Raw genomic sequence first — 57,261 nt, forward strand, 5'->3', positions numbered from 1 at the left:
CCCGAGGGCCCGCCGGGCGCGGGGGGCGCGGTCGGGGCCGGGGGGGGGGAGGGCAGCCGCCGTCCACGCCCCGGGCACCCGCCCCGGGCACCCCGGTCAGGCGTTCCGGAAGGCCGTGAGGTCCAGGGCCGCCAGCCGCCGCGGGTCGGTGAGCACGTCGATCGCCGCGATCGCGCCGTCCACCACGGTGAACGCCATGATCGACAGCGCCCGGCCGTTGTCCCCGATGACCACCGCGCCCGCGGTGCCGTTGACCAGCGCCGGCCGGGCGAACGGCGAGAGCGTGCCCCACAGGACGGCCTGGCCGGCGACCGTGCCGGCGCCCGAGTGCACCACGGTGTGCCGGGCCAGCGCCGTTCCGCCGTCCGCGCGCAGCACCACGTCCGGGTCGAGCACGGCGAGGAGCGCGTCCAGGTCGCCGTCGCGGGCGGCGGCGAAGAACGCGTCCACGGCCGCCCGCTGCCGGCCGAGGTCCGGGTCGGGCGCGGGCGCCTGCCCCTGGACCTTGCGTCGGGCCCGGCTGGCCAGTTGACGGGTGGCGGCGGTGGTCTTCTCGATCAGCGGGGCGATCTCGTCGAACGGCACCGCGAACAGGTCGTGCAGCACGAAGGCGACCCGCTCGGCCGGTGACAGCGACTCCATCACCACCATCAGTGCCAGCCCGACCGAGTCCGCGAGCAGCACCTCCTGCTCCGGGTCGACCACGCCCTCGCGCCGCAGCAGCGGGTCCGGGATGCGCGGCGGGCCCGGCTCGCCGTCGGGGCCGGCGGGCTCCAGGGGTTCCTCGCGGCGCTGGGCGCGGGTGCGCAGCAGGTTCAGGCAGACCCGGGAGACCACCGTGGTCAGCCAGCCGCCGAGGTTGTCCACGCCGGCGGTGTCGGTGCGGTCGTAGCGGAGCCAGGCCTCCTGGAGGGCGTCCTCGGCCTCGCTGAGCGAGCCGAGCATCCGGTACGCGACGGCGCGCAGGTGCGGGCGGTGCTCCTCGAAGAGCGCGGCCCGGGCGGCTTTCCCGTCCGCTTTCCCGTCCACCTTCTTCCCGTCCACCTTCTTCTCGTCCACGTGTCACATTCCTTCGTCGCCGGGGGTCGGAGCAGCAGGAGCCACCCAACAACGGCCGTGGCGGGGAGATCAACTCCCCTCCCGGGACGAATCGGAGACGATCATGACGAAGAACCCCGTGCTGGTCACCGGCGGTACCGGAACCCTGGGCCGGCAGGTGGTCCCGCTGCTGCGCGCTGCCGGGCTGCCGGTGCGCGTGCTCAGCCGCCAGGACCGTCCGGCCGCCGACGGCGTGACCTACGCGCGCGGCGATCTGCTCGGGGACCCTGCGACGGCCGCCGGGCAGCTGGACCGGGCGCTGGCGGGGGTGGACACCGTGCTGCACCTGGCCGGCGGCCCCAAGGGCGACGACGTCGCCACCCGGCTGCTGGTGGCCGCGGCGCAGCGGGCCGGGGTGCGGCACCTGGTGTTCATCTCGGTGATCGGCGCGGACCGGCTGCCGCTCGGGTACTTCCGGGCCAAGCACGCCGCCGAGCGGGCGGTGGCCGACTCGGGCCTGCCGTACACGATCCTGCGGGCCGCGCAGTTCCACGACCTGGCGTTCACGGTGGCCGAGAAGATGGCCGGGCTGCCGCTGGTGCCGGCCCCCGGCGGGGTCCGCTGGCAGCCGGTGGACGTCCGGGAGGTCGCCGCCCGGCTGGTGGAGTCGGTGCTCGGCGGGCCGGCCGGGCGGGTGCCCGACCTGGCCGGCCCGGCGGTGTACGAGATGGGCGAGCTGACCCGCGGCTACCTCGCCGCGCGCGGCCGCAGCCGCCGGCACCTGCCGCTCCGGGTGCCGGGAAAGGTCGGCCGGGCGTACCGGGCGGGGGAGAACCTGGCCGCGGCGGGGGCCGAGTACGGGCGGCGGAGCTGGGAGGAGTACCTGGCGGAGCGGCTGACGGCCTGACGGCCTGACGGCCTGACGGCTGTCCGCGGCGGTCCGTAAGGTGTCCGCCATGTCGCTCCTCGATGCCATCCGCGCCCACGCCGCCGCAGCCGACTACCTGGTCTGGCCGGGCGAGTTCGACCCGTCCCGCAGCTACGAGCACGTCGAGGAGGTCGTCCTCGCCTCGGGTGCCGCGCTGGAGCCGGTGGCCAAGGACGGCGCGGGCGGCACCTACTTCCTCTGCGGCGAGGGCGGCGAGGAGCGGCCGGTGCTGTACGCCGACTCCGAGGGCGGTGCGGCGCTGCTGGCCGTCGGGCTGCCGGAGCTGGTGCGGCTGCTGCTGGCGGTGCCGTGGTGGCGGGACTGTCCGGGGCTGACGGCGGAGGAGTGCGCGGACGCGGCCGAGGAGTACCTGGAGGACGAGCCGGACCTCCTCGCCGACCGGGACGAGGCGGCCGCGGCGCTCGGCTTCGAGGTGCCCTCCGCCGCCGGGGCCCTGGCGCGGCTGCGGGAGCTCACGCTGGGCCCCGGGGCCTCGTACGTCCTGCTCAACGCCGAGGAGGGGAACGCCTACGAGCCGTTGCTCAGGCCTTCGCGGCTTCGGTGACGGCCCCGGTCGTCACGACCTTGGCGAAGCGCATCGCGTGCAGGGTGGCGGCCGTGGCGCGGGCGAGGTCGGCGGCGGGGATGGTGGCGCCGTCGGGGCCGGCCATGTCGAAGGAGTGCATGGCGTCGGTCGGGAAGATCGCGTCGTAGCCGAGGTTGCCGGCCATCCGGGCGGTGGTCTCGCAGCACACGTTGGTGATGATCCCGGTGACCACCACCTGCCGGGCGCCGCGCTCCTGGAGCCAGGCGTGCAGGTCGGGGGTGCCGTAGAACGCGCTGTTGACGGACTTGGTGACGTGCAGCGCGGGGGTGAGGCCGGCGACGAAGTCCTTGAGCTCGTGCCCCGGGGTGCCCCCGGCCAGCGGGGTGCCCGGGCCGTCGTGCTGCACGGTGACGATCGGTCGGTCGGTGTCCTGCCAGGCGGCGATCAGTTCGGCCATCCGCTGTTCGGCCTGCGGGTTGTCGCGGGGGCCGAAGGCCTCGGCCTCGAAGCCCTTCTGGACGTCGATGAGCAGCAGGACGGCGTCGCGGTCGAGAACGAGCGGGGCGTCGAAGGCATCGGTGTTCGTCATGCGTCCATGGTGGTCGGCGACACCGGGAAGGTGTGATGGGCGGAGACGCCGCCCATCGATAGATTCCTGCCATGCACACGGTGGGCTGCCTGATCTTCGACGGTGTCCGGGCCTTCGACTACGCGGTGATCGGCGAGGTGTGGACGGACCGGTCCGCCCGGTTCGGCCTGCCCGCCTTCGACCTGCGGGTCTGCGGGCCGGAGGGCGCCCGGGTGCGGTTGGGCGGCGGGCTGGAGCGGGTCCCCGACCACGGGCCGGCGGCGCTGGCCGGCTGCGACCTGGTGGTGGTGCCCGGCATCGAGGACCCGGACGCCCGGCACGCCCCGGAGGTGCTGGGGGCCCTGCGGGCGGTCGCGGCCGCCGGCGTCCCGATCGCCTCGCTCTGCGCGGGCGCCTTCGTCCTCGCCGAGGCCGGCCTGCTGGACGGCCGGGAGGCCACCACCCACTGGGCGCTCGCCGGTGAACTCGCCCGCCGCTTCCCGGCGGTGACGGTCCGGCCGGAGGTGCTCTTCACCGGCGGCGACGGCCTGTGGACCTCGGCCGGCGTCGCGGCGGGCATCGACCTCTGCCTCCACCTGGTCCGCACCGCGCACGGCCAGCAGGCGGCCGCGACCATCGCCCGGGCCATGGTCACCGCGCCCTTCCGGACGGGTGGGCAGAACCAGTTCATCCCCTCCCCGGTGCCGGACGGCGGCGCCGACGACGACCCGCTGGCGCGCCTGCGCGCCGAGGTCCTGGCCTCCCTGGACACCCCCTGGACGGTGCGCCGGATGGCCGCCGCCGCCCTGATGTCGGAACGGACCTTCGCCCGCCGCTTCACCGCCACCACCGGCACCACCCCGGTGCGCTGGCTGCTCGACCAGCGCATCCTCGCCGTCCAGCGGCTCCTGGAGGAGAGCGACCTGCCCGTCGACACCGTCGCCACCCGCTGCGGCTTCGCCTCCGCCGTCTCCCTGCGGCCGGTCTTCACGGCGCGGGTGGGCCTCGCCCCGCGCGAGTACCGCCGTGCCTTCCGGGGGCGGGAGGAGGGCCGGGGGGACACGTCGGCGCGGCCGAACCGGCCCGCGCGGTAGGGGAGTTCCTGCCCGAGGCCGGAAGGGGAGAGGGGTGGCGGCCCTCAGCGCCGCCACCCCCGTTGGCTTCTCGGCACGGGGGGCGGGGTTCGTTGAGCCAAACCCCACCTTGGGGTGAAGTCGGACCGGTGGGCGAGGAGCCGGTGGCCGAGGGACCGGTGGCCGAGGGGCCGGTGGCCGTGGGGCGGGGCGGCGTCCGGACACCGCCCCGCCCCGGTGGGCCGCTCAGCGCGTGGCGGCCTCGCGCAGGCGCTTCTTGTCGGGCTTGCCGACGGGCGTCAGCGGGATCTCGTCCACGAGGTGCAGCACCTCGGGGGCGAAGATCCGGCCCTTGCGCTCCGTGACGAAGGCGCGGAGCTCCTCCAGTTCCGGCCGCTGCCCCGGCGCGGGGACGACGGCGACGTGGACGTGCTCCGCCTCCTGCTCGTCGCGCACACCGAAGACGGCGCAGCGGGCGACCGCCGGGTGGGTGACGAGGAGGTCCTCCACCTCGGACGGGTAGACGTGCCCGCCGACCACGATGATCAGGTCCTTGACCCGGTCGGCGAGGTAGAGGTAGCCGTCCTCGTCGAAGTAGCCGACGTCCCCCGTGTTCAGCCAGCCGTCGTGCAGGACCGCGGCGGTGAGGTCGGGCCGCTTCCAGTACCCGGCCATGACGGTGGCGGAGCGCATGTGGACCTCGCCCTGCTCGCCGGTCGGCACGGCGGTGCCGTCGAGCGAACGGATCGCCACCTCGATGCCCGGGCCGGGCCGGCCGACCGAGACCTGGCCGCCGCGGCCGATCCGGTCGTGCTCCTGCGGCGGGAGCATGGAGATCAGCTGCGCCTCCGACATCCCGTAGACCCCGTACAGGACGGGCCCGAAGACCTTGAGGGCCTCGCGGATCCGGGTCGGCGAGGCGGCGCTGCCCCCGTACGCGATGTGCCGCAGGCTGGACAGGTCGGTGCGGCCGATCGCCGGGTGGTCGAGCAGCTGGTGGAGCAGCGGCGGCAGCACCCACAGGTCGGTGATGCGTTCGCGCTCGACGGCGGCCAGGACGGCGCCCGGCTCGAAGGAGCGCTGGAGGACGACCGTGCCGCCGCGCTGGAGGGTGACGTCGGCGAAGATCCCGGCGAGGTGGGCGAGCGGGGTGGCGGCGAGCACCCGGGGCGGGCCCTCGGCGGGATCGCTGCCGACCGGGGCGTCGAAGACGCGGCGGTAGGTGCCGTGGAGGCTGAGGATGCCCTTGGGGATGCCGGTGGTGCCGCCGGTGTGGCGGATGCCGAGGTCGTCCTCCGGTCCGATCCGGACGTCCGGGGGTTCGGCGGGGCGGTGGGCGGAGGCGGCGATGACGTCCTCGCCGATCGCGCCGGTGCCGGTGCCGGTGCCGGTGCCGTCCTCCGTCGGGTTCGGGCCCGGGCCGAGGGTGAGGACCGTCGGCACGTCGATCAGCGGGAGCAACGCGGGGGCGTCGGCGTACCGTTCGGCGTCCACGAGCAGCACGGCGGTGTCGACGCTCGCGGTGATCTCGGCCAGGACGGGGGTGCTCATGCCGTCGTACAGGTTCACCACCCGGGCCCCCGCGAGGCCCGCCGCGTAGCGGGCGCTCAGGGCTTCGGGGGTGTTGCCGGTCAGCAGGGTCACGGTGGTGCCGCGGGCGGCGCCCCGGGCGATCAGCTCGTGGGCGAGGCGGTAGGTGGCGGCGGCGAAGTCGCCGGCGGTGATCCCGACGCCGTCGGCGGTGACGATGGCCCGCCGGTCGGGGTCGGATGCGAGGGACCGGAGGATCAGGGCGGGGCCGCTGACGAACTCCGGGTCCTGCATGGCTACTTCTTCCTTGTAGTTTGCAACCATGGCCACAGGCTAACCCCACCCGTGCCAATGTGCCGGGGGTGGACTCCCGGGAAATGGCGTGAACTCTTCGCCGAAGGCGCGTTTATGACAGTGCATCAGTGGCTGAAAGCCGTCCGCGCCGCCGCCTTTCGGGTGAAACGCGGGCGGCGGTCCGGTGCGGTGGCCCCGCTCAGAACGCCAGCGGGGGCCGGAGGGCGAGGTCGGTGGCGGCGGCCCAGTGCTCGGTGGCGGCGGTGACGATTGCGTAGCCCTGCTGGGAGGGGAGCCGGGGGATCAGGGCGCTGCGGCAGCCGTGGCTGTGGTGGACCTCCACCGGGACGGGGACGCCGTGGAGCAGCACCTCGCCCGGGGTCGGTGGCCCGGCGAGCGGGGCGAGGGCGGTGCGCGGGTCGAGTCGGTCCGCATTGGCGAGGAAGGTGGAGAGCTGGGACTGCGGGGTGGTGAGGGAGCCCACCCGGTGGCCGGCCGGCACGGGGCGGGAGGTCTGGACGACGGCGACGAGCTCGCCGTCCAGGTGGTAGTTGAGGTCGAGGTGGCAGAGGTAGCCGTCGGAGGACAGCCGCCCCAGCAGGAACAGCCACCCGGGCGGAGCGGCGCGGAGGGTGGCGATCTGCTCGCCCCACTCCTCGGCGGTCTCGCGGTGGGTCGGTATGCGGATGCTGCCCGGGCGGGTGTCGCGGAACAAGGGCTTCCCCCAACGGGTGGTCGATGGCCGGTCGTTGGGATGAGTATGCGGGTGCCGACAGGCGGTTCGGGGGCGGACCGGTCGGTAGGCTCGGGACGATGCGGAAGTGATCCGTTCCGGACGGGGGAGTGATCGTGGCGACGTACGTTCTGATCCATGGCGCGGCTGCCGATTCCTGGTGCTGGGAGCCACTGGCGGCCGAGTTGCGCGGGCGGGGCCACCAGGTGGTCGCGCCGGACCTGCCGTGCGAGGACGACGCGGCCGGGCTCGTCGAGTACGCGGACGCGGTGGTGGCGGCGGTCCCGTCGCCGGTCGGCGGGCGCGCGGGGCAACTCGTCGTCGTCGCGCACTCGTTCGGCGGCTTCACCGGCCCGCTGGTGTGCGAGCGCCTGCCGGTGGACCTGTTGGTCATGCTCCAGGCCCAGGTGCCGGCGCCCGGGGAGACGCCGGGCGCCTGGTGGGAGAACACCGGCTACGCGCGGGACCGCCGCGAATCCGACCGCGGCAGGGGCGTGGCGGAGGGTGCGGAGGAGGACCCGCGCGCCCTGTTCCTCCACGACACCCCGGCCGCGCTCGTCGAGGAACTCCTCGCGGAGCACCAGCGGCAGCAGTCGGCCACCCCGTTCGGGACGCCCTGGCCACTGGCGGCCTGGCCCCGGGTGCCCACCCGGTTCCTGCTGGCCACCGGCGACCGCTTCTTCCCGCCCGCGTTCCTGCGGCGGCACGTCCAGGAACGGCTGGGCCTGCGCCCGGACGAGATGCCCGGCGACCACCTCCCGATGCTCGGCCACCCGCACGACCTGGCCGAACGCCTGGAGGCCTACCGCGCCGAGCTGTAGCCGGGGCGCCCCGGCGCACGGGAGGTCGGCGGGGCCGACTTCCCGTGCGGGTGGGGCGGGGCTTCTCGGCCGGCAGGCCCTCGGGGACCTGCCCGCACCCTGAGGGCGGTGCGGGCCCCCGTCAGCCGGGATCGGGTACGACCGTGACGGAGGCGAGCTGGGCGGGCGTCAGCGCCATGTGGCTCAGCGCTCGCTGGGTGAAGCGCGCTCCGGACACGTCGGCATCGGCGAAGGAGTTGCCGTCGAACGTCGCACCGGTGAAGTCCGCGCCGGCGAGGACGGCGTGGTCGAACACGCAGCGCATCAGGGCGGCCTGACGGAAGTCGGCGCCGCGCAGGTCCGCGTAGCTGAAGTCGGCGTGAGCGGTTTCGCATCCGGTCAGCCGGGTCCGGTGGCCCGAGGCACCCATCAGGTTCGCTCGCGAGAGCAGGGTGTGGGACAGGTTCGCGTCCGAGAGCCTGGCGTTCATCATGGCCGCGTCGGTGAGGTTGCACCGGGTGAGATCGGCGTCGGTGAGATTGACGGACTCCAGGTTCGCGCCGGTGAGCGTCGCCTGTGCCAGCCGGGCGTCCTCGAGTTGCGCGTGCTGCAGGGAGCCGTTCGCCAGCAGGCTCCCGCTCAGGTCGGCGCTCCAGAGCCGGGCCCCGTCCCAGACGAGGTTCCGAAGGTCGAGCCGCGACAGGTCGATCCCGTCGGCGAAGTACTCATAGGGCAGGCGCCCCAGGACCAGTGCCGCCACCTGGGCCTCCTCGGACGGAGCAGGGGCCGGGCCGAGGGGGCCCTCCAGCGGTCGGGCCCTCCGGAGGAAGTCCGCCAGCAGCGAAGGCCACCGGGGGGAGACGGGCACCTCGTCCCGCCGTCGGGTGCGCCACGCCAGCCGTTCCAGGCGGTACAGGGCCGCGATCCGACGATCCGACTCGGGGTGGCGGAGCTCCGCCCCCAGATCCGCGTCCTCCGGGGCCGGCCGGGTCGGCTCCTCCGGAGCTTCTTGGGCCGGGGAGTCCGGTGTGGCCGGGGCCGCGTCCTCGACGGCCAGCCAGAGCCGGTGGAAGCGTTCGACCTCGGCCTCCGGGTCCGGCTTCTGCCGGCCGACGGCGGCTTCGGCGAGGTAGCGCACCACGGATTCCATCCGCGCCCAGGCGGGCACGGCCACACCGCGCAGCAGCTGGCTCACGGTGTCGTGGCTGACCGGGGCCGGCAGGTCCTGGCGCTTCCTGATGCCGTCGGAGATCTCGCGGAGGCTGGGTTTGCCGGCTCCCCGGTGCAGCCCGTGCAGTGCGTCGACCAGGTCCCGGCGCGGCCCGGGCGGGAGGCTCTCGCTGCTGGGTATGGCGATTCTTGCCACGGGCCGCCCCTCGATGCGCTGTCAGATTCCGTCCGGTGCTGTCAGTTCATCATGGACCGAGGGCGGGTCGGTGTCAGGTGAACGCCCTTTTCCGGCAGGCGGCTTCCGGCTTCATCCGGTCCCATCGGCCGGGCGCGGTGCGGCTGCCGGCCGGCTCCAGAGTGGAGTCAGGCCGTGGGACGCGGCCGATTCCCCCGGGAGAGGAGAGGCGAGATGGTCGCCTGGAACGGCAAGCAGGGTCGGGCAGCCGAGGAGGCGCGGCGCGGGCGGTGGCGGGTCGTGCGGCGCACCGTCGTGCTGCACTTCGTCCGGGGCATGGCCGCGGCGGCGGGCGGTGCCACCGTGACCGCGCTGCTCGCCCGGCTGGTCGCCGGGCACGGCTGAGGCGCGGCGCGCCGACGAGCCGGGCGGGCGAGGGGCGGGCGTCCGGCACGATGGGCCGCCCCCGGTCGTCCGCCCCCTCCGCGTCGCCCCCCCCGGCCGGGGGACGGGAGCCGTCAGAGCTCGTCGTGGTTCCAGTCCCCGTTGTCGGTGTGGGGGTGGCCCATGGTCATCTGCACGTACCAGCGCAGGTGGTCGAGGTTGTCGACCCGCCCGACCTCGTCGATCTCGACCGCGGTCGCGTTCTGCCCGGCGGAGGCGCGCTGGTAGAACCGCGACAGGGCGTCCCAGGAGTTCTCCAGGTTCTGCTGCGCTTGCGGCAGTTGGCGGACGTCCCAGTTGTTCATCGCCGCGCGGAAGGTGCCCTCGACATCGTTGAACCGGGCGGCCTCGGAGAGGGCCTGGATCATCAGGCTCAGCGAGCGCGCGGTGGCCTGGCGGTTGCCCCACGGGTTGCTCTCGGCCGCCAGCTGGACGATGGAGTACCGCAGGTCGATCCAGCTGATGGGCATCGCGCCCCGGTTCCGGCCGGCCGCCTGGCTCAGCGCGTTGTAGTTCGAACCGATGTTCATCGTCTGGACGTTGGGGTTGACCGGCGGCGTCGGGGAGGTGGTCTCCGAGATCCGCGTCTGCAGAGCGTTGCCGATGTCGTTGAACTGGTAGGTGACGCCGTTCTCGTTGGAGAAGCCCCACACGTAGAGGTTGGAGGGGTTGACCCAGATGTCGGTGTGGCGGCGCCGGCCCTGGTCGTCGAGCGCGGTCAGCGAGACCTGGACGAGGCCGACGTCCTCCAGCTGCGTCTCCTGCATGTTGTAGCCCGCCACCGCCGCCCGCAGGCTGGCCATGAAGGTGGAGTAGCGGATGGTCTCGGACTCGCCGGGGCCGCCCTCCGACAGGTCGAACCACACGTGGGACATGTGGCGCCACTCGGTGCGGGCCTCGGCGGTTCCGGCCCCGCCGAGCACGCCGGTGAGTGCCATGCTCAGGCCTACGCCTGCCAGGAGGAGCGAACGGAGCCGTGCGCGGACGGTGGTGTGCCTCTTCATCTTCTTCTCTCTTGGCTGCCGGAGCGGGCTCTCTGACGATCCGTCCGGTTCGGTGGGTGGCGCCGGTGGTGCCGGGGTGTCTCTGCCGGGCAGCACTGTGCCACGGGGCGTGACTGACTCGGGGTGGGGCGGATGACTTACCCCGGTGACCTACGACGGGGTGGAACGGGCGGCCGGGCGGCAGCGGCGCGGGGGTCCGGGGAGAGACGGGCCCGGGACTCGTGGTGATGCTCAAGTCCCCTGGTGGGCAGCGAAGATGGGCCCATGGAGGGGCCTGGCGCGAGGCGGTCACCCGGGGTGGGCGTCTGGGCCGACAGGCCAGGGCTGCGCGATCGCCCGGGCGGAAGCGGCCGTCGTCGCCACGCCGCAAGCGTGCAGGCTCGGCACAGCGGAGGGCGCTGACGGGCAAGGGCGGCGACGCCGTGCGGCCGGGCGGCGCATCACTCGGCCCTGCGCGGGAAGTCGGCGGGGCCGACTTCCCGCGCAGGGCTACGGGTCGTGCCGGTGCCCGCGTCCGACGTCCCGAGGAGGGAGACCCGCCTCCTCGGCGGCGCGAGCCGGGCGCGGTGGCGCTCCGGGGCCGCCGCGCCGGGACGGGGATCGGGGGGGGCGGTCAGACGGTGAGGTCCTGGCCGATCGCCCGCAGGACGTCGGCGAGCCAGACCAGGTGGTAGCCCAGGGCCCGGTCCTCGTCGGCCAGCAGGTCCCGCAGGTGCTGCCAGGACTCGGTGAGCTGCCCGATCGTCAGGGTCTCCGGGTTCTTCATGACGTCATACATCTCGTCGGACGGGATCGACCAGAAGTAGTCCTTGTCCAGGGCGACGCCACCGCCCGTCGTGGTGCTCTCGACGTGCCGGATCAGCACGTCGAAGGATCTGCGCAGTTCGTCGAGGGGCACGTGCAGGGGATCACCGGTCATGGGCGCCATCCTGGCGCCTGACGGCACCAAGATCCACAGCTTTGGTGCCCGGCGGCTCGCGCGGGAAGCCGGTGGGGTCGACTTCCTGTGCGACGGCGGCGGCGACGGCGGCGGCGAGGCGTCAGGCGGGAATGTTCGCCGCCTGGGTGCGGCAGTGGGTGAGGGCGCGTTTGAGGCGGGCATCGGGGCTGGGGACGGCGGTGAGGAGCTCGCCGGCACTGGTGAGGGCGGTCCAGTAGGCGGTGGGGTCGCCGGTGCGCGGGAGGGGATTGGCGGAGGCGAGGGAGAGGTAGGCGGCGGTGAGGTTGCCGGTGGTGAACCACCGCTGGAGCCCGTGGTGGTGGCCGGGGCGGATGCCGCCCATGGCGTCGATGGCGGTGACCAGGAGGTCGACGACCGCGAGTTCGGCGTCGGTGAGCGACCTGGGGACGTCGAAGACGCCGAGGGCTTCGAGGAGTTCACCGGTGTCGGACTCGGAGTCCGGGCGGGGGTTGGCGAGGAGGGCGTCGTAGCACTCGGCCAGGCGGCGGGTGGTCTCGGCGAGCGGAATGGCGAGGGCGAGGCAGACAGCGCGCGCCACGGGCAGGGGCTGGTGGCCGAGACGGGCGATGAGGGCGTAGGTCGCGGCCGGGGTGGCACCGCGCGAGAGGGTGTGGCGGGCGAGGGTGGTGAGCGACGGCTGGTCCATGACGGGGGCGGCTTTCAGACGGTGACGAGGGCGGGCACGGGCACGGGGGCGACCAGCGCCCAGACGACCTTGCCGATGCCGCCCGGGCGGGAGGCGCTACCCCAACGTTCGGCGAGTTCGTTGACGAGGAAGAGCCCGCGTCCGTGCTCGTCGTCCGGGTTCGGGGTGTGGAGGTAGGGGCGGCCGGTGCCGGCGTCGTGGACTTCGAGGCGCAGGCGCGAGCCGGAGAGGGCGAAGCGGATCTCGATGTGGCGGTCGTCGGGAGCGTCGGAGTGCTGGACTGCGTTGGCGAACAACTCGCCGAGGAGGAGTTCGGCGGTGTCAGAGTAGCGGTCGCCGGCGGGCAGTCCGGAGAGGTAGGCCCGGAGCAAGTAGCGGGCCAGCGGCGTGGATTCGGTCCGGGCGTCGAGCCGGGCGACGAACGCGCGGGGACGGTGGGCAGCGAGCATGGGGGAGCACCTCGGGGGGCGGAGGGGGCGTGAAAGAGGGGCGCGCGATGTAACGCTCTGCACGCGATACGTCGCATTCCGGTATCAATCATGGGGTGCTGGAGTTACGGTGGCGACCAAAACGCTGTGTGAGGGCTCGCAACACCTGAGGGAGAAACACGTGGCACATCGGCGTCTTGGGATCGGACCGACGGTGAGCCCGGCGGAGATGTTCGGGGAAGCGCTCCGCTTCGCGCGGGAGCGGGCCGGCTACACGCAGGAGGAACTGGGCAAGCTGATGCACCTCGACCGGACGGTGATCACGAGGTTCGAGGGTGGTAGGCGTCCGGTGGACCGCGAGACGGCGGCGAAGCTCGACGACCTGCTGGCCATGGGGGGCATGCTGGTTCGGCTTTGGGAGCGCGTGGACTGGCAGGCGGACATCGAGAGCCAAGACTGGTTCGAGAAGTTCATGGAGCTGGAGGAAGAGGCTCTGGCGATTCGGGTGCTTCAGTACAACCGGATCAACGGTCTCCTGCAGTGCGAAGAGTACGTTCGCGCGATGATCAGCACCGGAAAAGCGCGCAACGATCCGAAGCGCTACGCCGAGTTGGTCGATACTCGATTGAGTCGGCAGGGTCGCTTCCTGGTTCCTGATGGGCCGACCTTGATGGTGGTTCTTGATGAGAGCGCCATCCGCACGGTGATCGGTGGCCCAGGGGTGATGCGACGGCAGATGGAGCACCTGCTTGCGGTGACTGAGCGCTCGAACATCGTCATCGAGGTAGCTCCATTCGGTCGCCCGATGGCGACGACACCATCGACATCCATGGTGCTGATGTTGATGCCGGACGGGAAGGAATGGGTGTACTCGGAGAGCTTGTATCGAGGGCACTTCAGTGACGCCCCAGCAGTGGTCGAGGAGTCAAGGCGGGACTTTGACGTGGTGCGTACCGGTGTACTCTCGCCGGGAGATACCCGTGCCCTGATCGCCGATGCGATGGAGGAGTACCGTTTTGCAGAACGCCGATCCCATGAAGGCCACTTGGCGCAAGAGCAGCTACAGCGGTGGCGACGGGGCCGAGTGCATCGAGGCGGCCCTTGGTTTCCTCCCCGGCGCCGTCCCGGTGCGTGACTCCAAGGACCCGCAGGGCCCGGCGCTCGTCTTTCCGGCCGTCTCCTGGCAGGCCTTCGTTGCGGCCGTGCGAACCGGGGACTTCCCGGTCGAAGGCTGATTCACCTCCCGACCTCCTCGGGGCGGGGCGCCGACGGGCGCCCCGCCCCGAGTCCTGTTCGGGAGCACTCTTCGTCCCCTCGGAGCCAGCCGGGCGTATACGTAGTATTTCCCGGCGTGCCCGCCCGTCCGCCCTGAACGAGCCCGCTTAGCCTGCGGATCGCAGGTGGCGCCCCCTGTCGATGCAGCACCTCCAGTCAGTCCTCACAGGGAAAGAGCAACGACATGGCATTCAGGAAGACCCTGGGCACGATCGGCACGACGGCGATCCTCGCGTTCGCCGCCGTCGGTGCGGCCTCCCCCGCCGCGAACGCGGCGGAGCCGGTGGTCACCATCTCGGGACAGCAGCTCTCGATCGTGCCGGCGACCGCCGCCGCCACGCCGGCCGACCAGGCCCAGGGCGAGTCGGTCGTCGGCGTGACGGTCACCCCGGGCACCAACAAGCCGCTGAGCCTCAGCTGCGGAAACTACGGCTTCGACGGCCCCTGGTTCTACGAGACCTGTAGTGGCAGCAGCTACCGCGTGTTCGTCGATTGCTCGGACGGCTACCGGTACATCTCCACCTCGTACTACAGCGGCACCCACAGCTTCGCCCTGAAGTGCCCGGCGGGCAACGCCGTGGGCGGCGGCGCCATCGGTAACTGACGCCGCGTGACGGCGTGAGACCGCGCCCCGGCACCCCTCGATCCGGGGGTGCCGGGGCATCCTCATGCGTGCGCGCCTACGCGTCGGCGGGGGCGTGTGTCCTCGCACGATAGGCGCGCTCCTTCACGAGTGCGCCGCACGTCTTCATCGAGCACCCGTGGCCGCCACCTCCAGCTCGGGCAGGACCGTCACCCGCACCGCCGGCCTCCACGAGGCGGGCCCGGTGCTGGAGTCCCTGGAGGCGTACGGACCGACCGGCGCCGCCGGCATCGACGAGTTCGGTGCCTGAGGAGCACGGCCTCCGGGTGCCGGGGGAGGAGTGGCTTCCGTCCGTTCGCCCGGGGGTGGTCGGAGGCACCCCTGCGGATGGTCTATAGTTTTCCTCATCACCCAGATGCGCGGGTGGCGGAATAGGCAGACGCGCTGGATTCAGGTTCCAGTGCCCGAAAGGGCGTGGGGGTTCAACTCCCCCCTCGCGCACAGCGAACGGCCGGTCGATCTTCGGATCGACCGGCCGCTTTGTTTTCCGTGGACGGCCGGGGACGCGGCGCGAATCCGTGCGGGGCGCGGGGTCAGTGCTTGTCGTAGTGGCGGCAGAGCATGACGCCGCCGAGGATGGTGAAGAAGGTGTCGACGCCGGCCTTGACCGTCGCGATCACGAAGCCGGAATCGGGCTCCTTGAGCATGATCCGGTTGTTCAGGAGGGCGGTCGCCGGGGAGATCGCCAGCAGGACCCGGGCCGCGGCCTCGTCGCCGTCCTCCGTCGTGCCGTCGACGATCCGTGCCAGCGATCTGTACAGGTCCCAGAAGCAGCCCTTGAGCATCAGGAGGACGGGGACCGGGTCCCCGGCGTCCGCCAGTTTCGTGAGCCACGCCTTCGCCGCGGACCGGTACACCACGGCCAGCACCGCGAACGCCAGCGCGAAGAGGGTGGCGACGAGGGCGATGACCCAGCCCGGTGTCATGCTCTCGGCCAGCACCGTGGTCCCGATGTCGAAGACCACGAGGGTGAACAGCAGGTTGGCGACCTGGACGAGCGGGCCGAGGTAGGGCCAGTCGAGGCCCTGGGCGCTCTCGTAGGCGAGGAGGTCGCCCACCGCGTAGAAGGCGAACTGGACGGTCTGCAGGATCGCCGCGACCAGCAGCCACGTCTTGTCCGTGGGCGTGAGCGTCTTGGGGACGGCCCCGCGCGCCTGGGCCTGGAGCAGTGCGTTCTTCTTGGGGAAGGGCTCGGCCCCCTTGCCCTTGATCAGCCGGTAGATCAGGGTCACCGGGAGGGCGCCGAGGAAGCAGAGGGCGCCGTTGACGGTCAGGGGCGCGTCCGGTTCGCCGGCCTGTTTGGCGATCCACTTCCAGAGCGTCCCGATGACCGGCACCTCGCGGGGGGCGGTCAGCGCCGTCTTCAGCTTGTCGATGGCCTTGGAGACGAGGTCGACCACCGCGTGGAGCACGGCGTCCCCGAAGTCGAGCGCGGCCAGGGCCAGTTGCTCGAACGATTCGAGCAGTGCGGCGAGGGTCGTGGCCTTGAGGTCCTGGGGCTTGGCGGCGAGGTCCGTGAAGGCTTGGAGCAGCTTCCGCACGCCCGTGACGAACTCCTCGCCGGCCTTCTTCAGGAGGGGGGCGCACGTGTCCCAGGTGGTGTTGTCGACGATGTCCTTGTCGGTGTCCCGCGGCGGGATCGTCATGACCGCCGCCTTGTCCTGGAACCAGTTGAGGTGGGCGTTGCCCCCGTTGAGGTCGGAGAGCTTCGCGTCCCCGACGACGAGGGTCCCCTGCTCGCCCTTCCCGGGCAGGTCGTCGTAGCTGCCGACCGTCTTGTCCCCGAGTTTGGCGCGGGCGTCCTTGAAGCTCTTCCTGACGCTGTCCTTCTGCTTCCGGAGGTAGTCGTCGGCGAGGTTTCCGGCCTCCTTGACGGCGGCCTGGGCCTTGTCGAGCATGGTGAGGACGGAGGACTCGAAGACCTTCTTGGTGTTCCAGATCGCGGGGAAGTCGAACCAGGCCGTCAGCCAGCCGACGACGTCGCCGAGCTTCGCGCCGATCATCTTGAAGACGCTGCCGATGAAGCCCAGGATCGCCTGGATCGCGTCCTTCCCCAGGGTCACGAGCTGCTTGATCCCGTCCTTGAACTTGGCCCACAGCTTGGCGAACTTGTCCTTCCAGCTGAAGGTGATGCTCATCTCGGTGATGGCCCCGGTCTGCAGGCCCGCGTGGACGTCCCCGAAGACGATCGGGGACTTCTCCCAGGAGTCGTCCAGGGTCTCCGGCTCCTGGAGTTCCACGTAGTCGACCTGCGGCGTTCCGTCGACCAGCGTCACCGACAGGCGGAAGCCGAAGGCGTTCCTCGACGCGGAACCGGCCTTGGTCTCGGCCATCGCCTTGATCGCGTCGGCCGCCTCCTGGGCGGTCTTCTTGGATTTCGCGGCCTCGGGCGCCAACGCGTCCTGGCCCGGGCGGCCGGCCGGGCCGGGGACCTTCGCGCCGGCCAGGGTGCCGCCGCCGAAGTCGGGCAGCGGGCCCGCGGGGTTGGTGAGGTTGTACTTCAGGTTCTTCGTGCCGCGCAGGTAGTCCTCGGTGTCCCGGGAGGGGCGCAGCAGGACGTCCTGGAGCCCCTCGACCCTGAGGACGAGGTCGGGAGCGGACAGCCCGGTCGGGGTGACGGCGAGGGTGACCCGGCCGAACAGGTCGGTCTTCAGCGGGGTCGGCCGGTCGGTGACCTCCACGATCTGGCCGTCGACGGCGACCTCGCCCTCGGTGTCGCCCGGGGCTCGGGACAGGGTCACGGGCTGTCCGGCCACGGGCGCGCCGGACCGGTCGAGGACGGTGGCCTCCACCCGGTAGCGGGTGACTTCCTTGACGCCCGCCGCGGGGTCGTGGACGTGCACGCGCCGCCACAGGCCGGTGGTGCTGTCCTGGACGTCGAGCCGCAGCTCGTTCTTCGTCTCGTCGCCGGACTCGGTGCCCGCCTCGACCAGGAAGACGGTCGCGGTCTCCAGCGGTGAGGGCGGCGTGGCGGCGGCCACCACGTCAGCCTGGAGCGGCGTGCCCGGAAGTGCCGCGCCCTGGGCGGGCAGCCGGTGGATCCAGCACACCTTCCGGTCGTCGATCGCGTAGACGGTGTGACCGCCGTCGGCGGCGGGATGGAAGGACGCTCGGACGATGTTCCCGGCGTTGAGCTTCTCGTGGACGGTCATGATCCTGGCAGCGTCGTCGTAGAGCAGGGTCCACAGGGCGCCGGCCGCGTCGGTCACCAGGAACACCGCGCCGCCGGCGACGGCGTAGCCGCCGATCACGTGCCGTGCCTTGGAGGGGAGCGGATCGATGGAGACGTCTTCCTCCTGCTGCCCGTTCCGCGCGGCGATCAAGCCGTCCTTCTCGACGACGCCCAGCACCACGAAGTCCGTCTCCGACAGCATGACCACGGCGACGTCGTCCACCGGCAGGTTCCCGAGACGGGTGTCCCCGGACGATGTGCCGCGGATCTCGACGTGCACCGACGGCGTGTGCCCGTTGTACGTCACGGGATTCCCCCGCGGGGTGTACGTCGTGTCGATGGTCTCGTAGATCAGGGCCTGCTCGGGACCGTCGGGCGAGGGCGTGGTCCAGGTGCCGTCCGGGAGGAGTTCGGAGATGAACAACTGGCCGTTGGGCCACACCCCGACATCGGTGTACTTGACGCTGATCTGCGCGGTCACCTTGTGGGCGCGGTCCTCGGGCACCAGAGTCACCGTGAGGTCGTTGAACACCCAGCCGGTCCGCTTGGCCTGCTCCTGGAGCCAGGCCTCGAACGGGCTGGTGACGCTCCAGCCCGTCGGGGTGCCCAGGGCGCGGGCCACGTGCCGGATGTCGGGGACCGGGCCCTTCCGGGGGCAGAACACCAGGGCCTGGTGCCCGTCGGAGTCCGAGCTCGCCTTCTCGCCGGGGTCGTGGAACGCGAGGACCGGTTTGCGCCGGGCGGTGTCCACGACCACCGGCCCGCCCAGGACCACGTCCTGGCTGAGGACTTGGGTGACGTCGACGTGGTCTGCCGTGCGGCTGCGCAACCGTCGGTCGGTAGCGCTGGGCGCCATCATGAGCGACTCCGTTCCGTGGGGGTCGAACCGTCTTGGTTCGTGCACTGCGTACCCGGTCGGTGGGAGCGCCCGCGCGGCGGGCGGCGATGTTCCCGCGAACGGGCCTCCCGCCGTGGATGCCGCCGTTCAGGGATCCGGCCAGGGGCCCGGCCGGGGGGCCGTCCAGGGGTGAACTCCCGGCTCCGGCGCGCCGATCGGGGCCCGGTGCCTCCCGGCGCCAGGCCCCTGCCCTGTTCCCCGTGCGGCCCGGTGTGTGTACTTACGACTTTCCCCGGCGCCGTTTATCCGGCCCCTCCGGGGTGGGATCCCCCTTCCGGGCGGTGCGGCCGCTGTCCGCCCGGGAATCGGAAGGGGGTGGCCGCCGTGCCGTGGTCCGTGTCCGGTCGGGCGGCCGTCTCGCTGACCGCCGCCGCGCTCGCGAGCGCGGCCGTGATCCCCGCGACGGGCGCGCCGTCCGTCCCCAGGCAGCTCGGCCGCCCCCGGGGGCACACGGTGTGCGCCTACACCGAGCCGGACTTCCAGGGCCTGCTGGAGCACGTCAGGCAGTCGCGGCCGATGATCGAGCCGCCCGTCGAGAGCGCCGTCAACCACAGCCAAGTGGCTTGGTGCTTCTACGAGTTGCCCGCGTACGGCGGACTGCGCGTCACCGTCGAACCGGGCCTCGGCGCCACCAGCTTCCCGTACCCCGTCCAGTCCGCCCGGCCGACCGGAAGCGACTGAGCGGGCCCTCAGGGGCTCTCCGTGCCGCGGCCTCTCCCCGCGATCCGCGGGCGTCTTCACGGAAACGGCCGGTCGACCACCAGGTCGACCGGCCGTTGTGTCACTCCGGGAACCGGATCGTGGCGGCCCCGCTCCGGGACCTCACCGCTCCGGGCCTGCGGGGACCGTCACTCGGCGCTCCACGTGGCGCCCGAGCCGGTGAACGAGCCGGTGACGCCCGTGTCGTCGGCGTAGGTCCAGGCGGTGGCGTGCGACAGACCGTCGGGGCTGACGGAGGACTGGTTGGCGCCGAAGCCGGCGCCGTTCTGGTTGGCGGTGAAGAAGCCCTGGCCGAAGCTCGCGTCCAGGCCCTCGGTGGCCGAGGCCAGGCCGGCGCAGCCGATCACGAGCGGGGTGGTGAGGGCGGCGACGGCCAGGACACGCTTGACAGCACGCATGATGGTTCTCTCCGTGGAGTTCGAGATCAGAAGTGGCGGCACCCGGTCGGTCCCGCCTGAACCAGCCAGCCACGGGCCGCCACCCCCCGCAAGCGATGCCGCCATCCGAACAGACCTCACGGGCTGTCAGACACACCGTGCCGACCTGCGGAAATGACCGATCGGGCGACATCCCGGCAAGGTCGTTCGGGCGGAGCAGGCGCCCCGCCGGACCCGAGGCGGCCGGCCGGTCGATCCGAGGACCGGCCGGCCGCCTGGCTCACCGGTGCGGGCGGGTCACCGGCTGGCGACCAGGAACCTCCAGTGGAGCCTGGGCGCGGAGGAACCGGGCCCGCTGAGCACCGCCACGTCCGACGTCGCGTTCCTGGTGAGGTCCAGGTGGTCCGTCGCGGTCGTGTGGTTGGTCAGCAGGGGCCCGTCCGGGCCGTCGGGCGTGGTGCACCACAGGTAGCCGTCGTCGTTGGGCCGGAAGGCGCCCATCGAGACCGTGTCGCCGTTCCGTGGATCCCGCGGGTGGGTCGCGGTCGAGTTGACGTACTGCCCGCCCCTGACCAGGTAGAAGCAGTTGTCGCTGCCGCTGGGCCCCGCGGAGATCGTGCTGAACTGCTGGGTGGAGCTCCCCTGGACGTACGGCGCCAGGAAGACCGGGAAGGGTGCCGACGCCTGGTCGTTGACCGCGAGCGCCGACGAGGAACCGGCGTTCGTCGAGACGATCTGGTTGAGGCCGGCGGCCTCACGGGGGTCCTGGAAGAACCAGCGTTGGGCGGTCGAGCCGTCCTCGTCGCGGCCCGCCACGGCCTGCCCCGGGCCGAGGGTCGTGAGGAACTGGTGGGTGTAGTAGTTCTGCAGGGTGAAGGTGCCGTCGCCCTGGTAGACCGGTGCCCAGAGCTGGTCGACCGCCGGGCTCCCCCACAGCACCACCCGGGAGTCGCGGCGTCCGCCCTCCTGGCCCAGGTATCCGCCGGCGAAGGGCGCGTACGGGTGGAACAGGCGGTAGTAGCCGGGGTACTCCGGGTCCGGCGTCAGGCTGAGCACCTGCGACTGGATGGCGGCCCGGTCGATCGGCTGGTCGGTGACCGCGTTGTCGTTCCGGCCGGCCGGACCGGCCACGTTGGTGGTGGCGGCGCTGCGCAGCAGGATCTGGTTCGGTACCGGCGGGGCCGTCACCTGCCCGACCGTCGGCGCGTTCGGCAGGCCGCCGACTTCGTACAGGACGGGATAGTGGTCCGACGAGTCGATGGGGACCCGGAGCGCTCCGGTGACGTTGACTCGCTGGCGGACCGGAGTGGCGGCGTAGTCGAGGATCCTGCGGCCGTTGGGGGCGGCGATCCGGTCCACCGGGTGCGTGGGTTGGGTCTGGGCGTGGATGCGGAACGACCCCAGGACCGCGCCCTGCAGGTTGTCCGGAAGGCGGTTGTAGTCGCCCAGCGCGACCCACGGCAGGCCGCCGGCGGCCGTCATCTGGTCCTGGATGATGGACAGGAGCTGCGGGTCGTCGCTGCCGCGGCCGCCCGAGCTTCCGTGGACCGAGTAGTAGACGACGCCGTCGACGTTGACGCCGAGCGCGGGCCGGGAGTCCCAGCCGTCGGTGATGATGGCCTCGCGGGTGGTGTAGACGCTGTCCCGGTCGACCCTGCTACGGCTGAAGACGGCCAGGTTGACCCGGCCGAACGTCTCGGGGCTGGTGTCCGTGTGCAGCCAGTACAGCCATCCCGTCGTTCGGCTGCCGCTCCCGATCCGGTACTCCCGGACCGGGATCCTGAAGGTGCGGCTGTCGACCCACTGGGTGTTGGGCGTGAGGATCTCCTGGACGAACGTGGCACCGCCGGGCGGCGCTCCGGCCTCCTGCAGGGCGATGACGTCGGCCCGGTTGTTGGCGAACAGCCGGGGCAGATCGTTGGTGTACCGGCTGCCGTTGCCCTCGGGGGTGTTCGCGCCCTGCATGTTCCAGGTGGCCACCCGGCGGCTGTGGTTGTCGCGGGGGACGAGCCCGCCGGTGTCCGCGAGGAAGAGCGACGGGCGGCTGCCCACGTCGACGGGCACCACGCCCTGGCCGGTGTAGTCCAGGGTCTCCCGGCCGGTCCAGTCGGGGATGTTCTGGCCGCCCTGGGCCAGGGGACGGAAGCGGCTCGGGTCGTCGTCGGCGGAGCCGAACTGGTAGGCGGTGCCGGTCCGGCTGCCGTACGGCGCGTACGGCTCGAACGGTCCGCCCGGCGTCGCCTGCTTGACCATCGTGTTGTCGTAGAAGACGTTCTGCGGGCCCGAGGAGCCCGACCACTTGACCGCCTTGGGGCCGGCCGCCCACCAGACCGGATACCAGGTGCCCTCGTCGATCTCGCCGCCCTCACCGCCGCAGTTGGTCTGGCAGCTGCCCGAGCGGTGCTCGTACGGGACCCGCAGGGTGTTCTGCTCGAAGAGGTTGTCGTGTTCCCAACCGCCGTGCAGGTTCAGGTCCGAGTCGAGGTCGTTGCGGAAGGCGACGTTGCCGCTGGCCGACCACTGGAAGGTGAAGTGGCGCAGGTTGCGGCTGAGGTTGTAGGCGTACAGCGAGTCCCACACGCGGCTGCCGCGCAGGTAGCCGTTGCCGCCCTTGCCCTTGTTCCACGCGCCGTCGAAGCTGTTGCGTTCGATCTGGAGGTTGCGGGCGTCCTCGGTGACGATCGGGTGCGAGCCCGTCATCTCGGCCTTCAGCCCGCGCGCCCAGTCGTTGGCGGCCCACTTGAAGACGATGCCGTGCATCGCGTACTCGGGCGCCATGTTGCCGTAGTTGTGGACGGCCTGGCCGGGGGTGAGGGAGTAGGTGCCGCCGCCGAGCTTCGGCAGGCCGTTCATGTCCTGGGTGAAGGCGAAGTCCTCGAAGCCGACGCCCTGGACCACCTTCAGCGGGGTGACCTTGCTCGCGTACGGCTTGTCCCCCAGCGCGGGGGAGCCGTCCGAGGTGGAGTCGACCGGCAGGTCCCACTCCAGCGGACGGTCCAGGGTGACCGTCTTGGCGGCGCCGTCGAAGCCGGTGACCCGGAACATCTGCTGGCGCATGTGCAGGTTGTCCATCTGGCTGCGGTCGGAGACGCCCTGCTGCTCGTAGAACTTGACGCTGTTGGCCGCGCCCACCCAGACGTAGCCGCCGAGGGAGAACTTCTTCATGTCGGCCTTGGCATCCAGCTGGACGGTGTTCTGGCCCTGGCGGGCCGCGTAGCCCGGGTCGGCGGCCGCCGCCGCCACCTTGATGCCGGAGGCCCAGTGCTGGTTGACGCTGCCCTCGAAGATGTCCTTGCGGTTCGCGGGTGCCGCCGCCCAGTCGTCCTGGTAGCGGTCCGCGATGTCCCGGGTCTGCACCCGGAACAGGCCGCGGCCCGGCCAGATCCAGCCGCCGGTACCGACGTCGCTGCCGCTGCCGGCCTTCATGCTGTCCTGGTCCCAGCGGCCGTTGACCAGGGTGTCGTAGCGGGTGTTCTCGTCCGGCCGGAACACCAGCCGGGTGCCGCCGTCGCCGGAGCCCTGGCCGCGCAGGACCAGGTAGTCGGCGTCGACGTAGACCTGCCGGGAGACGTCGATCCGACCGGCCGGCAGGGAGATCAGCGACAGCCGGTTGAAGTTGGCGTTCGGCGAGCAGACGGCCTTGACGTCGTCGATCGCCTTCTGCAGGCCGGTGGTGTCGTCGACCCCGTCGTTCGCCTTCACACCGTACTTGGCGGCGAGCACGTCCGGGGTGATCCGGCAGCCGGCGTCGTCGGTGAGGTCGCCGTCACCGGGCAGCGACTGGCCGCCCCGGAAACCGACGCGCGACCAGTCCGGCATGCCGGGGGGCGGAGGGGTGCGGTTGGCGAAGCTCAGGTCGGGGCCCTCGGCGCCGGGGCCGGCCGTCACCGGTGCGGCGGCCGCGGCCGCTTCGAAGGCGGGCGAGGCTGAGGCCGGGGCCGAGGCGAGTGCGGGCAGGGTGAGGGAGAGCAGCAGGCCGGACAGGAGCGCGGCTGCCGGTCGTCGTCGTTTCACGGGACTTCCTCCGTGTCGTCGGATGGCTCCGGCGGTGGGGCGGGAGCGGGGAGGGCGCACGGCGGCGCCCCCGGCCCCTTGACGGGTGCCGGGGGCGGTGGGGTGGGCCACAGGCCGCACCCCGGAACCGGAGCCGCTTGTCACGGGCACCAGAACTGGAGCGAGGAGATCCGGTCGTTGACGTAGTACTTGGAGGTGCCGGTGCCGTAGTCACCCGTCGCGCCCCAGTGCCACGTCTCCGTGTAGTCCAGGTCGGACGGGTGGAGCTCGCCGTAGGGGTCGTCCATGAACTTGACCGAGCACTGCGAGTTGTTGATCCAGGACGACACCTGGTTGTCGGCGATCTCCCCGTTCAGGAAGTGGACCGAGTGGAGCCGCACGATCGCCGCGTTGCCGCCGGCCGGAGGAGGCGTGACGATCGCCTTCGAGCCCGTGCCCCCCTCGTGCTGGTAGAGGCAGAGCGCCCACGCCGGGCAGCCGTCGTAGGGCGGGTTCGCGGCGGCGGCCGGGCTCGCCGCGGAGAGCAGTGCCGCGCCGGCCAGCGCGGTCGCGACGGCGGCGGTCCTGAGTCGGAGTGAGGTGAGGAACACGGGCAACTCGCTTTCCGGGGCGGCGTGTTTCGCCGGGGAGTCGGGGAACTGCTTTCCACTCTCTTCGACCGGGGTGCTTCCGCGCATCGGTCATTCGACTGCACGGAGCGGACGGCCGATCGCATCCGTGCAGGTCGGGGCATAAGTCATGCGGCGGACCGGCAGTGTGACCGACGCCGCGGCGAGCGGCCGAAAATGGACCGGAAAGTCCGGAAATTGACGAGCTGTTTACCGTCATAATGGGGAATGGCCGGAGGTGTTCACGACCGTACCGAGGGGATTCCCTCCCGGGAAGTCCGCTTCGGGGTGGGGTGGCGGCAGGAATTGTTCGGGAGGGGAACGACTGTGGTGGGCGGCGGCCGCGGCGGCGGCGGTGGGCCGGTCGGGCCCGGGGTCGGGGGCCTGCCGCTGGTCGGCCGGGACGAGGACGTGAAGGTGCTCCGGGAGCGGCTCGGCCTCGGCGCCGGTGGCGGGGCACTGCTGGTGGCCGGACAGGCCGGCATCGGCAAGAGCGCCGTCCTGGACGCGGTCGCCGCCGCCGCGCTCGGCGACGGCGCCCAGGTGCTCAGGGCCTCGGGCGTGGAGTTCGAGGCCGACTGCGGCTACTCGGGCCTCAACCAGATCCTCTTCCCGCACCTGGGGGCCCTGGAACACCTCGACGCCGTGCTGCGCGACGCCCTGCGCGTGGTGCTCGGCTTCGACAGCGGCCCGCCGCCCGGGCAGCTCCTCGTCTCCAACGCCGTCCTGCGGCTGCTCCAGACCGTGGCCGGCGGGCAGCCGCTGCTGCTCGTCGTCGACGACCTGCACTGGGTCGACCCGGCCAGCACCGCCGTGCTCGGCTTCGTCGCCCGGCGGGTGACCGGCCTGGGCGTCGGCTTCGTGGCCGCGACGCGCTCCGGCGAGCTGGGCCCCCGGGAGCGCGACGCCTTCCCCACGTACGAACTCCCGCCCCTCGACGACGAGTCGGCGGCCCGGCTGCTCGCCGAGCGGTTCCCTGGCCTCGGGCGCGGAGCGCGCCGAAGGCTGCTCGCCGAAGCGGGCGGCAACCCGCTGGCACTGCTGGAACTGCCGCCCGCCGTACCGCCAGCCGCCTCCGCCGAATGGCCGGCCGTGCCGCCGCTCAGCAGCCGGCTGGAGACACTGTTCGGCACCCGGATCGCCCGGCTGCCCGCCGGCTCCCGGCACCTGCTGCTGCTCGCGGCCCTGGAGGGCACCGGCGACCTGGGCGTGCTCCAGGCGGCCGCCCGCCGCTCCGAGGGCGGGTACGGCCTGGACGACCTCGCCCCGGTGGAGCGCGACCGGCTGGTGGACATCGAGGAGGGCGAACAGAGGCTGAGGTTCCGCCACCCGCTCATCCGCTCGGCCATGGTGCTCCACGCCCTGAGCGGCGAACGGCGCGCCGCGCACGCGGCCCTCGCGCAGGCCCTCGCGGACCAGCCCGAACGCCACGCCTGGCACCTGGGCGAAGCGACCCTGGAACCCGACGAGGAGGTCGCCGCCCTGCTGGAGCACGCCGCCGGCCTCACCCTGCGGCGCGGCGACGCGGCCGGGGCCATGCGGACCCTGGTCCGGGCGGCCGCCCTCTCCCCGGAAGGGCCCCACCGCGGCCGCCGGCTCGCCGAGGCGGCCTACCTGGGGGCCGAGTCCACCGGGGCCCTGTCCAGTGCCCGCCGGCTTCTCGACGACGCCCGGCAGGCCGCCCCGGAAGGTGAGGACTCCCTGCACTCGGCCACCGCGTCGGCCCTGCTCGTGCTCAACGGGGCCGGGGCCGGGGACACGGCCGGCCGGGGCGCGGCGGGTGGGCACGGCGACGTGGCCACCGCCCACCGGCTGCTGACCACCGCCATCGAGTCCGCGGCCGGCGCCCACCGGTACCGCTCCGAGGACAAGGCGCTCGTCGACGCCCTGCACGTCCTCGCGGTGATCTGCTTCTTCGGGGCCAGGCCCGAGCTGTGGGACTCCTACCACCGGGCCGTGCGGCGCCTCACCCCCGAGCCGCCGGCCATCCTGACCGTCCTGGGCCGCACCTTCTCCGACCCCGCCCGGACCGGGGCGGCGGCGCACGGCCAACTCGACGCCCTCATCGCATCGATGACCTCGGCCGGGGAGGCCGACCCGGTGCTGGTCACCCGGGTCGGCACCGGCGCCCTCTACCTCGACCGCCTCGGCGAGGTCCGCGACGCGGCCTGGCAGGTGGTGCGGACCGGGCGGGAGGGCGGTCCGGCCCGGCGCTTCCTCTCCTCGCTCATCCACCTGTGCCTGGATGACTACCTCACCGGACGGTGGGACGAGGCGCTCCACCTCGCCGACGAGGGCCTGCGGGCCTGCGAGGACCACGGCTACCGCGCCTTCGCCTGGTACTTCCTCTACGTCAGGTCCATCGTCCTCGGCGCCCGCGGCCGCACCGACGAGAGTCTCGCGACGGCCGGCTGCGTCATCGACTGGGCCGCCCGCCACGGCGCCCCCTGCGCCGCGCACTACGCCCACCAGGCCGCGGCCGTGGCCGCCCTGGGCCGCGGGGACTTCGCGCTCGCCTACCGGCACGCCGAAGCCGTCAGCCCCGCCGGCACCCTGGCCCCGCATGTCCCGCACGCGCTCTGGGCAGCCGCTCACCTCGTCGAGGCCGGCGTCCGCAGCGACCGCCGCGCGGAGGCCGCCGCCCACGTCCGGGCCATGCGGGAGGCCGGCCTCGGCTCCGTGTCCTCCCGGCACGCCATGCTGGTGGAGGCGTCGGACGCCCTGTGCACCGAGGACGACCAGGAGGCCCTGCGGCTGTTCGCCCTCGCCCTGGCCACCCCCGGCGGCGAGCGGTGGCGCTTCGACCACGCCCGGGTCCGGCTCGCCCACGGCGAACGGCTGCGCAGGGCCCGGATCGGCGCCGAGGCCAGGGCCCAACTCGGCGCCGCACTCGCTGTGTTCGAGGAGCTCGGGGCCCGGCCGTGGGCCGAGCGGGCGCGGAACGAGCTGAAGTCGGCGGGCTGGAGCCGGCCCCGGCCCGACGCGGCGAACGCCCACGGGCTGAGCGCCCAGAAGCTGGAGGTCGCCCGGCTCGCCGCCTCCGGACTCACCAACAAGCAGATCGCCGAACGGCTGTTCATCTCGCACCGGACGGTCGGGGCGCACCTGTACCAGATCTACGAGAAGCTCGGCATCACCTCCCGGACGATGCTGCGCGACGCGCTCGGGCCGGTGGAGCCGGGGCGGAGCTGATCACGGCCGGCCGAACGGCCGGCCGGTCCTCGGGCCGGCCGCCGCGGCCGTGGGGGGCCGGGCCGAGCAGTAGGGCGGCGGCGGCCGTCGCGGCCGTCGCGACGGCTCCGCGGGAGGTGGGGGAACCAGCCATGCGGAAACTCCTGTCTCGTCAACGCGCTGATGGATCACGAGAGTTGGTGCTGTGTTCGGTGCGGGTCGGTCGGGTTTCGGCTCCGGTGGCCCGGTCTCTTCCACCGTCGGTTCGCCGGCAGGGCGATCCGTGAAACTGCCGGATTCCGTCGGCTCCTCCGCGCGCGGCCGTCGGCCCGCGCCGGGGCGGCTACCGGCCCGCGGCCCCCGGGCCGCCGCCACCGCCGGTGCCGCTGCCGGTGCCACCGCGGGGGCCCCGGATGTGCACGGTGAAGGAGGCCAGGCCGGGGGGAGGGGCCCAGGCCCCGGAGGCCCGGACGGACACCCGGTAGCGGTGCGGACCGTCGTCCCGCTGCGCGGGTGCGGCCTGGGCGGCCGTCGCGGCCAGCGCGGTGAGGGTGGAGGCGGCGGCGGTGGCCAACAGGCCTTGTCGGAAGAGCTTTTGATTGATCGTCATTCATGCGATCGTCTGGAACTCGGGAGATGTGGAGGCGGCTTCCGGTCGGATTCATGCGAACGAGTGGTCGCGTTCCGGCCGAATACGGGCCGGTCACGGCGGGTGGGAGCGTTCGGAGATCCTCCCTCGATCGGGGGAGGATCAGGGCGGAAGGGCCCCTGATACTGGCGAGCATGATCAAGGGAATGCGATTGCTGCTGCGCAGGTCGACGTACACGGGAGTGCTGTTCGCGGTGCTCGGAGCTCTGGCCGGACTGCCGGTGGCGGTGGTGGCACTCGGGCTGACGCTCGGGCTGGACGGCCGGCCGGAGGCCGCCTGGGTGGGACTGCCGGTGTGGGCCCTGCTGCTCGCGGCGGCCGGGCTGCCGCGGGTCGTGCGCCGGGTGCTCGCGGCGGGTGCGCGGCGGCTGCTGGGTGTCGCGGTGCCCGACCCGGTGAAGGGCGCCGCCACGGAGCGGTGGCGGACACCGCTGTTCGTCGTCGCGCACGTCGCGCTGGGATGGACGGTGCTGATCGGCGGCAGCACGCTGCTGGTGATGGGCGTGGCCCTGCCGGGCAGCTGGGCGGACGGCAAGGCGAGGGTCAGCCTCTTCGGCTGGGGCACCGAGCTGACGGGCGTCTCGGCCTGGATCGTGGCGGTGCTCTGCCTGGCCCTCGCGGCGGTGCTGCTCGCGGCCGTGTCGAGCACACTGCGGTGGCTGGCACCCCGACTGCTCGGCCCCTCGCCCGCCGAACGGCTCGCGATGGCCGCCGAACGGGAGCGGCTGCTGGCCGAACGCAACCGGCTGGCCCACGAACTGCACGACTCGATCGGGCACACCCTGACCGCCGCCACCATCCAGGCGGCCGTCGCGGGCGAGGTACTGACCGCCGACCCGGTGGCGGCGCGGGCCGCCATGCGCAGCATCGAGGAGTCCACCCGGGCCGCGCTGGAGGACCTCGACTACGTGCTCGGCGTGCTGCGCGAGGAGGAATCGGGCACCGCGCCGACCCGCACCCTCACCGACCTGCCCGAACTGCTCGACCGGCTGCGGCACGCCGGCGCGGTCGTCGTGCCCCGCACCACCGGGGACCTGGAACTGGTGCAGGGCACGCTCTCCCGGGCCGCCTACCGGATCGTCCAGGAGGGCCTGACCAACGCGCTGCGGCACGGCGCCGGCGGGCCGATCGACCTGCGGGTGGTGGCGGGGCCCGAGGAACTGGAGCTCAGCGTGGTCAACGGGGTGGGCGCCGGAGCGGCCGGCCCGGGCGCGAGCGGCTTCCCGACCTCCGGCCACGGCCTGCCCGGCCTCGCCGAGCGGGTGCGGCTGCTGCACGGCGAGTTCGAGGCCGGGCCGTACGGCGACGGGCAGTGGCGGCTGGCGGTCCGGCTGCCGGTGCGGCGGTCCGCGTGAGCGGCGGCGATCCCGGGGCGCCCGAGGTCACCCTCCTGATCGCCGACGACGACCCCGTCACCCGCAGCGGCCTGGGCACCCTGCTGGGTGCCCAGCCGGGCATCACGGTGGTCGGTACGGCCGCCGACGGCGTCGACGTGGTCGAACGGGTCCGGGCGCTGCGGCCCGACGTGGTGCTGATGGACGTCCGGATGCCGCGCCGCAACGGCATCGAGGCGACCCGCGAACTGCTGAAGGGGGCCGAGCCCCCCAAGGTCGTGGTGATCACCACCTTCGAGAACGACGGCTACGTCACCGCCGCGCTGAGCGCCGGGGCCAGCGGCTTCGTGCTGAAGCGGCGGCCCGTCCCGCAGATCGCCGAGGCGGTGCGGGTGGTGGCGGCCGGGGAGGCGGTGCTGTTCCCCGCCGCGCTGCGCCGGATGGTCGCCGCCAAACCGCTGGACTCGGCCGAGGCGCTGCCCCGCGCGGCGCTCACCGGGCGGGAGGAGGAGGTGCTGCGGCTGATGGCGACCGGGCTGTCCAACCCGGAGATCGCGCAGCTGATCTCGGTGAGCCAGGAGACGGTCAAGACGCACGTCGGCAACGTGCTGGGCAAGCTGGGCGCGCAGAACCGGACGCACGCGGTGGTGATCGCGTACGAGAGCGGGTTGGTGGTGCCGGGGCTGCCGGGGGCGTAGCGGGGGCGGCGGGCCGGCGGGGGAGCGGGTGGCGGGCGGTGGCGGGCGGCGTTCCCGGCCGGCCCGCTACGGTCGCGGGCCGGCCGGGTGCGCTACGGCCTCGGGGCGCTCGGGGCACTCGGGGCACTCGGGGCGCTTCGGACGTTCGTGGCCGTCACGGCCGCGGGTCGATCGGGGCGAGGGTGCCCAGGCGGTCCTCGACGGCCTGGGCGGCGGCCAGGCAGAGGTCCTCCCGGAAGGCGCGGCCGACGAGCTGGACGCCGGTGGGGAGGCCGTCCGGGTCGACACCGGTGGGGACGGCGACGGCCGGGACGCCGACGAAGCTGGTCACCGAGCAGAGCCGCATGGCCGAGGCGACCCGGTCGCGGCCGGCCTGGTCCCGGGACTCCAGGCCGGGTTCCACCGGCGGCTCGGTGAACACCGGGCCCAGCAGCAGCGGGTACGCCTGCAGGAACTCCGTCCAGGTGCGGCGGACGCCCATCCAGACGCTCATCAGCCGGAGCAGACCGGGGGCGTCCGCGGGCGGGGCGATGCGCATCGTCAGGTCGATGAAGCGGTCGCCGCCCTCGCCCAGCAGCTGCCGGACGGCCGGCCAGCTCGGCGCGAACTCGGTGTTGGTGAGGCGGTAGTAGGCGTCGAGCGCCTCGTCCAGCCGCGGGACGTCGGGAACCTCCCGGACGTCGTACCCGGCGTCGCGCAGCGCGTCGGCGGCCTCGGCGACGGCGCGGCGGACGGTGGGGTGGACGCCCCGGCCGCCCGGATCCGCGACGACGGCGACCCTGACCGGCGCGGCGACCGGCTCCCCGTACAGCGGGACGGGCACGGCGCGCGGGTCGCGCGGGTCGGTGCCCGCCAGCGTCTCGTAGGCGAGCCGCAGGTCGGCGACCGTCCGGGCCAGCGGGCCGTCGGTGACCAGGACCTGCGAGGCCGGTCCGGGGTCGTCCGGGCCGATCAGGCGCTGGTCGGCGGGGAAGCGGCCGGTGGTCGGCTTGAGGGCGGCGACCCCGTTGAAGGAGGCGGGGATGCGGGTCGAGCCGCCGGAGTCGTTGCCGAGCGCGAGCGGGGCCATCCCGGAGGCGACGGCCACGCCGTCCCCGCCGCTGGTGCCGCCGGGGGTGCGGTGCGGGTCCCAGGGGTTGAGGGTGTCGCCGTACAGCTCGCTGCGGGTGTGCATGCCGGCGAGGATCAGGGTCGGCAGGTTGCTGTGGCCGATCGGGATCGCCCCGGCCGCGCGCAGCCGGGCCACCGGGACGGCGTCGTCGGTGGCGACGTGGTCGCGGAAGCGCGGGGTGCCGAAGGTGGTGGGCACACCGGCGACGGGGGTGCACTCCTTCACGGTGAACGGCACGCCCGCGAGCGGGCCGAGCTCCTCGCCCGCGGCCCGGCGGCGGTCGGTGTCCCGGGCGGCCGAGCGGGCGCTGTCGGCGAGGAGCTGGGTGACGGCGTTCAGGCGGGGGTTGACCTCGGCGATCCGGGCCAGGTGGCCGTCCACCACGTCGAGCGCCGAGACCTCCCCGGCACGCACGGCGGTGGCGAGTTCGGTGGCGGTCCTGCTCCACACGGGCATGGCGGTTCTCCTCGGGTCGGTCCGGGGCGTCCGGATCTGCTCGGCTGTTCCGATCCGTTCCGATGCGGTCGCATCGGAACGGATCGAACCCTAGCCCGGGAACCGATACGCTTGCATCGAATAAATCGGAGGGAGACCGGAGATGCCCAAGCAGGTGGACCACGAGGACCGGCGCCGGCGGATCGCCGAAGCCGTCTGCCTGCTGGTGGACGAGCACGGACTGGAGGGCGTCACCCTGCGGGACGTCGCCACCCGGGCCGAGGTGTCGATGGGGGCCGTCCAGCGCTGCTTCCGCACCAAGGACGAGATGCTGCTGTTCGCGCTCGCCCACGTCGGCGAGCGGGTCGCCGAGCGGGTGCGGAACCGGCTCGCGGCCGGCCCCGCGCAGTCCGCGGCCGACGAACTCGGCCTGGTGGCGGGCGAGGTGGCGCTGCTGCGCGAGGAGCACCGGGCCGAGGCCAGGATCTGGCTCGCCTTCGTCGCCGGCGCCGCCGTCGACCCGGCGCTGGCGACGACCCTGCGGCGCAGCTACACGGCGCTGGAGGAGCTGCTGGTGCGACTGGTCACCCAGGCCGTCGGCGGCGCCGAGGCCGGCGGACCGGCGCTGGGCGGGCACGCCGGCGGCGGGGCGGTGGTGGCGCGGACCGAGGCCCGCACCCTGCTCGCGCTCGCCGACGGGCTCACCGCGCACGTGCTGGTCGGGCACCGGACGGTGACGGAGGCGGAGGAGGTCCTGCGCGCCCACCTGGCCGGGCTCTGGGCGCGCTGCTGAGCCCGGGGCCGGGCCGGGGCCGGCGCCCGGCCTTCGCCGGGAGTTGTCGCCTCCGTCGCCGTCCAGTCCGTGGAAGGCCCGCCGAACCGGCCGCACGGTGGGGCAGGATCGGGTCCGACGTCACCGAAAGACACCTGTCGGACACTCGTGTTGGGAGAGCCTGCCGTGACTGCCGTGGAGATCCCGGGGTCCAAGTCCATCACCGCCCGGGCCCTGTTCCTGGCCGCCGCCGCCGAGGGCGTGACCACCCTGCGCCGGCCGCTGTCCTCGGACGACACCGAGGGCTTCGTGCAGGGGCTGGACACCCTCGGCTACCGGATCGAGCGGACGGCCGGGGAGTGGCGGGTGGAGGGCCGCCCGGCCGGGCCCGCCGTGCCCGAGGCCGAGGTGTACTGCCGGGACGGCGCCACCACCGCGCGCTTCCTGCCCACCCTCGCCGCCGCCGGCCACGGCACCTACCGCTTCGACGCCTCCGCCCAGATGCGCCGCCGCCCCGTCGCCCCGCTCACCCGGGCACTGCGCGAGCTGGGCGTGGAGCTGCGGCACGGGGAGACCGAGGGGCACCACCCGCTGACGGTCGTCGCCGACGGCGTCCGCGGCGGTGAACTCACCCTGGACGCCGGGGAGTCCTCGCAGTACCTGACCGCGCTGCTGCTGCTCGGCCCGCTCACCCGGGACGGCCTGCGGATCACCGTCACCCGGCTGGTGTCCGCCCCGTACATCGGCATCACCCTGGCGATGATGCGCGACTTCGGCGTCGAGGTGAAGCGGGAACGGACCCCGGCCGGCGAGGTCTTCGAGGTGCCGTCCGGCGGATACCGGGCCGCCGACCACCCGATCGAGCCGGACGCCTCCACCGCGAGCTACTTCTTCGCCGCGGCCGCCCTGGCCGGCCGGGAGGTGACCGTCCCCGGCCTCGGCCGGGACGCGCTCCAGGGCGACCTGCGCTTCGTCGACGTGCTGCGGCGGATGGGCGCCCGGGTGGACATCGGCCGCGACCGCACCACCGTGGCCGGCGAGGGCCCGCTCGGCGGGATCACCGTCAACATGCGGGACATCTCCGACACCATGCCCACGCTCGCCGCCATCGCCCCGTTCGCCACCGGGCCGGTGCGGATCGAGGACGTCCACAACACCCGGGTCAAGGAGTGCGACCGGCTGGAGGCCTGCGCCGGCAACCTGCGCGCGATGGGCGTCACGGTGGCCACCGGGGACGACTGGATCGAGATCCGGCCCGGCACCCCGCGCCCGGTCGAGATCGCCACCCACTCCGACCACCGGATCGTGATGTCCTTCGCCGTCACCTCGCTGCGCACGCCCGGCATCACCTTCGACGACCCGGGCTGCGTGCGGAAGACCTTCCCGGGGTTCCACGAGGCCTTCGCCGAACTGCGGGCGGGCTGGGGGGTCTGACCCGGTCACGGGGGGCACCCCGCCACGGGCCGGGCGGGGCGCCCGCCGTGACGGGGGCCGGACCTGGGCGGGGTGCCCCGGCGCGTGGCGGGGCGCCGGCCGGCGGCCCGGGAATCCCGGTTGCCAGGCGGCGGGCCCGGCGGCGAGGATGCCGTTCGTGTCCGAGACGGTGTTCGAGACGGGGGCCGGCGGGCCCGAACTGCGGCCCTATCCGAAGATCCCCGGGCGCGGCCGCTCCGGCGGCCCCGGCAGCCGCGAGTGGACGGCGGCGGAGAAGGTGCACGGGGCGCACTTCGCCGTGGTCTGCGAGGGCGGCTCGGTGCGGGCCGCGAAGCGGCGTGAACTGCTGGACGACGAGGGGCTGGACGGCTTCTTCGGGGTGAGCCGGATCTGGCCCGAACTGTCCGTCGCGGCGGCCCGGTTCGCCGCCGCGGTGCGCCCGGATCCCGCCGCCGTGGTGACGGTCTACGGCGAACTGGCCGGCGGCCGCTACCCGCACCCCGAGGTGCCCGCCGTCCCCGGGGTCGACCCGGTCCAGACCGGCGTCTGGTACGCCCCCGGCCTGCGCTGGCTGCCGTTCGACGCCACCGTCGAGACGCCCGAGGGCCGCCGGTGGATCGCCGACCGCACGCTGCGCACCGCCGCACGGGCCGCCGGACTCACCTGCGTGCCCCTGCTCGGACACGGCCCGCTGAACACCCTGCACGACCTGCCGGTGCGCTACCCCACCCGGGTGCCCGCCCTGTTCGGCCTGCCCGAGCTGCCGGACAACCTCGCCGAGGGGTACGTCCTCAAACCGGCCGGCGAGTGGCCCGAGCCGGGCCCGGCCCGCCCGCTGGTGAAGGTGAAGCAGCGGGCCTTCGCCGAGGACGACCGCTACGACGGCGCCCGTCCGTACCTCCCGCCGCCGGAGGGCGCGGCGGGCGTCCCCGCCTGGCTCCTCGTCCAGGCCTCCGCGCTGCTCACTCCCGCCCGTGCCGCGGCCGCCGTCAGCAAGCTCGGCCCGCGCTCGGCCGCGGAGGCGGTGGCGGCGGAGATCGCGGCGGACGTGGCCGAGGAACTCGCCGACGCCCTGGGCGGTTTGGAGCCCGCCACGCTGTCCGCGCTGCGCCTGGCCCTGCGGCCCGGGGCGCACTCCCTGGCCGCCTTCGACGCCCAGGACCGGCGCGGCGCCTGACCGGCGCGGCGGGGCACGTGCGGCGGAGGCGGGCGGGGTCGAGGGCGGGTGAAGGGGGCGTCGAGGAGGCTTCCGCGTCCGGTGGGAGGGCCCCATCATGGGCTGCCGGCCCCGGCAGAACCGCCCCGACACCGTTCCGGGGTCGCCCTCAGGAGGCAGAGAGATGTCGATCCCACCCCCGGTCCGGATCCAGGCCGCCGTCGTCCGTGCCGCGTACGCCCTGCCGGAGAGGCTGCGGCGGGCCATCGCGGGCAGGCCGGTGGTCCGGGACGGGCAGACGCTCGCGCTGGACGCGCAGTTGATCCTCAAGCTCCAGCGGCTGTCGAAGGCGGCGCTGGTGATGCCGGGCGGGGTCGGGTCGTCGCGGGCCGCGATGGAGGCCGCGCGGCACCTGGTGGGCGGGCCGGTGAACCGTACGGTGGCCGCGCGGAGCGTCGGAATCCCGCGGGAGCACGGCGAGTTGGCCGCGACGCTGTACACCCCGGACGGGCTGGCGGCCGGCTCCGGGCTGCTGGTCTACCTGCACGGCGGGGGCTGGGTGGTCGGCAGCCGGGCCAGCCACGACCACGTCGCCCGGTTCCTCGCCCAGCGGGCGCGGGTGCGGGTGCTGTCGGTGGAGTACCGGCTGGCGCCCGAGCACGTGTTCCCGGCGGCGGCCGAGGACGCGCTGGCCGCGTTCGACCACGCGTACGCCCAGGCGGCCGACCTGGGGGCGGACCCGGAGCGGATCGCGGTCGGCGGGGACAGCGCCGGCGGCAACCTGGCCGCCGTCCTCACCCAGGAGGCCGTCCGGCGGGGCGGCCCGGCGCCGGTCTTCCAGCTGCTGCTGTACCCGGCCACCGACGCCTCGACCCGACGGCCCTCGCGCGGGCTGTTCGCCGACGGGTTCTTCCTGACCGACGCGGGCATGGACTGGTTCGCCGACCGGTACGCGCCCGCGCCCGTCGACCGCGCCGACCGGCGGCTGTCGCCCCTGCTCGCCGAGGACCTGGCCGGCCTGCCGCCCGCGTACATCGGCACCGCGGGCTTCGACCCGCTGCGCGACGAGGGCGAGGCGTACGCCCGGGCCCTGGAGGAGGCCGGGGTCACGGTGCGGCTGAGCCGGCAGCCGGACCTCATCCACGGGTACGTCAACTACCTCGGCGTCGGGCACCGTTTCCGGGAGGCGACGGCCGAGGCTGCGGAGGCGCTGCGGCAGGTGATCGGCGGGTAGCGGGGGAGCGGGCCAGGTGAGGGGCGGGATCCGGGTGACGGGTCCCGCCCTTCGGCGTACCGGAGGTCGGGCGGGGGCCGGGCGCAGGCCGGGCGGGGGAGGCGGGCCGGGAGGCGGGAGAGGGGGCGCGAGGGGGCGCGAGCGGTGCGGTCGCGCGCCGGATCGTTGCCGCGCAGGGGGTTCTCGGCGACCGGCTCTTATTGTACTGTCCGTCTAATAAGCGGGTGAGCGGGAACCCGCAGGAGCAGGCACCTGGAGGCAGCCATGGCTCTCACCCGGCAGACAGGGCAAGGCCACACCGAGGCCGACGACGACGTCTCGAAGCGGCTGCTGGAGTCGGCCGCCACCCTCTCCTTCGACCCCTCGACCGAGATCGACTGGGACGCCCCCCTCCCGGAGGGCCAGTACGGCCTCAACCCGGAGTGGAGCACGCTCTACGGCACCCGGCTGTGGGACGAGATGACCGAGCGGCAGCGGGTCACCCTCACCCGGCACGAGGTCTGCTCGATCATGAACACCGGCATCTGGTTCGAGATGATCCTCCAGCAGATGGTGCTGCGCGACCAGTACCTCAAGAACCCCGCCAACGCCGAGTTCCAGTTCGCGCTCACCGAGATCGCCGACGAGTGCCGCCACTCGATCATGTTCGCCCGCGCCTGCGCCAAGATGGGCGTTCCCGCCTACCGGCCGAACAAGGTGATCGCCCAGGCCGGACGCGCCTTCAAGGCCCTCGCCAAGGGCGAACTCGCCTACGGCGGAATCCTGGTGGCCGAAGAGGTGCTCGACGTCATGCAGCGCGACTGGATGCGCGGCGAGAACGTGCTGGAGATCGTCCGCGGCACCTCCCGGATCCACGTGGTCGAGGAGTCCCGGCACATGAAGTTCGCCCGGCAGGAGATCCGCGAACGGATGCGCCACGCGAGCCCGGCCCGCCGGCGCGCCTCGGCCACCGGCATCGCCGTGGGCGCGTACGTCATCGTCAGCAGCATGGTCCACCCGGGCGTGTACCGGGCCGCCGGGCTCGACGTCCAGCGGGCGCTGGCCGAGGTGCGGGCCAACGAGCACCGCAAGGCGATGATGCGCACCAGCTCCCGGCACCTGATGGCCTTCCTCGCCGAGACCGGGCTGCTCACCGGCCGCTCGGCGGCCGTCTACCGCCGGGTGCACATGCTCTGACGGAACGTCAGGTCACCATCCGCCCGCCCATCGGACCACCGGACACAGCGAGGACCCCACCCCGGCCATGGCCTACGCGATCACCCAGACCTGCTGCAACGACGCCTCCTGCGTCTCCGTCTGCCCGGTCAACTGCATCCACCCGACCCCGGAGGAGCCGGAGTTCGGCACCACCGACATGCTGTACATCGACCCGCGGGCGTGCATCGACTGCGGCGCCTGCGCGGACGCCTGCCCGGTGGACGCGGTGTTCCCGGTCGACCGGCTGCGCGGGCCGGACACCGTCTTCGGCGACCTCAACCGCGACTGGTTCCGCGACCACCCCAGCGACCACGCCTGGGGCGCGCCCGGCTTCCCGCGCAGCCTGCCCGGCGAGCTCGGCACGCTGCGGATCGCCGTCGTCGGCACCGGCCCGTCCGCCGGGTACACCGCCCAGGAACTGCTGCGCAGCACCAGCGCCGAGATCACCATGATCGACCGGCTGCCCGTCACCGGCGGCCTGCTGCGGCACGGCGTCGCGCCCGACCACCAGTCCACCAAGCGGATCGCGGAGAGCTTCGCGAGCGTCTTCCACGACCCCCGGCTGCGGATGCACCTCAACGTGGAGGTCGGCACGGACGTCACCCACCGGGAGCTCGCCGCGCACCACCACGCGGTGGTGTACGCGGTCGGCGCGGCCGCCGACCGCCGGCTCGGCATCCCCGGCGAGGACCTGCCGGGCAGCCTGCCCGCGACCGCCTTCGTCGGCTGGTACAACGCCGACCCGACCGTGCCCGCCGACGCGGTGGACCTCTCGGCGGCCGAGCGGGTGGTGGTGGTCGGCAACGGCAACGTCGCCGTGGACATCGCCCGGATCCTGCTCACCGACCCCGACCGGCTCGCCGCCACCGACATCGCCGACCACGCCCTGGCCGCGCTGCGCCGCAGCCGGGTCCGGGAGGTCGTGCTGCTCGCCCGGCGCGGCCCCGACCAGGCCGCGTGGACCAGGGCGGAGTTCCTGGCGCTGCTCCGGCTCCCCGGCGTCGAGGTGGTGGTCGAGGACCACCCGCAGGTGCGGGCGGCGATCGAGGCGGCGGGCGGCGGCACCGGCGGCACTGACGGCACTGGCGGCACTGGCGGCGAGGGTGCCGAAGCGGGCTCCGCGACCGGCTCCGTGACGGGCCCCTCGACGGGCGCCGGCTCGCGGGCGGCGCTGCTGGCCGGGCTGCCGCTGGTGCCGTACGACGGGGCCGCGGAGCCCGGCCCGGGGCGCCGGATCGTGCTGCGGTTCCTGTCGGCGCCGGTCGAGCTGTCCGGGGAGGGGCGGGTCGAGGCCCTGACGGTCGAACGGACCGCGTCGACGGCGGACGGCCGGGTCGAGGGCACCGGGGTGACGGAGGCGCTGCGGACCGGGCTGGTGGTGCGCTCCATCGGGCACCGGGGCGTGCCGCTGCCCGGGCTGCCGTTCGACGAGCGCGCCGGGACGGTCGCGCACCGGGGCGGGCGGGTCGTCGACCCGGGGACCGGCCGGCCGCTGCCGGGGGCGTACGTGGTGGGCTGGGCCAAGCGCGGGCCCTCCGGCGGGATCGGCGCCAACCGGGCCTGCGCGCGGGAGACCGTGGACGCCCTGCTGGACGACGCCGTCGCCCGTGCGCTGCCCGCCCCGGAGGCGGGCCGCAGGGACTTCGAGCGACTGGTGCGGCACCGGCGGCCGGACGCGGTCGGGCTGCGGGAGCTGCGCGCGGTGGACCGCGCGGAGCGTGAGCGGGGGGCGGCCGAGGGGCGGCCCCGGGTGAAGCTCGCCACCGTCCCCGAGCTGCTGGCGGCGGGGCGCCGGCGGTAGCGGGGAGCGCCGGACGGCGCACGGGAACGTGCGCGGGAAGTCGGGTGGGCCGACTTCCCGCGCACCGGGTGGCCGCGGCGCGGGGGGCGACCCGCGGTGTGCCCGGTTGACGCGGCCGTGTCCCGGTGCGGGTGGGGTGCGTTGGGCGGGTGTGAGTGGTTTTGGGAGGCTGCCGGAACCGGAGCGGCAGCCGGTTGAGGAAACGATCCTGCGCGATGCGCCGGACCGGCCGCCGGAACAGCCGGTATCGCCGGTGCCGCCGGTGCCGCCGGTGCCGCCGGTGATGGCGGAGGCGCCGGTGACTCCAGTGATACCGGTGGTGCCGGTGTTCCCGGAGGCGCCCATCTACGCCGAACTGGTCCGGCGCTGGCGGGCCGAGGGCCGGTCCGTGCCCGGGCAGCCCGATCAGGACCGGGAGCCGCCGCCCGCACCGCCCGGAGCTCAGCCGATGGCGTCCGGCTCCGGCTCCGCGGGCACGGACCGGAACCCGGGAGGGGGCTCGGTGTGGATCCCCGGACCGTCCCCGGGATAGAACTGCCGCGCCCAGCGGCGGAACAGCCCGATCGAGCGCTCCCCGGGCACCAGCCGCGGCTGCGCCAGGTACCGCTTGTGGGCCAGCACCGGGCGGTCCTGCTCCAGGATCCGGACCGTGGCCCGCAGCGCCGCCCAGGAGGCCGCCCGGTCGACGGCCCGCGCCGAGCCGACCCCCGGCAACGACACCGCGGCCGTCGCCGCGACCCGGACCCTGGTCCGCCACGGCCCGAGCGGCGTCGGCAGCACCCACATCCACAGGGTGCCGCCCACCTGCGGCAGCTCCACCGCCAGGCGCATCATCCCGAGCCCGACCAGCGTCACCGGCTGCTCCAGGCCCACCGCTCCCAGCCCCGGGAACCGGGTGGTGGTGCGCTGGTGGACGGTGAACAGCGGGCCGGCCACCTCCGGCGGCGCCGTCTCCCGGGTGTCCAGGCCGTGCAGCACCCGGGTGTGCCGGAAGTCGACGCTGTTCTCCAGCACCTCCTGCGGATGGGTGGGATCCACCCCGCTCCACCACGCCAGCGGCCGCACCCCGACGGCCGGCGGCAGCTCCCAGGCGGGCACACCGCCGTCCGGCGCGCACCAGACGAACAGCGCGCCGTCCCGCTCGCACAGCCGGCGCCGGTCCAGCGAGCCCCGGAACCGGACGCCGTCCGGCGAGCCGGTGCAGGAGCCGTCCGGGCCGAAGGCGAAACCGTGGAACGGGCAGACCAGCTCCTCGCCCCGGACCGTCCCGCCCGCCCCGAAGTGCGCGCCCAGATGGGGGCAGTGCGGGCCCACCGCGCGCACCGCGCCCCGACGGGTCCGGTACAGCACCACGTCTTCGCCCATCAGCCGGACGGTGCGCACCCGCCCCGGCGGCAGGTCCCTGACGCGGCCGACGCAGAACCAGCCACTCGGGTACGGCAGGGGGGCGGAGCGCTCGTCCACGCGGAGTCACCTCGATGGCTTGACGGCCGTGTGAACGTACCAGGCGACGTGCTCGCGCACGGCGTACATCTCCACCGTGGACCGGAGATTGAGCCACTTGGCCGGATCGCCGAGGCGCCGCACCACCTCCCACGGCAGCCGGAGGCGCGCGTGCACCGCCTCGGAGGCCGGCGTGCAGTACGGCGTCGCGTCCAGCGCCTCCTCGACCTCGAACCCGGCCCCGCCGAGCAGCCGGGGGAGGTCGCCGGCGTGGTGGACCCGGGCGCCGTTCATCGCCATCGCGTCCAGGAAGGGTCCGAGCACCGCCCGTGCCCGCGCCGGGAGTTCGTCCACCGGGCCGGTGCTCACCGGGCCCAGCGGCACCAGCCGCCCGCCCGCAACCTGACCGCCCGTACGGCGTTGAACCGGCCATGGACACCAACCACGCCCCGTTCGGCTCCTGGCCGGGAGCCTCATGGGCGGCGGACACCCCGCCCGCCCTCGACCGGCACATCCTCAGGGCACGTCACGCCGCAGTCATCGGCAACCGCTGGATGGCCCTGATCGAGGCGTCCGAGCTGGCGGCGCTGGCCGCCATGCCCGATGCGGCCTCCGTGCTGAAGAGCCGACGCGGCTACCTGCCGGAAAGCCCGGTCAACCAGGCCTTCGCGCGCACCCTCCGGGAACGGCCCGAGGATGTCGGTGCGTTCGGGCCGCCGATCGTACTGGCCTCGCGAAGCCCGCACTGGGAGCCCGACCGGGCCGGCGGTTCGGGGTTGCTCGGCCTCGACGGCGTGCAGTGCTTCGACGGGTTCCAGCGGCTGGTCACGATGGCCCACCTCTTCCGGGAACTGCCGCCGGGGCACCTCGACAGGGCTGTCCTGTGGGTGGTCGTCGTCACCGGCAAGGACATCGACCGGGCTCGTGAGCTGTGTGACGAGTCGGCTCACCACGTCAACCTGCCGGAGCCGCAGGACAATCTCGCGCGCTGCCCCCATCTCCTGCGCGTCCAAGCGGAGTTCCGGCGGGAGGGAGGCTACTTCGATCCCCGGCGGGGCATCGTGTCCGGACCGCACCCGGTCGGATTCACACCCGCGGACGTGTTCCGTTCGCTCGCCGCGCTCTCGACCGCGCGGCGCCCGCAGCTCAGCAACCAGTTGCAGACCCCCGAGGGGCTGAACGCGCTCTGGTCCGACATCACCGGCCCGGCCTACCGCAGCCTGGTCCACGAGGACCTGCACGAGATCAGCGTCCAGCGTGCCGTGGAAGCCCGCCGGGAGACCCAGACGGCGATCGCCAGGATGCTCAAGCGGGACAGCAGGGCGCACTGGAAGCTGCTGGAGTACGCGCCCGAGCTGGTCACGTGGGCGGCTTGCCGGCCGCTGCCGCTGGAGACGCTCCACGACGGAAGCGCGCCCGAGTGGATGGACCTCATCCGGGACGTGCTCCCGCTGGAGACCGAGCGGGTCGCGCACCTGCTGGTCGCGACCTACGCCCGGTTGCGGGGGTCGGACCGCACCTTCAAATCGACCGCGCCCGGCCTGGACCTCTGGTTGCGGCTCGTGGACGCGGTCATGGGCCAGGTGTGATCACTCGGCTCGCCGGGACCGCTTCAGCTCCGCCCAGCGGGCCTCCTGTTCCTCGGTGAGGGTCCCGCGGAGTTCGGCGAGTTTGAGGAGCTGGGCCTCGGCGTCGGCGCCCAGGGGCTGGGCCTCGGCGCGGTAGTGGTCGGTGAGCAGGGCGTCGAGCTCGGGGCGGGTGAGGGCGGGATCGAGGCGCTGGGCGAGCTTGGCCATGTTGCGGTAGGAGCCCTGGAGCAGGAACGGGGGCTCGGTGCGGGCGCGGTCGTCCTGGGCGGCGGAGGCCAGGTAGGCGCGGTTGACGGCCAGGACGGTGGTGCGCAGGTGGAGCAGGCCGGCGAGGACGGCGGTCATCCGCTCGACCTCGGCGGCGGGCCAGGCAGCGGCCAGGGTGCCGCCGGGCAGCCCGCCGGCACGGGCCAGCAGGGTGTCCAGGTCAGTGCGTTCGGCGGTGGCGAGCGGGGCCAGGTGGGGGTTGGCGGGCAGGGCGTTCTCGACGAAGCTGAGGGCGAAGAGGTCCTCGCGCCCGGCGACGGCGTCGCCGAGGTTCCACACGTCGGCGCGGTTGGCGAGCATGTCGGGCAGCCGGAAGAGCCGGCCGGACTCGGTGTACGGGTTGGCGGCCATGACCACGGCGAAGCGCTTGCCGCGCAGGTCCCACTCGCGGGCCTCGCCGTCCCAGACGCCGTCGATCCGGCGCTGGGCGTCGCACAGCGGGATGAAGCGCTGGAGGAACTCGGGCGAGGTGTGCTGGACGTCGTCCAGGTAGAGGAGCACGTTGTCGCCCGCGTGCAGGGCGAAGTTGAGCTTCTCGACCTCCCGCCGGGACGTGGCGTCGGGGGCCTCGGCCGGGTCCAGCGAGGTGACCCGGTGGCCGAGCGCCGGGCCGCTGACGGAGACCAGCAGCAGGCCGAGCCGCTCGGCCAGGTACTCGACCAGGGTGGTCTTGCCGTAGCCGGGCGGGGAGACCAGCAGCAGCAGGCCACTGCGGTCGACCGGCCCGCCGGCGGCGGCCGTGCCGAGCTGCTTGGCGAGGTTGTCGCCGACCAGCGGGAGGTACACCTGGTCGATCAGCCGGTTGCGGACGAAGCCGTTGAGCGGGGCGGGCCGGTACTGGTCCAGCCGCAGCCGGGCGTGCTCGGCGGCCAGCAGCTCGCCGCGCAGCCGCTGGTAGGCCCGGTAGCCGGGCACCTCGACCCGCTCGAACTCCTCCACCCGGGCGAGCAGTTCGTCCAGGCGGAGGTCGAGTGCGCCGCCGGTGAGCCGCGGGTGGTCGCCGAGCAGCCCGGTGACCCGGGCGCCCACGGACCCCTCGGCGGGCCGGCGCGGCAGGGCCGGGCAGAGCAGCGCGGCGGCGGCCTCGGCGAGGTCGGCCGGATCGGCGTCGGTGGCGGCGGACTCCAGCCAGGCGGCGGCGAGTTGGCGCCGTACGGGCAGGAGTTCCGGCTCCTCGGGCAGGGCGGCCAGTGCCTCGGTGAGGCCGGCCGACTCGGGGGCGGCGCGGAACTTGTCGAGCAGGGCGGCGGCGCCCGCGGAGTGGGCGAAGCTGGGTGCGGCGGCGGCCAGTTCGGCCACCAGGTAGGGCCCGGCGGGCTCCGTGCCCGGAATGAAGTCCGCGACGGCGGAGGAGAGTTCGGCGGCCAGGGCGTCGAGCGCGGCCCGCGCCGGGGTGCTGCCGAAGGCGCCCAGGGCGAGGCCCAGCGAGCGGGCCCGGGTGTGCCAGAGCAGCCGCTGCCGCTCGTCGGCGCCGTGCGCCCAGTACAGCTGGGCGGCGGCCCGGGCGGCCGCCGGGTGGCGCAGCAGCCCGGCCTCGGCGTCGAGTCGGAGCAGGGCGCGCAGCAGCAGCGCGGCGTCGTGGTCGTGCACACCGCGCTGGTAGCCCTCGTCCGGGCGCTGCTCGGCGGCCCGCCGGACGTACTCCAGCAGGTCGGCGTCGGTGGACGGCGCCGCCGCCTCGACGGCCGGCAGCAGGCTCGCCGCGAGGTACTCGGCGCGGTACAGCCGCGGGGTCTCCGAGGGCAGCGGGCGGTCCCAGTACCGCTCGGTGGCGGCGAAGGCCGGGTCGGTGACGGGGGAGCGGTAGTCGGTGCCGGTGAGGGTGAAGGCGGGGCGTCCGCGCCAGGGCACCAGGGCGAGTTCGGGCCGCTGGGTGGTGACGGCGAACAGGTGCCGGCCCAGCCGCAGGGTGCCCGGGCCGTCCCCGGCGAGCTCGGCGCGGTCGCGCAGGGCCCGGTGGGCGCGGCCGCGCGCGGCGCGCAGCCGTCCGGTCAGCTCCGCGGCCCGGACCCGGTCGCCGAGCGCCGTCAACTGACCGGCGAGGTCGCGGAGTTTGACGGCCGTCGGGTCGGCGGCGAGGGCGGCGTCGATCTCGGCGGAGGTGTCGAGGCCGGCCAGCCTGCGGTGCAGGGTGTCGAGGACGCGCTCGGCGGAGGCGGCCAGCCGGTCGGCGCGCCGGGCCCGTTCCTCCAGCAGGTGCTGGCGGCGGGCGGTGAGCGCGTCGTGGATCTCGGTGCGCCGGTCGGTGAGCTGCTCGCCGAGCGCCGGGTCGGCGTCGGCGAAGCGGGTCTCCAGCTGCTCGATCCGCAGCAGCAGCCGGCCGAGCTGCTCGTCGCAGGCCTCGGGGGTGTCGGCGGCGGCGAGCGCGGCGGTGGTGGCCTGGCCGAGCAGGGCGGTCTCGGCGGCGAACTCGGCGGCGGCCTCGCGGGTGCGCAGCTCCCGGCGGCGCACGGTCAGCGTGGTGCGGGCCCGGTTGAGCAGTCCGAGTACGTCGGCGAGCCGGTCGAGGATCGCGGTGCGGGTGGTGGCGTCGGCCAGGTCGAGGGTGCCGACCAGCTCCGAGACGGTCTGCAGGGCCTCGCTCTGGGCGCCGAGTTCGAGGCCCAGCGGCTCGGCCTCGGCGGCGGTGGCGATGGCGGCGCAGCGCTCGGCGAGCTCGCCGGCCCGCTGCCGGTGCGGTTCGAAGGCGGTCGGCTCGGCGAGCCGGCCGACGGCGCGGTCGGCGGCCTCGGCCAGGCCCTCGGCGAGGTGGGCGGCGAGCGCGTCGATCCGCTCCGCGTCGGCGCGCGGGAGGTCGCGCAGCGCCTCGACGCGGCCCTGGGCGCGGCGCAGCCCGGACAGCCGGTCGACCCACTCGGTGGCGTCGGCCAGGGTCTCGCCGCGGGCGGTGCGCAGCAGGCCTTCGACGTGCTCGGCGGCCTCGTCGGTCTGCCGGGCGGCGTGCGCGGTGAGCTGGGCGACGGCCTCGTACTCGGCGACGACCTGCCGGGCGGTGTCGCGGATCTCGGCGAGCGGCGCGGCGAGGTCGCCGAGGCCGCTCTGGCCGAGCCAGTGGTGCCGGTCGGAGGTGCGGGTGCAGGCGGCGAGGACGGCCTGGTGGCCGGCCGGGGTGTCGGCGCCGGCCGCGGCCAGCCGGGCCAGGGCCAGGCAGTCGGCCAGGCCGCGGACCAGGTCGGCGTTGCCGATCCGGGCCAACGGGCCGGTGCCGGAGGGCTGTTCGGCGGCGAAGCGCTCGCTGGTGAACGGGGTCTGCCAGAGCTGGACGGGGTGCAGCCGGGTCGGCCCGTCCTCGGCCGGGCGCAGCGCGATCAGGGTGCCGTCGGCGAGCAGGGCGTAGCCCTGGCAGGCGAGCGGGGCGGCGGCCTCCTGGCGGACGCTGTTGTACGGCTGGAGCAGGGCGCGACCGTCGGTGGTCGAGCGGAACTCGTACAACACGTCCTCGCCGTTGGGCGACACGACGGTGCGCTCGTACACCAGGCCGTCGACCGGCTGGTCGAAGGTGCGCACGGTGCCGTCCACGAGGTGGAGGCCGCCGGGGAAGGCCACGCCCTGGTCGGCGGGCAGCCGCAGGCAGGCCTGGCCGAGCGCGTCGATCCGGGTGACGGTGCCGGTCGGCAGGTGGACCACCAGGTGCCGCTCGGTCTCCTCCTGGTACGGGCGCACCCGCACCAGGAGCAGGGTGCCGATCCGGGCGTGGGCGATCCGGGCGTCGGCGAGGGTCTGGAGGGCCTCGGCGAGCGGTTCGCGGTGCAGCTCCCGGCCGTCCGGGGTGGTGATGGTCAGCCGGCCGCCGTCGACGCCGATCAGCAGCTCGCCGGCCAGATCGGCGCGGGGCGGGCGGCCGGGGCCGGCGGGCAGCTGGTCGTCCCGGGTGAGCGCGGTCCAGGGCAGCTGCCGGCCGTCGGCGGGGGTGTGGTCGCGCTCGCCGCGCCCGTCCAGGTAGGACGGCCGGGTGTCGTCGGCGGGGGTGTGGTCGCGCTCGCCGCGCCCGTCCAGGTAGGACGGCCGGGTGTCGTCGGCGGAGCCGCCGTCCAGGCGCCAGCGCAGGACCCGGACGTCGGTGGCGGCCGGGCCGGTGCGGAAGACGGCGAGCAGCCGGCCGTCCACCGGGCGCAGCCGCTCCAGCCGGGCGTCGCGGAAGTAGCGCCGCAGGTCGGCGAGGTCCTGGCGCAGCCGGGGGTCGTCCAGCAGGGTGCCCTCGGCGGGCGCGGGGGAGAGGTCGGGGTGGTGCAGGCCGAGGGCGTCGGCGAAGTCCTCGGCGCCGTCGGAGGGTCCGGCCGGGCGGGTGGCGAGCAGCAGCAGCCCGCCGGCGGCGGTGAGGTCCTGCGGCAGGCAGGCCCGGGCGGTGGTGAGTCGCCCGGTGCCGGCCAGTCGCAGCTCCCCGCCGCCGAACTCGGCGACCCGGCGGGCGTTCAACGCCTGGGCGCGGTCGGCGAGTTCGGCGGCGGCTCGGGCGAGCCGGTCGCGCAGGACCTCGTAGGTGCCGGTGTCGAGCCGGGCGTCGAGGGCGTCCACGGTCACGGTCACGTTCCTCAGTTGACTCGGTGGAATCGGTTACTCGGTGGGCTACTTGGATCCGTTGGCCGAGGCGAGGCCGCCGGCCAGCGCCCCGATCGGGGTCTCCGCGACGCCCAGCTTCCGGGCCGAGTCCAGCAGTTGGCGCAGCTGCCCGGCCTGGTCGCCGGCCCCCGAGCCGATCAGCTTCATCAGCAGGGCCGACACCGTCAGGTTCTGCACGTCGGCCGTGGAGACCGAGGAGAGCACCCTGGTGAGGTCCTGGGTGAAGTCGGCCCGTCCGTCCAGCCAGGGCCCGGCCAGGGTCTGGGCGGTCTGCGAGTGCTCGACGAAGGCGTCCACGCTCTTGCCGGCCGTCACCGACCGCACCAGCTTGTCGAAGAACACCGAGTCCCCGCCGACGATGTCGATCTTCGCCTTCTCCAGCCCGGCCGCGACCAGCGCCGCCTGGGCCTCGGCGATCTGCCGCTGGGTGTCCAGCCCGGCCAGCCGGACGTCCTTCTCGGCGGCCAGCCGCAGGCGGTACTCCTCGTGCCCGCGCGAGGCCTCGTCCAGCTTGGCCATCGCCGCGGCCTTCTCGGTGAGGCCCTCGGCCTCGGCCTTCAGCTTGCCGCCGATCTCCAGCGCGGCGGCCTTGGCCTTCTCCGTCTGGACGGCGGCCTCGGCGCGGCCGACCTTCTCCACCGCCGCGGCCTCCTGCTCGCGGACCTGGACCCGGGCCAGGCCCTCGGCCGCGGCCTCCGCCCGGATGCCCTCGGCCATCCGGATCTTGGCGGCCGCGTCCAGCTCGGCGGCCTGCTGCCGGGCCTCGGCCATGACCAGCGCCTCGCGGGCCTTGTGCGCGGCGGCCTGCTCGGCGGCCTCGGCGGCCTTGATGTCCTTGACGAGCTTCTCCTGCGCCTCGGCCTCGGCCTGGATCACGACGGCCTTGCGGACGCGCTCGGCCTCCTCGGTGGCGCGCAGGGTCTTGACGGCCTCCTCCTGCTCGGCGACGGTGCGGTCCACCGCGACCCGCTCGCGCACCACGTCGGCGACCTCGCGCTTGGCGGACTCGACCTCCTTCGACTTGGCGATCGTGGCGAGCTCGGTCTCCCGTTCGCGGCCGACGACCTCCAGCAGGCGGTCCTTCTCGATCCGCTCGTTCTCCACCGCGATCACCCGCTCGCGGTTCTTCTGCGCCACCGCGACCTCGCGGGCCTGGTTCTCCCGCTGCACGCCGAGCAGTTCCTCGGTGCGCAGGAAGGCGGTCTGGGCGTTGAGCCGCTCCTCCTCCTGCACCCGGGCGATCACCGCGTCCTCCTTGGCCCGCAGGGTCTCGATCTCGCGGCGCTGGCGGATCTCCGCGTCGGCCTGCCGGCGCTCCAGCTCCAGGACGGCCTCCCGGGCGTCCACGTTCTGCCGGGTGATCTCCTTCTGCTCGTTGCGCTGGTACTCGTTGGTGCGCACGTGCTCGATCGCGGTCAGCTCGGTGATCTTGCGGATGCCCTGGGCGTCCAGGATGTTGTCGGAGTCCAGCTGGCTCATCGGCGTCTGTTCCAGGTGGTCGATCGCCGCGTCCTCGAGGGTGTAGCCGTTGAGGTCGGTGCCGATGACCGCGATGATCTGGTCCCGGAACTCGTGCCGGTGGGTGTACAGGTCGGTGAAGTCCAGCTGCTTGCCGACGGTCTTGAGCGCCTCGGCGAACTTGACGGCGAAGAACTCCTGGATCGCCTGCGGGTCGCTGGCCCGGGCGGTGCCGATCGACTGGGCGACCTTGATGACGTCCTCGACGGTCTTGTTCACCCGGACGAAGAACGAGATCCGGATGTCCGCGCGGATGTTGTCGCGGCAGATCAGGCCGTCCCGGCCGGCCCGGTGGATCTCCACCGTCTTCGCGGTGATGTCCATCAACTCGGCCTTGTGGAGCACCGGGAGGACGATCGCGCCGGTGAAGGTCACGTCGACCTTCTTCGTCCGGGAGACGATCAGTGCCTTGCCCTGCTCGACCTTCTGGAACAGGCGGCCCACGAACAGCAGCATGGCGAGCAGGATGAGCAGCACGACGGCGACGAGCACGCCGAAACCCACGGCGATGGTGTCCATCACGGAGTCCTTTGACGAGATGGCGAGTTGGTGCGAAGAGGAATGCGGAGAAGTGCGGTGAGGTGAGGAAGGAGAGGAAAGTGAACGGAGAGTGACGACGCCTCAGGCGATGGCCGGCGGATCGAAGGGCGCCACCAGGAAGTGCTCGCCCTCGGCGTCGTAGTCGAAGATCAGGGCGGTCCGGCCGGCCGTCAGGCCCGGTTCGGGCTCCGCCGTGCGGACCTGGACGGTCGCGGTGGAGCCGTCCTCCGCGGTGACCTCAGCCTGCCCGAAGTCGGCAGTCACCCGGCCGGTCCGGATCACGCAGATCCGGCCGACGAAGTCCCCCCGGGTGGCCGGCCGGTCCTGCGGGAACAGCCGCGACATCGGCCGGACGAGCAACCGGGTGCCCGCCCAGGAGGCGACCAGCGCGACGACGAACACGCCGCCGCGCGCCGGTGCCCCCGAGGTGAGGACGGTGCCGGCCAGGCTGACGAACCAGGCGAGCGCGACCAGCAGCGACACCGCCACCGTCACGGGCACCCCGCCCAGCCCCAGCGCGTCCAGCACGCCCGTGTGGTGGCCGCCGCCCGGCCGCTCGGACCCACTGTCGGCACCGTGCCCCCCGGCACCGTGCCCCCCGTGTCCGGTGTGTCCGACGTGGCCGCCGTGCCCCCCGTACCCGGCACCGGGATGGTGCCCCGCGTGCCCGACGTCCACGTGGTGCCCGGCGTCGTGCCCCCCGTGCACGGCGCCGGGAACCAGGCCGCCGAACAGCATCAGCAACCAGTACCCGACCACCACCACCAGCGCGAAGCTGAACAGCGCCGTCGGAAAGGCCAGCGCGGCCGCGAAGAATCCCCCCAACCCGGCCACCCTCCCCCGCCTTCCCGTCGGCGCCGCGCTTCGGCGCCGGGGAGATCATGACAGTGCCGGGGTCCGTCGCACATTGCCAGGATCCGGCAATCTTTACGCCCTCTTGACACCCTGGTACGCACGGCCCGCGTGACACTGCAACAGCTCGGCAACAGGACGGCTGCCGGACGGTCGTAGTGGCGCCCCGCGGGTTTGCCGCGGCGGGCCCGGACCGGCCGGAGGGATCGGCGGCCCGGAGCGGCCGGATCGCGTCGGCGGCAAGCGGGACCACGGCGGTAACGACGGGAACTACAGCGGTTGTTCCGGCCAGTTCAGCAGCCGGGCCCCCATGGCCGCCGTCTCCAGGGTGAAGCGCTGCAGCGCGTCCGCCGGGTCGTACCCGGTGAGCGCCTTGATCCGCTCCAGCCGGTAGCTCAGGGTGCGCACGCTCAGGCCCAGCCGGCGCGCCGCCTCCGCGTTCACGTACGCCGCCTCCGCCTGCACCGCGATGGTGTCCAGCAGCGGACGGGCGCCGCCGCGGGCCTCCGTCAGCGGGCCGAGCACGCTGCGCACCAGGTCGGCCATGGCCGCCCGGTCGCGCATCAGCACCGGGAAGACCAGCAGCTCCTCGGCCCGCAGCTGCCGGGCCGGGAGGTCCAGCCGCCGGGCGTAGTCCAGCGCGTCCAGCGCCTCCTCGTAGCTGCGCGGCACCCCGCTGGGCCCCGAGTGCCGACGGCCGGTGGCCACCCGCCGCACCGGCTGGTAGCCGGGCCCGGGGCGCAGCGTCAGCTCCGCGAAGGCCTCCAGCACGGCCCGCTCGGAGTCCGGGGCGATGCACACCAGCCGGCCGTCCTTGCTGGCCAGCAGCACGTCCCGCTCACCGAACCGCCCGGCCAGCTCCCGCTCCACCCGGTGCACCAGCGGATGCACGTCCGCGAACGGCTCGTCGCCCACCGCGACCGCCACCGTGTACGCGCCCGCCAGCCGCAGCCCGAACCGCTCCGCGCGCTCGGCGAGCAGCCCGAGGTCGCTGCGGCCGAACAGCAGGTCGTCGATGAACTCCCGGCGGGCCGCCTCCTCCTGCCGGACGGCCAGGCGCTGCGCCCGCTCGTGGCCCTCGCCCAGCGCGGCCAGCGCGGCGTCGGTGGCGGCCAGCACCGCGTCGCCGATCCGGCGCAGCTCGGTGACGCTGTTCGCGGCGGTCGTCCCGGGCAGGGTCTGCCAGGCCCGCCGGGCCGCCGCCAGGCAGTGCGACACCACCTCGCGCAGTCCGAAGCCGGCCTCCGCGCAGTGCTCGCCGAGCCTGCGCAGCCGTTCCAGTTCCTCGCGGCGCGGCAGCCGGCCGGTTCTGGAGACGTCGGCGAGCAGCGTGAGGTAGACCTCCGCCAGCTCGGTGGGTATGTCGTAGTCGGTCTCTTCGGTCACCCTGTCCAACCCCCGTGCGCCCGGTGTTCCGGCGCCGAATTTACCAAGGGGGGTCCGGCCGGGGCGGCCACGAGGCCGAGGGCGGCCCGGCCCCGGCTACCGGTCGCGGAAGTGCAGGACGAAGCGCGCGCTGCTGCCGTCGATCCGCCGCCGCACGTACAGCGCGGGGACGCCGTCCGGGGTGCAGCTGACCCCCTCGCGCACCAGCAGCGCGGTGCCCGGCGGGACGCCCAGCAGCTCGGCGTCCGCGAGGTCGGCGCCGACGGCGCCGAAGGCCCGCCAGTCGTACTCCAGCTCCACCCCGGCGGCCCGCGCCAGGTCCGGCACCAGGTTCCCGGGGCGGCCCGGCCGGACCAGCTCGGCGGGCAGCGGGCCGAACGCCACCCAGTAGCTGCACGCGGCCCGGGCCCGTCCGCCCAGCCGGATCACCGAGTCCACCCGGGACAGCTCCCGGGGCGCGCGGCCCAGCTGGCGGGCCGCCTCCGCGTCCTGGGCCGAGCCGGTGACGGGCGGGGCGGCGACCACGAACTCGCCGTCCGTTCCCTCCTCGTTCGGCAGCGCGGTGGGCACGCTGCCGAGGTCGAACCGCTGGCTGCGCGGGTCCACGGCGATCGAGACCCGGACGGCCGGCGGGCGGACGAAGGTGCCCACGCCCCGGCGGATCTCCACCACGGCCGCCCGCTCCAGCTCCGCCACCGCCTGCCGTACGGTCAGCCGGTTCACGCCGAACTCGGCGCTCAGCTCGGGCTCGCTCGGCAGCCGGGCGCCGGGCGGGTAGGCGCCGGTGTCGATGCGCTCCTGGATCCGGCGGGCCAGGCGGCGGTACACCGGGGTGTTCGGGGAGCTCGGGGGGTTCGTCGCCACGGGCCCGATCCTACGGAGCCCGCCCGCGCGGCCCGGGCGCCGTGCCGTCCGGGGTCCCGCGGTGCCGGTCCTGGCCGCCGCCGTGCCGTCCGGGTCGCCGTGGCCCGTCGGCAGGAGTGGGATGGAAGGATGCACCGATCGAGACCCGCGCGATCCGGACCCGGGCACCGGGGGCCGTGTCCCCCGGGCCGGTGCCGCCCGGGCCCGTGCCGCCTGCGTCGCCCGGGTCCGCGCGGCCGAGGCTTGCCCGGCGACCCCGGAAGGGGTTACACATCTAGACGTCTAGATGTCCCCGCTCCGGACGGCCCGTCGCGTCCCGGGTGCGGCCCCACCGAAAGGCCACCCCATGTCCCTGGTCAACTTCCGCGACGCCGCCGTCCTCGGCGACCCCGAGGGCCGGCGGGTCCGCCCCGGTGTGCTGTACCGCTCCGCCCAGCCGTTCCCGGCCGCCGACGAGGCCACCGTCGCCCAGCTGCGCGGCTGCGACATCCGCACCATCGTGGACCTGCGCGACCCGCGGGAGACCGACCCCGCCGACTGGGCCGCCGCCGAGGCCGCCGGGATAGCCGTCGTCGCCGCCCCGGTGAACCCCGCCACGGACGCCCTCACCGCGCGGATGAGCACCATGGCCACCGCCGCCGACCTGGGCGACTTCTACGTCCTGCTGGCCGAGTCCGCGCCCGACGCGGTGGCCGCGGCCGTCGACGCCACCGTCCGGCCCGGCGCCGTCCTGCTGCACTGCGCCGCCGGCAAGGACCGCACCGGCCTGCTGACCGCCCTCCTGCTGGACCTCCTCGACGTCCCCGCCGAGCGCATCGTCGCCGACTACACCCGCACCGCCGACGCCCTCCCGCAGATCTTCGCCGGGCTCGCCGAGCGCCACCGCACGGCGCTCAACGACCACCGCGGCACCTCCCGGGTCACCGACTCCCAGGGCCGCAACCTCACCATCCCCGCGCCGCTCCTGGAGGCCCCGGCCGAGGCCATGTCCGTCTTCCTCGACCGGGTCCGCACCCACCACGGCGGCGCGGCCTCCTTCCTCCCCGGCTGCGGCGTCCCGGCGGCCACCCTCGGGGCCTTCCGCAGCAAGGCCGCCGTGGCTTGAGCCGTCCGGGCCGGAGCCGCGAGCCGACCCGAGCCGACCCGAGCTCCGAGCCACGGCCCGTCCCGAGCCGACCCGAGCTCCGAGCCACGGCCCGCGCCGCGAGCCCGACCGAGCGTCCCGAGCCGGAGAATCCCGTTGCGTCCCGTCACCCGCTCCGGCACCGTGACCGGAAGGAAGGGGGTGCCGGGAGATGACCGCACTGCGCGAGATCCGGGCCGACCACGACGGGCGGACGATCGTGCTGTACCAGGCCTACCCGCCGGCCGTGGCCGACGCGGCCCTGGCGGCGGGCCGGTTCGTGGCGCCGTTCGGCTTCCACCGGATGACGTGGATCAAGCCCTCGTTCCGCTGGCTGATGCACCGCAGCAACTGGGCCGGCAAGCCCGGCCAGACCAGGGTGCTGGCGGTCCGGATCACCCGGGAGGGCTGGGAGGAGGCGCTCGCCCGCGCCGTCCCGACCACCGCTCACCCGGACGAGCTCGCCCGCGCTGAGGTCCACGTGCAGTGGGACCCGGAGCGGTCGCTGCGCGGGGCGGCGCTGAACCACTACAGCATCCAGGTGGGCATCGGCCGCACCCTGATCCGCCGCTACGCCGAGGAGTGGGTGGTCGGACTCACCGACCTCACCCCGCAGGTGCGGCGGATCGCCGCGCTGGTCCGCGACGGGCGGACGGCGCAGGCGCAGCGGCTGCTGCCGCCCGAGCGCCGCTACCCGCTGCCCGCCGCGGCGGCTCGGCGGCTCGGCCTGGACCGAGGGGCCTGATCACACGTCCCGGCGCCGCACCACGACCACCGTCACGACCACCGAGGCGACGCCCCACACCCCCATGGTGATCCACGAGTCCAGCACGCTCGGAGCGTACTTCCCCATCGTGGTCGTGGAGTTCGGGTTGATGACGAGCCGCTGCACGGTGGCCAACGGCAGGTGGGTGCCGATCTCCTTCAGCCAGCGGTAGCGGTCCCCGCCGAACATCATCGGCAGGACGAACATCAGCAGCACCAGCGAGACGATCGAGGCGGTGGCGTGCCGCAGCAGCGCGCCCAGCGCCATCCCGATCAGCGCGCAGACCGGCACGATCGCCGCGTAGCCGAGCACGGCCCGCAGGCAGCCGTCGTCGGTGACGGAGAGGCCGACGTGACGGGAGGCCAGCATCGCGTTGACGGTGAAGAAGGAGACCGTCGAGACCACCAGCCCGGCGAGTGCGGTGATCCCGCCGATCAGCAGCACCTTGGCCGCGATCACGCCCCGGCGGTCCGGCACGGCGGCGAAGGTGGTGCGGATCAGGCCGGTGGTGTACTCGCCGAACACGGTGATCGCCCCGAGGCTGCCGGCCGCGACCGCCATCAGGTCGCCCGCGATGTTGCCGAGGCCGTGCCACAGCGGGTCGTAGGTGTACGGCGGCATGCCGGGCATCCGCGGCGGCGGGTGGTCGATGTACGTCAGGTCGGTGTGGACGGCGTTCACGTTGACCGCGATCGCCACCAGCGAGGCCAGCGCCAGCACCCAGTAGGTGGAGCGCAGCGAGCGCAGTTTGATCCACTCGGCGGCGAGCAGGTCGGTGAAGCGCGGCGCCGGTTCGGGGGCCGGGACAAGGGTCGGGGCAAGGGTCGGGGCAAGGGGCGGGGTGCTCATCGGGCGTCTCCGGCGAGGTACTCGACACTGTCGGCGGTCAGGGACATGAACGCCGACTCCAGCGACGACGTCCGGGTGGTGAGTTCGTGCAGCACCACGCCGTGCCGCAGCGCGAGTTCGCCGATCCGTTCGGCCGGCATCCCGGTGACGATCCCGGACCGGGGCTCCGCCAGCCGCACGTCGGCGCCCTCCGCGCGCAGGGCCTCGGCCAGCGCGCCGAGGTCGGGGGCCCGGACGGCCACCGAGGAGACCGCGTCGCGGGCGGAGAACTCCGCGAGGCTCTCGTCCGCGATCAGCCGGCCGCGCCCGATCACCACCAGCCGGTCGGCGGTGTGCTCCATCTCGGCCATCATGTGGCTGGAGACGAACACCGTCCGCCCCTCGGCGGCGAGCCGCCGGAACAGGCCGCGCACCCAGAGCACGCCCTCCGGGTCCAGCCCGTTGAGCGGCTCGTCGAAGAGCAGGACCGGCGGGTCGCCGAGCAGCGCGCCGGCGATGCCCAGGCGCTGCTTCATGCCCAGCGAGTAGCCGCCGATCCGCCGCCCGGCGGCTTTGCCGAGGCCGACCTCCGCCAGCACCTCGTCCACCCGCCCGAGCGGGATGCGGTTGCCACGGGCCAGCGCCGACAGGTGGGCCCGGGCGCTGCGCCCGCCGTGCACGTCGCCCGCGTCCAGCAGGGCGCCGACGTGCCGCAGGCCGCGCGGCCGGCTCGCGAAGGGCACGCCGGCCACGGTGGCGCTGCCCCCGGTGGGGGTGTCGAGGCCCAGGATCATCCGCAGGGTGGTGGACTTGCCGGCGCCGTTGGGGCCGAGGAACCCGGTCACGGCGCCCGGCCGGACGGTGAAGGTCAGCCGGTCGACGGCCGTGGTGGCGCCGTACCGCTTGGTCAGTCGTTCGATCTCGATCACGGGGACCACGGTGCCGGTCGGGCCGGTGCCCGGGCATCGGGCGGCGGGACACAAGCACCCGCGGCCCCACCCGCCCCGGGGATTACGCCCCCGGGCCGATGCGGCGCCGCCGGGCCCGCCACTACCATCGCGTCATGATCACCGAACCCCGCCCGCCGCTGCTCAGGCGCCTGCCCGCCGGCGTGTGGGTGGCGGCGCTGTGGACGGTCCTGGTCGCGTTCCGCTTCCTCACCCGCGAGGACGAGCTGCGGCACCTGTTCGACTACCACGGCAACCCCGAGGACATGCCGCTGGTGGTCACCGCGGTGGTCACCACCCTGGTGGCGGCGCTGCTGGTCCGGCTGCCGCTGCTGGCCATCGCGGTGGCGCTCGCGGGCGCCGTCTACGCGTTCGGGATGTGGGGCGTCCCGGAGACCGGGCCGCTGCAGTTCCTGATCGCCGACGCGGTGGTCGGCTACTGCGCGGCCACCCGCTCCCGGCGGGTCTCGCTGAGCGCCCTGGCCCTGCCGCTGGCCACCCTCGCCGGACTGCTGGCCTGGGGCGCCGTCAACGACTACCCCGTCAACCCGCTCGCCTACGGGGGCTTCGCCGCGACCGTGCTGATCGCCTGGCTGGTCGGCAACACCGTGCACCAGGGCCGGGCCCACGCCGAGGCGCTGCGCGGCCGGGCTGCCGAGCAGGCCATCACCGCCGAACGGCTGCGGATCGCCCGCGAGTTGCACGACATGGTGGCCCACAACATCGGGATCATCGCGATCCAGGCCGGCATGGGCAGCCGGGTCATGGACACCCAGCCCGCCGAGACCCGCAACGCGCTGGAGGCGATCGAGGCCACCAGTCGGGAGACCCTGGCCGGGCTGCGCCGGATGCTCGGCGCGCTGCGGCAGGGCGAGGGGGAGCCCGCGCCGCTCGAAGTGGTGCCCGGACTCGGCGAGTTGGACCGGCTGGTGGTCAGGGCGGCGGGCGCCGGGGTGCGGGTCGGACTCACCCGCCGCGGCGAAGCCCGCGCCCTGCCGCCCGAGGTGGACCTGGCCGCCTACCGGATCGTCCAGGAGGCGGTCACCAACGTGGTCAAGCACGCCGGCACCCGGGACTGCCACGTCACCGTCGAGTACGGGCCGGTGGCGCTGGACGTCACCGTCGTCGACCCGGGCGCGGGCGTGCCCACCGCGACCCCCGGCACCGGCTACGGCCTGGCCGGGATGCGCGAGCGGGTGGCCCTGCTGCACGGCGAGTTCCGGGCCGGGCCGCGCCCCGGGGGCGGCTTCCTGGTCACCGCCCGGCTGCCGCTGCCCGAGCGGCCCCCCGCCGGGGCACCCGCCGGGACACCTGCCGAGACCCCCTCCCGAGCGTCCGCCGGGGCGTCCGCCGAGACCCCGCTGGAGGTGGCGCCGTGATCCGCGTCGTCCTGGTCGACGACCAGCCGCTCATCCGCACCGGCCTGCGGGTGCTGATCGCCGACGCCCCCGACCTGGAGGTGGTCGGCGAGGCCGGCGACGGCGCCGAGGCCGTCGACCTGGTCGCCCGGCTGCGCCCCGACGTCGCCGTGATGGACATC

48 protein-coding genes and 1 tRNA gene (1 of these 49 only partly in view) are annotated in these 57,261 nt (G+C 74.2%); 25 read left to right on the forward strand and 24 right to left on the reverse strand.

Annotated elements, in window-relative coordinates:
- Window positions 1-96: 96 nt before the first annotated feature.
- On the reverse strand, window positions 97-1,044 hold the full coding sequence (locus ACWD4P_RS20140) for a sigma-70 family RNA polymerase sigma factor (protein WP_449780487.1): 948 nt from the start codon (window positions 1,042-1,044) through the stop codon (window positions 97-99).
- 118 nt (window positions 1,045-1,162) lie between these two features.
- On the opposite strand from ACWD4P_RS20140, the gene ACWD4P_RS20145 reads away from it, so the two are divergent.
- Complete coding sequence (locus ACWD4P_RS20145; protein WP_359817986.1) at window positions 1,163-1,945, forward strand: SDR family oxidoreductase; 783 nt, start codon at window positions 1,163-1,165, stop codon at window positions 1,943-1,945.
- Between the two features lie 49 nt (window positions 1,946-1,994).
- Window positions 1,995-2,531, forward strand: a complete 537-nt coding sequence (locus ACWD4P_RS20150) for a hypothetical protein (RefSeq protein ID WP_359817988.1) — start codon at window positions 1,995-1,997, stop codon at window positions 2,529-2,531.
- Here the strand turns inward: ACWD4P_RS20150 and ACWD4P_RS20155 are convergent.
- On the reverse strand, window positions 2,509-3,102 hold the full coding sequence (locus tag ACWD4P_RS20155; protein WP_359817990.1) for an isochorismatase family protein: 594 nt from the start codon (window positions 3,100-3,102) through the stop codon (window positions 2,509-2,511). The two genes, ACWD4P_RS20150 and ACWD4P_RS20155, sit on opposite strands and share 23 nt — an antisense overlap.
- A gap of 71 nt (window positions 3,103-3,173) precedes the next feature.
- Here ACWD4P_RS20155 and ACWD4P_RS20160 point away from each other — a divergent pair, with 71 nt between their 5' ends.
- Window positions 3,174-4,175, forward strand: a complete 1,002-nt coding sequence (locus ACWD4P_RS20160; RefSeq protein ID WP_359817992.1) for a GlxA family transcriptional regulator — start codon at window positions 3,174-3,176, stop codon at window positions 4,173-4,175.
- Window positions 4,176-4,400: 225 nt separating this feature from the next.
- Here ACWD4P_RS20160 and ACWD4P_RS20165 read toward each other — a convergent pair whose 3' ends face one another.
- Window positions 4,401-6,008, reverse strand: a complete 1,608-nt coding sequence (locus tag ACWD4P_RS20165; RefSeq protein ID WP_449780452.1) for an AMP-binding protein — start codon at window positions 6,006-6,008, stop codon at window positions 4,401-4,403.
- A gap of 169 nt (window positions 6,009-6,177) precedes the next feature.
- Entirely contained in the window at window positions 6,178-6,693 is a 516-nt protein-coding gene (locus tag ACWD4P_RS20170; RefSeq protein WP_449780453.1) for a hypothetical protein, read from the reverse strand.
- Window positions 6,694-6,827: 134 nt separating this feature from the next.
- Here ACWD4P_RS20170 and ACWD4P_RS20175 point away from each other — a divergent pair, with 134 nt between their 5' ends.
- Window positions 6,828-7,532, forward strand: a complete 705-nt coding sequence (locus ACWD4P_RS20175) for an alpha/beta fold hydrolase (RefSeq protein WP_359817997.1) — start codon at window positions 6,828-6,830, stop codon at window positions 7,530-7,532.
- Window positions 7,533-7,653: 121 nt separating this feature from the next.
- Here the strand turns inward: ACWD4P_RS20175 and ACWD4P_RS20180 are convergent, their stop codons facing one another.
- Window positions 7,654-8,877 (reverse strand): pentapeptide repeat-containing protein, encoded by a 1,224-nt coding sequence (locus tag ACWD4P_RS20180; RefSeq protein ID WP_449780454.1) that lies wholly within the window; start codon window positions 8,875-8,877, stop codon window positions 7,654-7,656.
- 213 nt (window positions 8,878-9,090) lie between these two features.
- Here ACWD4P_RS20180 and ACWD4P_RS20185 point away from each other — a divergent pair, with 213 nt between their 5' ends.
- On the forward strand, window positions 9,091-9,261 hold the full coding sequence (locus tag ACWD4P_RS20185; protein WP_449780455.1) for a hypothetical protein: 171 nt from the start codon (window positions 9,091-9,093) through the stop codon (window positions 9,259-9,261).
- A gap of 113 nt (window positions 9,262-9,374) precedes the next feature.
- Here the strand turns inward: ACWD4P_RS20185 and ACWD4P_RS20190 are convergent, their stop codons facing one another.
- The 4 genes from ACWD4P_RS20190 to ACWD4P_RS20205 all read right to left on the reverse strand — a co-directional run bounded on the left by ACWD4P_RS20190 (window position 9,375) and on the right by ACWD4P_RS20205 (window position 12,360).
- Entirely contained in the window at window positions 9,375-10,238 is an 864-nt protein-coding gene (locus ACWD4P_RS20190; protein ID WP_449780456.1) for a ribosome-inactivating family protein, read from the reverse strand.
- Window positions 10,239-10,917: 679 nt separating this feature from the next.
- Entirely contained in the window at window positions 10,918-11,223 is a 306-nt protein-coding gene (locus ACWD4P_RS20195; RefSeq protein ID WP_449780457.1) for a hypothetical protein, read from the reverse strand.
- 121 nt (window positions 11,224-11,344) lie between these two features.
- Window positions 11,345-11,911: a hypothetical protein gene (locus ACWD4P_RS20200; RefSeq protein ID WP_359818007.1), complete on the reverse strand. Its 567-nt coding sequence runs from the start codon at window positions 11,909-11,911 to the stop codon at window positions 11,345-11,347.
- Between the two features lie 14 nt (window positions 11,912-11,925).
- The gene (locus ACWD4P_RS20205) at window positions 11,926-12,360 is read right to left on the reverse strand and encodes an ATP-binding protein (RefSeq protein WP_359818009.1); all 435 of its coding nucleotides are present in this window, start codon (window positions 12,358-12,360) and stop codon (window positions 11,926-11,928) included.
- Window positions 12,361-12,469: 109 nt separating this feature from the next.
- Between ACWD4P_RS20205 and ACWD4P_RS20210 the strand changes: the two genes are divergently transcribed.
- From ACWD4P_RS20210 to ACWD4P_RS20230, 5 genes are all read left to right on the forward strand, one after another.
- On the forward strand, window positions 12,470-13,474 hold the full coding sequence (locus tag ACWD4P_RS20210; RefSeq protein WP_359818011.1) for a helix-turn-helix domain-containing protein: 1,005 nt from the start codon (window positions 12,470-12,472) through the stop codon (window positions 13,472-13,474).
- The gene (locus tag ACWD4P_RS20215) at window positions 13,428-13,574 is read left to right on the forward strand and encodes a DUF397 domain-containing protein (protein ID WP_359818071.1); all 147 of its coding nucleotides are present in this window, start codon (window positions 13,428-13,430) and stop codon (window positions 13,572-13,574) included. Before ACWD4P_RS20210 ends, ACWD4P_RS20215 begins: the two co-directional genes overlap by 47 nt.
- A 224-nt stretch (window positions 13,575-13,798) precedes the next feature.
- Window positions 13,799-14,218 (forward strand): hypothetical protein, encoded by a 420-nt coding sequence (locus ACWD4P_RS20220; RefSeq protein WP_449780458.1) that lies wholly within the window; start codon window positions 13,799-13,801, stop codon window positions 14,216-14,218.
- A 157-nt stretch (window positions 14,219-14,375) separates the two neighbouring features.
- Window positions 14,376-14,507: a hypothetical protein gene (locus ACWD4P_RS20225; RefSeq protein WP_449780459.1), complete on the forward strand. Its 132-nt coding sequence runs from the start codon at window positions 14,376-14,378 to the stop codon at window positions 14,505-14,507.
- Between the two features lie 107 nt (window positions 14,508-14,614).
- Window positions 14,615-14,698 (forward strand) — tRNA-Leu (locus ACWD4P_RS20230).
- A gap of 92 nt (window positions 14,699-14,790) precedes the next feature.
- Here the strand turns inward: ACWD4P_RS20230 and ACWD4P_RS20235 are convergent.
- Window positions 14,791-18,258, reverse strand: a complete 3,468-nt coding sequence (locus ACWD4P_RS20235) for a hypothetical protein (RefSeq protein ID WP_449780460.1) — start codon at window positions 18,256-18,258, stop codon at window positions 14,791-14,793.
- 393 nt (window positions 18,259-18,651) lie between these two features.
- On the opposite strand from ACWD4P_RS20235, the gene ACWD4P_RS20240 reads away from it, so the two are divergent.
- On the forward strand, window positions 18,652-19,008 hold the full coding sequence (locus tag ACWD4P_RS20240) for a peptidase inhibitor family I36 protein (RefSeq protein WP_449780461.1): 357 nt from the start codon (window positions 18,652-18,654) through the stop codon (window positions 19,006-19,008).
- A gap of 167 nt (window positions 19,009-19,175) precedes the next feature.
- Here ACWD4P_RS20240 and ACWD4P_RS20245 read toward each other — a convergent pair whose 3' ends face one another.
- The 3 genes from ACWD4P_RS20245 to ACWD4P_RS20255 all read right to left on the reverse strand — a co-directional run bounded on the left by ACWD4P_RS20245 (window position 19,176) and on the right by ACWD4P_RS20255 (window position 24,028).
- On the reverse strand, window positions 19,176-19,445 hold the full coding sequence (locus ACWD4P_RS20245) for a hypothetical protein (RefSeq protein WP_359818021.1): 270 nt from the start codon (window positions 19,443-19,445) through the stop codon (window positions 19,176-19,178).
- Between the two features lie 276 nt (window positions 19,446-19,721).
- Window positions 19,722-23,438: an endonuclease/exonuclease/phosphatase family protein gene (locus tag ACWD4P_RS20250; protein ID WP_449780462.1), complete on the reverse strand. Its 3,717-nt coding sequence runs from the start codon at window positions 23,436-23,438 to the stop codon at window positions 19,722-19,724.
- 140 nt (window positions 23,439-23,578) lie between these two features.
- Window positions 23,579-24,028 carry a peptidase inhibitor family I36 protein gene (locus ACWD4P_RS20255; RefSeq protein ID WP_449780463.1) on the reverse strand — a complete coding sequence of 150 codons (450 nt, stop codon included), beginning with the start codon at window positions 24,026-24,028 and terminating at the stop codon, window positions 23,579-23,581.
- A 348-nt stretch (window positions 24,029-24,376) separates the two neighbouring features.
- Between ACWD4P_RS20255 and ACWD4P_RS20260 the strand changes: the two genes are divergently transcribed.
- A complete protein-coding gene (locus ACWD4P_RS20260; RefSeq protein WP_449780464.1) occupies window positions 24,377-27,238 on the forward strand; it encodes an AAA family ATPase in 2,862 nt (953 codons plus the stop codon).
- A 322-nt stretch (window positions 27,239-27,560) separates the two neighbouring features.
- Here ACWD4P_RS20260 and ACWD4P_RS20265 read toward each other — a convergent pair whose 3' ends face one another.
- On the reverse strand, window positions 27,561-27,827 hold the full coding sequence (locus tag ACWD4P_RS20265) for a hypothetical protein (protein WP_449780465.1): 267 nt from the start codon (window positions 27,825-27,827) through the stop codon (window positions 27,561-27,563).
- Between the two features lie 173 nt (window positions 27,828-28,000).
- On the opposite strand from ACWD4P_RS20265, the gene ACWD4P_RS20270 reads away from it, so the two are divergent.
- The gene (locus ACWD4P_RS20270; protein WP_449780466.1) at window positions 28,001-29,221 is read left to right on the forward strand and encodes a sensor histidine kinase; all 1,221 of its coding nucleotides are present in this window, start codon (window positions 28,001-28,003) and stop codon (window positions 29,219-29,221) included.
- Window positions 29,218-29,898: a response regulator transcription factor gene (locus tag ACWD4P_RS20275; protein ID WP_359818037.1), complete on the forward strand. Its 681-nt coding sequence runs from the start codon at window positions 29,218-29,220 to the stop codon at window positions 29,896-29,898. Before ACWD4P_RS20270 ends, ACWD4P_RS20275 begins: the two co-directional genes overlap by 4 nt.
- Before the next feature lie 154 nt (window positions 29,899-30,052).
- Here the strand turns inward: ACWD4P_RS20275 and ACWD4P_RS20280 are convergent, their stop codons facing one another.
- Window positions 30,053-31,465 (reverse strand): amidase, encoded by a 1,413-nt coding sequence (locus ACWD4P_RS20280; protein WP_449780467.1) that lies wholly within the window; start codon window positions 31,463-31,465, stop codon window positions 30,053-30,055.
- A 142-nt stretch (window positions 31,466-31,607) separates the two neighbouring features.
- Here ACWD4P_RS20280 and ACWD4P_RS20285 point away from each other — a divergent pair, with 142 nt between their 5' ends.
- The 6 genes from ACWD4P_RS20285 (at window position 31,608) to ACWD4P_RS20310 (ending at window position 39,038) form a co-directional block, all read left to right on the forward strand.
- The gene (locus ACWD4P_RS20285; RefSeq protein ID WP_449780468.1) at window positions 31,608-32,237 is read left to right on the forward strand and encodes a TetR/AcrR family transcriptional regulator; all 630 of its coding nucleotides are present in this window, start codon (window positions 31,608-31,610) and stop codon (window positions 32,235-32,237) included.
- A gap of 165 nt (window positions 32,238-32,402) precedes the next feature.
- The gene (aroA, locus tag ACWD4P_RS20290; protein ID WP_449780469.1) at window positions 32,403-33,650 is read left to right on the forward strand and encodes a 3-phosphoshikimate 1-carboxyvinyltransferase; all 1,248 of its coding nucleotides are present in this window, start codon (window positions 32,403-32,405) and stop codon (window positions 33,648-33,650) included.
- Window positions 33,651-33,807: 157 nt separating this feature from the next.
- Window positions 33,808-34,827: an RNA ligase family protein gene (locus tag ACWD4P_RS20295; RefSeq protein ID WP_449780470.1), complete on the forward strand. Its 1,020-nt coding sequence runs from the start codon at window positions 33,808-33,810 to the stop codon at window positions 34,825-34,827.
- A 163-nt stretch (window positions 34,828-34,990) separates the two neighbouring features.
- A complete protein-coding gene (locus tag ACWD4P_RS20300; RefSeq protein ID WP_449780471.1) occupies window positions 34,991-36,040 on the forward strand; it encodes an alpha/beta hydrolase in 1,050 nt (349 codons plus the stop codon).
- 264 nt (window positions 36,041-36,304) lie between these two features.
- Complete coding sequence (locus tag ACWD4P_RS20305) at window positions 36,305-37,216, forward strand: AurF N-oxygenase family protein (RefSeq protein ID WP_449780472.1); 912 nt, start codon at window positions 36,305-36,307, stop codon at window positions 37,214-37,216.
- A gap of 67 nt (window positions 37,217-37,283) precedes the next feature.
- Window positions 37,284-39,038, forward strand: coding sequence for an FAD-dependent oxidoreductase (locus ACWD4P_RS20310; protein ID WP_449780473.1), 1,755 nt, complete (start codon window positions 37,284-37,286; stop codon window positions 39,036-39,038).
- Between the two features lie 441 nt (window positions 39,039-39,479).
- On the opposite strand, the gene ACWD4P_RS20315 is transcribed toward ACWD4P_RS20310, so the two are convergent.
- Together ACWD4P_RS20315 and ACWD4P_RS20320 are read right to left on the reverse strand one after the other, a co-directional pair.
- Window positions 39,480-40,502, reverse strand: a complete 1,023-nt coding sequence (locus ACWD4P_RS20315; protein ID WP_449780474.1) for an aromatic ring-hydroxylating oxygenase subunit alpha — start codon at window positions 40,500-40,502, stop codon at window positions 39,480-39,482.
- A 6-nt stretch (window positions 40,503-40,508) separates the two neighbouring features.
- Complete coding sequence (locus tag ACWD4P_RS20320) at window positions 40,509-40,850, reverse strand: hypothetical protein (RefSeq protein WP_449780475.1); 342 nt, start codon at window positions 40,848-40,850, stop codon at window positions 40,509-40,511.
- A gap of 62 nt (window positions 40,851-40,912) precedes the next feature.
- Here ACWD4P_RS20320 and ACWD4P_RS20325 point away from each other — a divergent pair, with 62 nt between their 5' ends.
- A complete protein-coding gene (locus tag ACWD4P_RS20325) occupies window positions 40,913-42,070 on the forward strand; it encodes a hypothetical protein (RefSeq protein WP_449780476.1) in 1,158 nt (385 codons plus the stop codon).
- On the opposite strand, the gene ACWD4P_RS20330 is transcribed toward ACWD4P_RS20325, so the two are convergent.
- From ACWD4P_RS20330 to ACWD4P_RS20350, 5 genes are all read right to left on the reverse strand, one after another.
- A complete protein-coding gene (locus ACWD4P_RS20330) occupies window positions 42,071-46,864 on the reverse strand; it encodes a DNA repair ATPase (RefSeq protein ID WP_449780477.1) in 4,794 nt (1,597 codons plus the stop codon).
- 39 nt (window positions 46,865-46,903) lie between these two features.
- The gene (locus tag ACWD4P_RS20335) at window positions 46,904-48,934 is read right to left on the reverse strand and encodes a flotillin family protein (protein ID WP_449780478.1); all 2,031 of its coding nucleotides are present in this window, start codon (window positions 48,932-48,934) and stop codon (window positions 46,904-46,906) included.
- 102 nt (window positions 48,935-49,036) lie between these two features.
- Entirely contained in the window at window positions 49,037-49,780 is a 744-nt protein-coding gene (locus ACWD4P_RS20340) for a hypothetical protein (protein ID WP_449780479.1), read from the reverse strand.
- 297 nt (window positions 49,781-50,077) lie between these two features.
- Entirely contained in the window at window positions 50,078-51,193 is a 1,116-nt protein-coding gene (locus ACWD4P_RS20345; protein WP_449780480.1) for a PucR family transcriptional regulator, read from the reverse strand.
- A gap of 96 nt (window positions 51,194-51,289) precedes the next feature.
- Window positions 51,290-52,057, reverse strand: coding sequence for a GntR family transcriptional regulator (locus tag ACWD4P_RS20350; protein WP_449780481.1), 768 nt, complete (start codon window positions 52,055-52,057; stop codon window positions 51,290-51,292).
- 346 nt (window positions 52,058-52,403) lie between these two features.
- Here ACWD4P_RS20350 and ACWD4P_RS20355 point away from each other — a divergent pair, with 346 nt between their 5' ends.
- Together ACWD4P_RS20355 and ACWD4P_RS20360 are read left to right on the forward strand one after the other, a co-directional pair.
- A complete protein-coding gene (locus ACWD4P_RS20355; RefSeq protein ID WP_359827854.1) occupies window positions 52,404-53,162 on the forward strand; it encodes a tyrosine-protein phosphatase in 759 nt (252 codons plus the stop codon).
- Window positions 53,163-53,352: 190 nt separating this feature from the next.
- A complete protein-coding gene (locus ACWD4P_RS20360; protein WP_359827856.1) occupies window positions 53,353-53,925 on the forward strand; it encodes a DUF4291 domain-containing protein in 573 nt (190 codons plus the stop codon).
- Here ACWD4P_RS20360 and ACWD4P_RS20365 read toward each other — a convergent pair whose 3' ends face one another.
- Window positions 53,926-54,795 carry an ABC transporter permease gene (locus tag ACWD4P_RS20365; protein WP_449780482.1) on the reverse strand — a complete coding sequence of 290 codons (870 nt, stop codon included), beginning with the start codon at window positions 54,793-54,795 and terminating at the stop codon, window positions 53,926-53,928.
- Window positions 54,792-55,703 (reverse strand): ABC transporter ATP-binding protein, encoded by a 912-nt coding sequence (locus ACWD4P_RS20370; RefSeq protein ID WP_449780483.1) that lies wholly within the window; start codon window positions 55,701-55,703, stop codon window positions 54,792-54,794. The genes ACWD4P_RS20365 and ACWD4P_RS20370 overlap by 4 nt, the downstream gene beginning before the upstream one ends.
- Before the next feature lie 134 nt (window positions 55,704-55,837).
- Between ACWD4P_RS20370 and ACWD4P_RS20375 the strand changes: the two genes are divergently transcribed.
- A complete protein-coding gene (locus ACWD4P_RS20375; RefSeq protein WP_449780484.1) occupies window positions 55,838-57,100 on the forward strand; it encodes a sensor histidine kinase in 1,263 nt (420 codons plus the stop codon).
- On the forward strand, window positions 57,097-57,261 hold the beginning of the coding sequence (locus ACWD4P_RS20380; RefSeq protein ID WP_449780485.1) for a response regulator. Its footprint extends 495 nt past the window's final position; only the first 165 of its 660 coding nucleotides appear in the window; it begins with the start codon at window positions 57,097-57,099; its stop codon lies off the right edge, out of view. The genes ACWD4P_RS20375 and ACWD4P_RS20380 overlap by 4 nt, the downstream gene beginning before the upstream one ends.

This window comes from Kitasatospora sp. NPDC002543 (assembly GCF_053594915.1).

Bases quoted from the DNA above. Each gene is read 5' to 3' on its own strand.
- ACWD4P_RS20270 (WP_449780466.1), top strand. From the start codon at position 28,001: ATGATCAAGGGAATGCGATTGCTGCTGCGCAGGTCGACGTACACGGGA.
- ACWD4P_RS20305 (WP_449780472.1), top strand. From the start codon at position 36,305: ATGGCTCTCACCCGGCAGACAGGGCAAGGCCACACCGAGGCCGACGAC.
- ACWD4P_RS20155 (WP_359817990.1), bottom strand. From the start codon at position 3,102: ATGACGAACACCGATGCCTTCGACGCCCCGCTCGTTCTCGACCGCGAC.
- ACWD4P_RS20205 (WP_359818009.1), bottom strand. From the start codon at position 12,360: ATGCTCGCTGCCCACCGTCCCCGCGCGTTCGTCGCCCGGCTCGACGCC.
- ACWD4P_RS20310 (WP_449780473.1), top strand. From the start codon at position 37,284: ATGGCCTACGCGATCACCCAGACCTGCTGCAACGACGCCTCCTGCGTC.
- ACWD4P_RS20375 (WP_449780484.1), top strand. From the start codon at position 55,838: ATGATCACCGAACCCCGCCCGCCGCTGCTCAGGCGCCTGCCCGCCGGC.
- ACWD4P_RS20245 (WP_359818021.1), bottom strand. From the start codon at position 19,445: ATGCGTGCTGTCAAGCGTGTCCTGGCCGTCGCCGCCCTCACCACCCCG.
- ACWD4P_RS20165 (WP_449780452.1), bottom strand. From the start codon at position 6,008: ATGGTTGCAAACTACAAGGAAGAAGTAGCCATGCAGGACCCGGAGTTC.
- ACWD4P_RS20160 (WP_359817992.1), top strand. From the start codon at position 3,174: ATGCACACGGTGGGCTGCCTGATCTTCGACGGTGTCCGGGCCTTCGAC.
- ACWD4P_RS20265 (WP_449780465.1), bottom strand. From the start codon at position 27,827: ATGACGATCAATCAAAAGCTCTTCCGACAAGGCCTGTTGGCCACCGCC.
- ACWD4P_RS20360 (WP_359827856.1), top strand. From the start codon at position 53,353: ATGACCGCACTGCGCGAGATCCGGGCCGACCACGACGGGCGGACGATC.
- ACWD4P_RS20185 (WP_449780455.1), top strand. From the start codon at position 9,091: ATGGTCGCCTGGAACGGCAAGCAGGGTCGGGCAGCCGAGGAGGCGCGG.
- ACWD4P_RS20285 (WP_449780468.1), top strand. From the start codon at position 31,608: ATGCCCAAGCAGGTGGACCACGAGGACCGGCGCCGGCGGATCGCCGAA.
- ACWD4P_RS20365 (WP_449780482.1), bottom strand. From the start codon at position 54,795: ATGAGCACCCCGCCCCTTGCCCCGACCCTTGCCCCGACCCTTGTCCCG.
- ACWD4P_RS20145 (WP_359817986.1), top strand. From the start codon at position 1,163: ATGACGAAGAACCCCGTGCTGGTCACCGGCGGTACCGGAACCCTGGGC.
- ACWD4P_RS20195 (WP_449780457.1), bottom strand. From the start codon at position 11,223: ATGACCGGTGATCCCCTGCACGTGCCCCTCGACGAACTGCGCAGATCC.
- ACWD4P_RS20355 (WP_359827854.1), top strand. From the start codon at position 52,404: ATGTCCCTGGTCAACTTCCGCGACGCCGCCGTCCTCGGCGACCCCGAG.
- ACWD4P_RS20220 (WP_449780458.1), top strand. From the start codon at position 13,799: ATGGCATTCAGGAAGACCCTGGGCACGATCGGCACGACGGCGATCCTC.
- ACWD4P_RS20325 (WP_449780476.1), top strand. From the start codon at position 40,913: ATGGACACCAACCACGCCCCGTTCGGCTCCTGGCCGGGAGCCTCATGG.
- ACWD4P_RS20200 (WP_359818007.1), bottom strand. From the start codon at position 11,911: ATGGACCAGCCGTCGCTCACCACCCTCGCCCGCCACACCCTCTCGCGC.
- ACWD4P_RS20150 (WP_359817988.1), top strand. From the start codon at position 1,995: ATGTCGCTCCTCGATGCCATCCGCGCCCACGCCGCCGCAGCCGACTAC.
- ACWD4P_RS20300 (WP_449780471.1), top strand. From the start codon at position 34,991: ATGTCGATCCCACCCCCGGTCCGGATCCAGGCCGCCGTCGTCCGTGCC.
- ACWD4P_RS20335 (WP_449780478.1), bottom strand. From the start codon at position 48,934: ATGGACACCATCGCCGTGGGTTTCGGCGTGCTCGTCGCCGTCGTGCTG.
- ACWD4P_RS20280 (WP_449780467.1), bottom strand. From the start codon at position 31,465: ATGCCCGTGTGGAGCAGGACCGCCACCGAACTCGCCACCGCCGTGCGT.
- ACWD4P_RS20190 (WP_449780456.1), bottom strand. From the start codon at position 10,238: ATGGCACTCACCGGCGTGCTCGGCGGGGCCGGAACCGCCGAGGCCCGC.